The organism is Paenibacillus sp. HJGM_3, from assembly GCF_045062745.1.
Taxonomy (GTDB): Bacteria; Bacillota; Bacilli; order Paenibacillales; family NBRC-103111; genus Paenibacillus_AA.
Genome location: NZ_JBJGED010000020.1, coordinates 1 through 57093 on the forward strand (window position 1 = coordinate 1; position 57093 = coordinate 57093).

General features: G+C 59.2%; 53 protein-coding genes. 42 read left to right on the top strand and 11 right to left on the bottom strand.

Annotated features, from left to right (window positions below):
* Positions 1–425: 425 nt before the first annotated feature.
* Positions 426–3473, bottom strand: coding sequence for a transglycosylase domain-containing protein (locus ACI5FR_RS20755; protein WP_405457829.1), 3048 nt, complete (start codon positions 3471–3473; stop codon positions 426–428).
* A 627-nt stretch (positions 3474–4100) separates the two neighbouring features.
* On the opposite strand from ACI5FR_RS20755, the gene tyrS reads away from it, so the two are divergent.
* Entirely contained in the window at positions 4101–5366 is a 1266-nt protein-coding gene (gene tyrS, locus ACI5FR_RS20760; RefSeq protein ID WP_405457831.1) for a tyrosine--tRNA ligase, read from the top strand.
* A gap of 48 nt (positions 5367–5414) precedes the next feature.
* Here tyrS and rpsD read toward each other — a convergent pair whose 3' ends face one another.
* Positions 5415–6014 (bottom strand): 30S ribosomal protein S4, encoded by a 600-nt coding sequence (gene rpsD / locus ACI5FR_RS20765; RefSeq protein ID WP_405457833.1) that lies wholly within the window; start codon positions 6012–6014, stop codon positions 5415–5417.
* Positions 6015–6404: 390 nt separating this feature from the next.
* Here rpsD and ACI5FR_RS20770 point away from each other — a divergent pair, with 390 nt between their 5' ends.
* The 5 genes from ACI5FR_RS20770 to ACI5FR_RS20790 all read left to right on the top strand — a co-directional run bounded on the left by ACI5FR_RS20770 (position 6405) and on the right by ACI5FR_RS20790 (position 11261).
* The gene (locus ACI5FR_RS20770; protein WP_405457835.1) at positions 6405–8288 is read left to right on the top strand and encodes a sensor domain-containing diguanylate cyclase; all 1884 of its coding nucleotides are present in this window, start codon (positions 6405–6407) and stop codon (positions 8286–8288) included.
* A gap of 83 nt (positions 8289–8371) precedes the next feature.
* Positions 8372–9211: a hypothetical protein gene (locus tag ACI5FR_RS20775; RefSeq protein ID WP_405457838.1), complete on the top strand. Its 840-nt coding sequence runs from the start codon at positions 8372–8374 to the stop codon at positions 9209–9211.
* Positions 9212–9306: 95 nt separating this feature from the next.
* On the top strand, positions 9307–10422 hold the full coding sequence (locus ACI5FR_RS20780; protein WP_405457840.1) for an aminopeptidase: 1116 nt from the start codon (positions 9307–9309) through the stop codon (positions 10420–10422).
* Positions 10423–10526: 104 nt separating this feature from the next.
* Positions 10527–10775 (top strand): HPr family phosphocarrier protein, encoded by a 249-nt coding sequence (locus tag ACI5FR_RS20785; protein ID WP_405457842.1) that lies wholly within the window; start codon positions 10527–10529, stop codon positions 10773–10775.
* Between the two features lie 192 nt (positions 10776–10967).
* The gene (locus ACI5FR_RS20790) at positions 10968–11261 is read left to right on the top strand and encodes an Fpa/YlaN family protein (protein ID WP_405457843.1); all 294 of its coding nucleotides are present in this window, start codon (positions 10968–10970) and stop codon (positions 11259–11261) included.
* A gap of 23 nt (positions 11262–11284) precedes the next feature.
* On the opposite strand, the gene cax is transcribed toward ACI5FR_RS20790, so the two are convergent.
* Entirely contained in the window at positions 11285–12334 is a 1050-nt protein-coding gene (cax, locus tag ACI5FR_RS20795; RefSeq protein ID WP_405457846.1) for a calcium/proton exchanger, read from the bottom strand.
* Positions 12335–12514: 180 nt separating this feature from the next.
* Here cax and ACI5FR_RS20800 point away from each other — a divergent pair, with 180 nt between their 5' ends.
* A complete protein-coding gene (locus ACI5FR_RS20800; protein WP_405457848.1) occupies positions 12515–12895 on the top strand; it encodes an Asp23/Gls24 family envelope stress response protein in 381 nt (126 codons plus the stop codon).
* An 82-nt stretch (positions 12896–12977) separates the two neighbouring features.
* Here the strand turns inward: ACI5FR_RS20800 and ACI5FR_RS20805 are convergent, their stop codons facing one another.
* From ACI5FR_RS20805 to ACI5FR_RS20815, 3 genes are read right to left on the bottom strand one after another with little or no spacing between them, the layout of a single operon-like run.
* Positions 12978–13472: a GNAT family N-acetyltransferase gene (locus tag ACI5FR_RS20805; RefSeq protein ID WP_405457850.1), complete on the bottom strand. Its 495-nt coding sequence runs from the start codon at positions 13470–13472 to the stop codon at positions 12978–12980.
* 14 nt (positions 13473–13486) lie between these two features.
* Positions 13487–14683, bottom strand: a complete 1197-nt coding sequence (ftsW, locus tag ACI5FR_RS20810; protein WP_405457852.1) for a putative lipid II flippase FtsW — start codon at positions 14681–14683, stop codon at positions 13487–13489.
* A gap of 15 nt (positions 14684–14698) precedes the next feature.
* Positions 14699–15040, bottom strand: a complete 342-nt coding sequence (locus tag ACI5FR_RS20815; RefSeq protein WP_405457854.1) for a YugN family protein — start codon at positions 15038–15040, stop codon at positions 14699–14701.
* Positions 15041–15224: 184 nt separating this feature from the next.
* Here ACI5FR_RS20815 and ACI5FR_RS20820 point away from each other — a divergent pair, with 184 nt between their 5' ends.
* The gene (locus ACI5FR_RS20820; RefSeq protein ID WP_405457856.1) at positions 15225–15665 is read left to right on the top strand and encodes a CBS domain-containing protein; all 441 of its coding nucleotides are present in this window, start codon (positions 15225–15227) and stop codon (positions 15663–15665) included.
* Positions 15666–15786: 121 nt separating this feature from the next.
* Entirely contained in the window at positions 15787–16506 is a 720-nt protein-coding gene (locus tag ACI5FR_RS20825; RefSeq protein WP_405457858.1) for an MOSC domain-containing protein, read from the top strand.
* A 17-nt stretch (positions 16507–16523) separates the two neighbouring features.
* On the opposite strand, the gene ACI5FR_RS20830 is transcribed toward ACI5FR_RS20825, so the two are convergent.
* Positions 16524–17261, bottom strand: a complete 738-nt coding sequence (locus ACI5FR_RS20830; protein ID WP_405457859.1) for a thermonuclease family protein — start codon at positions 17259–17261, stop codon at positions 16524–16526.
* Between the two features lie 167 nt (positions 17262–17428).
* Between ACI5FR_RS20830 and ACI5FR_RS20835 the strand changes: the two genes are divergently transcribed.
* The 3 genes from ACI5FR_RS20835 to ACI5FR_RS20845 are packed head-to-tail and all read left to right on the top strand — an operon-like array spanning position 17429 to position 21662.
* A complete protein-coding gene (locus tag ACI5FR_RS20835; RefSeq protein ID WP_405457861.1) occupies positions 17429–19159 on the top strand; it encodes a DNA repair helicase XPB in 1731 nt (576 codons plus the stop codon).
* A complete protein-coding gene (locus ACI5FR_RS20840; RefSeq protein WP_405457863.1) occupies positions 19156–21195 on the top strand; it encodes a helicase-associated domain-containing protein in 2040 nt (679 codons plus the stop codon). The genes ACI5FR_RS20835 and ACI5FR_RS20840 overlap by 4 nt, the downstream gene beginning before the upstream one ends.
* 26 nt (positions 21196–21221) lie before the next feature.
* The gene (locus ACI5FR_RS20845) at positions 21222–21662 is read left to right on the top strand and encodes a YlbF/YmcA family competence regulator (protein WP_405457865.1); all 441 of its coding nucleotides are present in this window, start codon (positions 21222–21224) and stop codon (positions 21660–21662) included.
* A 26-nt stretch (positions 21663–21688) separates the two neighbouring features.
* Here the strand turns inward: ACI5FR_RS20845 and ACI5FR_RS20850 are convergent, their stop codons facing one another.
* Positions 21689–22741: an asparaginase gene (locus ACI5FR_RS20850; RefSeq protein WP_405457867.1), complete on the bottom strand. Its 1053-nt coding sequence runs from the start codon at positions 22739–22741 to the stop codon at positions 21689–21691.
* Between the two features lie 38 nt (positions 22742–22779).
* Between ACI5FR_RS20850 and ACI5FR_RS20855 the strand changes: the two genes are divergently transcribed.
* The 5 genes from ACI5FR_RS20855 (at position 22780) to galU (ending at position 26679) form a co-directional block, all read left to right on the top strand.
* Positions 22780–23040, top strand: a complete 261-nt coding sequence (locus ACI5FR_RS20855) for a YlbG family protein (RefSeq protein ID WP_405457869.1) — start codon at positions 22780–22782, stop codon at positions 23038–23040.
* Between the two features lie 291 nt (positions 23041–23331).
* Positions 23332–23769 (top strand): hypothetical protein, encoded by a 438-nt coding sequence (locus ACI5FR_RS20860; RefSeq protein ID WP_405458124.1) that lies wholly within the window; start codon positions 23332–23334, stop codon positions 23767–23769.
* Between the two features lie 166 nt (positions 23770–23935).
* The gene (locus ACI5FR_RS20865) at positions 23936–24847 is read left to right on the top strand and encodes a selenium metabolism-associated LysR family transcriptional regulator (protein WP_405457871.1); all 912 of its coding nucleotides are present in this window, start codon (positions 23936–23938) and stop codon (positions 24845–24847) included.
* A gap of 37 nt (positions 24848–24884) precedes the next feature.
* Positions 24885–25724, top strand: coding sequence for a PHP domain-containing protein (locus ACI5FR_RS20870; protein WP_405457874.1), 840 nt, complete (start codon positions 24885–24887; stop codon positions 25722–25724).
* 52 nt (positions 25725–25776) lie between these two features.
* Complete coding sequence (galU, locus tag ACI5FR_RS20875) at positions 25777–26679, top strand: UTP--glucose-1-phosphate uridylyltransferase GalU (protein ID WP_405457877.1); 903 nt, start codon at positions 25777–25779, stop codon at positions 26677–26679.
* A gap of 69 nt (positions 26680–26748) precedes the next feature.
* Here the strand turns inward: galU and ACI5FR_RS20880 are convergent, their stop codons facing one another.
* On the bottom strand, positions 26749–28572 hold the full coding sequence (locus tag ACI5FR_RS20880; protein WP_405457880.1) for an Rqc2 family fibronectin-binding protein: 1824 nt from the start codon (positions 28570–28572) through the stop codon (positions 26749–26751).
* Positions 28573–28816: 244 nt separating this feature from the next.
* Here ACI5FR_RS20880 and ACI5FR_RS20885 point away from each other — a divergent pair, with 244 nt between their 5' ends.
* From ACI5FR_RS20885 to spoVM, 19 genes are all read left to right on the top strand, one after another.
* Entirely contained in the window at positions 28817–31594 is a 2778-nt protein-coding gene (locus tag ACI5FR_RS20885) for a calcium-translocating P-type ATPase, SERCA-type (RefSeq protein ID WP_405457883.1), read from the top strand.
* A 137-nt stretch (positions 31595–31731) separates the two neighbouring features.
* Entirely contained in the window at positions 31732–32583 is an 852-nt protein-coding gene (gene dapF, locus ACI5FR_RS20890; protein ID WP_405457885.1) for a diaminopimelate epimerase, read from the top strand.
* A gap of 33 nt (positions 32584–32616) precedes the next feature.
* The gene (locus ACI5FR_RS20895) at positions 32617–34527 is read left to right on the top strand and encodes a bifunctional homocysteine S-methyltransferase/methylenetetrahydrofolate reductase (RefSeq protein ID WP_405457886.1); all 1911 of its coding nucleotides are present in this window, start codon (positions 32617–32619) and stop codon (positions 34525–34527) included.
* A gap of 93 nt (positions 34528–34620) precedes the next feature.
* Positions 34621–35520, top strand: coding sequence for a YicC/YloC family endoribonuclease (locus ACI5FR_RS20900; RefSeq protein ID WP_405457889.1), 900 nt, complete (start codon positions 34621–34623; stop codon positions 35518–35520).
* 211 nt (positions 35521–35731) lie between these two features.
* Positions 35732–35995 carry an extracellular matrix/biofilm regulator RemA gene (gene remA, locus ACI5FR_RS20905; protein ID WP_110840413.1) on the top strand — a complete coding sequence of 88 codons (264 nt, stop codon included), beginning with the start codon at positions 35732–35734 and terminating at the stop codon, positions 35993–35995.
* The gene (gmk, locus tag ACI5FR_RS20910; RefSeq protein ID WP_405457892.1) at positions 35985–36620 is read left to right on the top strand and encodes a guanylate kinase; all 636 of its coding nucleotides are present in this window, start codon (positions 35985–35987) and stop codon (positions 36618–36620) included. The genes remA and gmk overlap by 11 nt, the downstream gene beginning before the upstream one ends.
* A gap of 1 nt (position 36621) precedes the next feature.
* Positions 36622–36831 (top strand): DNA-directed RNA polymerase subunit omega, encoded by a 210-nt coding sequence (gene rpoZ, locus ACI5FR_RS20915; RefSeq protein WP_405457894.1) that lies wholly within the window; start codon positions 36622–36624, stop codon positions 36829–36831.
* A 96-nt stretch (positions 36832–36927) separates the two neighbouring features.
* Positions 36928–38166, top strand: a complete 1239-nt coding sequence (gene coaBC, locus ACI5FR_RS20920) for a bifunctional phosphopantothenoylcysteine decarboxylase/phosphopantothenate--cysteine ligase CoaBC (protein WP_405457896.1) — start codon at positions 36928–36930, stop codon at positions 38164–38166.
* Positions 38166–40712, top strand: a complete 2547-nt coding sequence (priA, locus tag ACI5FR_RS20925; protein WP_405457898.1) for a primosomal protein N' — start codon at positions 38166–38168, stop codon at positions 40710–40712. Before coaBC ends, priA begins: the two co-directional genes overlap by 1 nt.
* Positions 40713–40735: 23 nt before the next feature.
* Positions 40736–41221 carry a peptide deformylase gene (def, locus tag ACI5FR_RS20930; RefSeq protein ID WP_405457900.1) on the top strand — a complete coding sequence of 162 codons (486 nt, stop codon included), beginning with the start codon at positions 40736–40738 and terminating at the stop codon, positions 41219–41221.
* Between the two features lie 4 nt (positions 41222–41225).
* Positions 41226–42230, top strand: coding sequence for a methionyl-tRNA formyltransferase (gene fmt / locus ACI5FR_RS20935; RefSeq protein ID WP_405457902.1), 1005 nt, complete (start codon positions 41226–41228; stop codon positions 42228–42230).
* A complete protein-coding gene (gene rsmB, locus ACI5FR_RS20940) occupies positions 42227–43585 on the top strand; it encodes a 16S rRNA (cytosine(967)-C(5))-methyltransferase RsmB (protein ID WP_405457904.1) in 1359 nt (452 codons plus the stop codon). The genes fmt and rsmB overlap by 4 nt, the downstream gene beginning before the upstream one ends.
* 83 nt (positions 43586–43668) lie before the next feature.
* Entirely contained in the window at positions 43669–44775 is a 1107-nt protein-coding gene (gene rlmN / locus ACI5FR_RS20945) for a dual-specificity RNA methyltransferase RlmN (RefSeq protein WP_405457907.1), read from the top strand.
* A gap of 4 nt (positions 44776–44779) precedes the next feature.
* The gene (locus tag ACI5FR_RS20950; protein ID WP_405457910.1) at positions 44780–45574 is read left to right on the top strand and encodes a Stp1/IreP family PP2C-type Ser/Thr phosphatase; all 795 of its coding nucleotides are present in this window, start codon (positions 44780–44782) and stop codon (positions 45572–45574) included.
* Entirely contained in the window at positions 45571–47634 is a 2064-nt protein-coding gene (gene pknB / locus ACI5FR_RS20955; RefSeq protein WP_405457911.1) for a Stk1 family PASTA domain-containing Ser/Thr kinase, read from the top strand. The genes ACI5FR_RS20950 and pknB overlap by 4 nt, the downstream gene beginning before the upstream one ends.
* The gene (gene rsgA / locus ACI5FR_RS20960; protein WP_405457913.1) at positions 47634–48563 is read left to right on the top strand and encodes a ribosome small subunit-dependent GTPase A; all 930 of its coding nucleotides are present in this window, start codon (positions 47634–47636) and stop codon (positions 48561–48563) included. The genes pknB and rsgA overlap by 1 nt, the downstream gene beginning before the upstream one ends.
* A 3-nt stretch (positions 48564–48566) precedes the next feature.
* Entirely contained in the window at positions 48567–49253 is a 687-nt protein-coding gene (gene rpe, locus ACI5FR_RS20965; protein ID WP_405457915.1) for a ribulose-phosphate 3-epimerase, read from the top strand.
* A complete protein-coding gene (locus ACI5FR_RS20970) occupies positions 49246–49515 on the top strand; it encodes a hypothetical protein (RefSeq protein ID WP_405457917.1) in 270 nt (89 codons plus the stop codon). The genes rpe and ACI5FR_RS20970 overlap by 8 nt, the downstream gene beginning before the upstream one ends.
* 145 nt (positions 49516–49660) lie before the next feature.
* Entirely contained in the window at positions 49661–49741 is an 81-nt protein-coding gene (spoVM, locus tag ACI5FR_RS20975; RefSeq protein WP_127584398.1) for a stage V sporulation protein SpoVM, read from the top strand.
* Between the two features lie 229 nt (positions 49742–49970).
* Here spoVM and rpmB read toward each other — a convergent pair whose 3' ends face one another.
* Complete coding sequence (gene rpmB, locus ACI5FR_RS20980; protein WP_405457918.1) at positions 49971–50159, bottom strand: 50S ribosomal protein L28; 189 nt, start codon at positions 50157–50159, stop codon at positions 49971–49973.
* Positions 50160–50372: 213 nt separating this feature from the next.
* Between rpmB and ACI5FR_RS20985 the strand changes: the two genes are divergently transcribed.
* The 5 genes from ACI5FR_RS20985 to ACI5FR_RS21005 all read left to right on the top strand — a co-directional run bounded on the left by ACI5FR_RS20985 (position 50373) and on the right by ACI5FR_RS21005 (position 55859).
* A complete protein-coding gene (locus ACI5FR_RS20985; RefSeq protein ID WP_405457920.1) occupies positions 50373–50732 on the top strand; it encodes an Asp23/Gls24 family envelope stress response protein in 360 nt (119 codons plus the stop codon).
* Between the two features lie 60 nt (positions 50733–50792).
* The gene (locus tag ACI5FR_RS20990) at positions 50793–52523 is read left to right on the top strand and encodes a DAK2 domain-containing protein (protein WP_405458126.1); all 1731 of its coding nucleotides are present in this window, start codon (positions 50793–50795) and stop codon (positions 52521–52523) included.
* A gap of 29 nt (positions 52524–52552) precedes the next feature.
* Complete coding sequence (locus ACI5FR_RS20995; protein WP_405457921.1) at positions 52553–53407, top strand: DegV family protein; 855 nt, start codon at positions 52553–52555, stop codon at positions 53405–53407.
* Positions 53404–55479, top strand: a complete 2076-nt coding sequence (gene recG, locus ACI5FR_RS21000; RefSeq protein ID WP_405457923.1) for an ATP-dependent DNA helicase RecG — start codon at positions 53404–53406, stop codon at positions 55477–55479. The genes ACI5FR_RS20995 and recG overlap by 4 nt, the downstream gene beginning before the upstream one ends.
* A 92-nt stretch (positions 55480–55571) precedes the next feature.
* The gene (locus tag ACI5FR_RS21005) at positions 55572–55859 is read left to right on the top strand and encodes a stage VI sporulation protein F (protein ID WP_405457926.1); all 288 of its coding nucleotides are present in this window, start codon (positions 55572–55574) and stop codon (positions 55857–55859) included.
* A 63-nt stretch (positions 55860–55922) separates the two neighbouring features.
* Here ACI5FR_RS21005 and ACI5FR_RS21010 read toward each other — a convergent pair whose 3' ends face one another.
* The gene (locus tag ACI5FR_RS21010) at positions 55923–56609 is read right to left on the bottom strand and encodes an SOS response-associated peptidase (RefSeq protein WP_405457928.1); all 687 of its coding nucleotides are present in this window, start codon (positions 56607–56609) and stop codon (positions 55923–55925) included.
* Positions 56610–56786: 177 nt separating this feature from the next.
* Here ACI5FR_RS21010 and ACI5FR_RS21015 point away from each other — a divergent pair, with 177 nt between their 5' ends.
* Complete coding sequence (locus ACI5FR_RS21015) at positions 56787–56993, top strand: hypothetical protein (RefSeq protein WP_405457929.1); 207 nt, start codon at positions 56787–56789, stop codon at positions 56991–56993.
* Positions 56994–57093 lie beyond the last annotated feature (100 nt).

The window sequence follows — 57093 nt, forward strand, 5'->3', positions numbered from 1 at the left end:
GGCTTCTGAGTGAAGGGGATAGTGCTCATAAGGAAATCAGGAAGATCAAACCAACAACCGTGTCCCGCCATTGAACGCGAACAGCCGACCTGAAAGGGTCGGCTGTCGTGCATACTTCGCATGGATGCAGGTGGGCTAACAGGCTTCTGAGTGAAGGGGATAGTGCTCATAAGGAAATCAGGAAGATCAAACCAACAACCGTGTCCCGCCATTGAACGTGAACAGCCGTCCTGGAAGAGGCGGCTGTCGTGAATACTTCGCGCAGATGCAGGCGCTAGCAGGCTTTCTGAGTGAAAGGGATAGTGCTCATAAGGAGTCACAACAATATCGCCCGATGCGGACCTTCAAGGGCGCGGAGTATCGCACCACTCAACAGGAACAGCCGCCCCGAAATGGGGGGCTGTTTGTGTACGCTTGGCGCGGATTTACTTCTTGTACTGCACGGCCTTGGACGGAGCCGATTCGCCGTTGTTGTTCGTCGCGGTGACCCGGTACCAGCCGTCGTAGACGATCGCGTAATAATTGACCTTCGTTGTAGTGGACGACTGCAGCTTCGTGTACTTCCCGTTTTCCTTGTCGCTGTAATAAATGTCGTACCGCTTGACGCCTTCGCTGGCGGCATTCGCCGCCCAGCTGATCTCGAGCCCCGCATTCGTCGGCTTGAGCGCCAGGCTGCGCGGAGCCGACGGGGCGCCCTTGGCCGACTGTCCCGGGGGAGGCGTCGGTGTGCCGCCCGCTCCATTGCCGCCGGAAGCTCCGGAACCGTTCCCGGTCGGGATGCCCATCGAGTCGATCGGCACAATATCGCCGGAGTTGCCGTCCGAATACACGACTCGGCTCGGAGGCGACTCCTTGCCGACCACGTCGACCGCCGTCACGTAGTAGCCCACCAGTCCTTGAGTAGGCGGCTTATCGACGATCCGGGCTTCTTGCCCGATCAAGGCGACTTTGCCATTCAAGCGCTGGAACCCGTTGCTGTCGGATGTGCGATAGAGCCGATACCCAACGAGATCCGGATTCGCAGCCGGACTGAACACGATCTCGAAGCTTCCGTCGCCGAGACGATGGAGCGCTACGCCGCCAGGCGCCGCCGGGCGCTGACCGTCGTCTGTGCGCGGATCGACCACGGAGGCGGAATCGTTCTGGTAATCGAGCGGGTAATAGTGCGAAATATCGGGACGATTCTCCTCCGGCAGTTGCGGCAGGATCCCCTCGATCTCGCTGATGATCGACGAGATCGATTTCTCCCGGCGCACGACGAGCTTCTCCTGTACCATATCGGCCGGCGTTTCGGGCTTCGGCAAGTACACTTTGCCGTCATAAGCGACGAATTTCTGATGCACGAGCACGTTGTCTTCTTCGGTCGGCACCCATTTTTTGTTGAAGATATCGGTGTTCAGCTTGCCGGCCTTCACCGTTTCTTCATTCGGCAGCTTGCCGGAATACCCGGACACCGTCATGTCGACGATGTTGGCCGGCCGCTCGAACTGTTTGGTAACGAACAGTTCAGGCTTGTTCTCTACGGTGGCATTCATCACTTTGGAGAATATTTTCTTCGCCCGCTGCGTGCCGCACCCGAGTTCGGTCGTCGTGTTGCAACCGGTCTTTTTCAGCGTCAGCTTCGGCGTATCGTAACCGGCCCATACCCCGACGGTAATGTCCGGGGTGTACCCGACGAACCAAGCGTCTCCGTCGTTCTGGGTGGAGCCTGTCTTGCCGACGACCGGATTCGTCTTGAAATATTTGTAGTCCTTCATAATGTCCGTCCCGGTCCCGGCCGTAATGACCGTCCGCATCATGTCGGTCATCAAGTAGGCCGTTTCCTCCGAGAAGACGGTGGTTGGCTTTTGCTGATGCTCATATACGACTTTGCCGTCGGCATCGGTAATTTTGCTGATCATAAACGCGTCGTTGAACACGCCTTTGTTCGCCAGCGTCGTATAAGCGTTCGTCATTTCCTCGACGGAGACTCCCTCGGACAAACCGCCGATTACGCCGGTCTGCGCGTTGTAATCTTCCTTCGTGATGGAGTTGATGCCCATTCTCTTGGCATAATCCCAAGCCGTGTCAATGCCCACTTGATTCAAGAACAGTTTGATGGCCGGAATGTTGTAAGACCAGTTCAAGGCGGTCCGCGCCGTTACGAGGCCATGGAAATCGTTGTCCCAGTTTTCCGGCAGGTGCCATTTCTTCACCCAGTCCTTCAGCACGATGGGAACGTCGTCGATGACGGTCGCGGGTTGAATCGCGCCTTTCTCAAGCGCCGGGGCGTAGGCGGCGATCGGCTTCATCGTCGAGCCCGGCTGGCGCTTCATCTGTGTCGCCAGATTCATCTGCTCGATGAAGAAGTTCCGGCCCTCGATCATCCCGAGGATCGCCCCGGTTTTATTGTCGATCATGATGCCGGCGATTTGCTCGACGCCCTTCGTCGGGTCGTCCGGCGTGAAGTTTTTGGGTTCTTCCGAGATGACATGCATCTGGTCATAGATCGTTTTGTCGATCGTCGTATAGATGCGGTACCCGCTCCTGAGCAGCTGTTCCCGGGACTCTTTGGCCGCTTCGTTATATGCGTCCTGCTCGGTCTTCGTGGTGCCTTTCTTCACGTTCGGATTGTTGAGGTTGAGCAATATTTCCGAAGCCTGGCGCTCGGCTTCCAGCATTAAATACGGGTAAGTATCATAGGCTTTCTCTGATGTAGGGGCAAGCGAGGCTTGCACATCGAACTTCAACGCTTCCTCATATTGGCTTTGCGTCAGGTAGCCGGTCTCGAGCATCCGCTTAAGCACGAGCTCCTTGCGTGTGTTCGCCTTATCGAACCCGGTTTTGTCGAATTTGCCCTTGCTCGTAAACGCGGAATAAGTACTCGGTGACTGCGGTAATCCGGCCAAGTATGCCGCTTGCGCGACGTTCAGCTGATTCAGGTCGTCGACGTTGAAAATGCCCTTGGCGGCCGCCTTAATGCCGGACAAGTTCGTACCGTTCGAGCCATTCCCGAACGGAATTTTGTTCAAGTAGGCGAGCAAAATTTGCTCCTTCGACATCAGCCGCTCGAGCCGCAGCGACAAAAATATTTCTTTGGCCTTCCGATTGTCGCTCTTGTCCAGGCTGAGGAATACGCGACGGGCGAGCTGTTGGGTAATTGTGCTGCCCCCGGTCTGTACGTCGGCGTTCGTCAGCTTTTGGGTCACGGCCCGGAACGTCCCTTTGAAGTCGATCCCGGAATGCTCGTAGAACCGGTAGTCCTCGATCGCGATGACCGCGTTACGCACCGTGTCCGGGAGCTCGCCCGTGCCTATTATTCGGCGGTCCTCGTCGGAGCGGAGCTGACCGACCTGCGTCCCGTCGTTGAAGTAGACGAAGCCCGTCAAGTCGTTCTCGTTCACCTTCTCTAGGATGAAGTCCGTGGTTCGCACCGGGTCGTCCTTGACAAGGGAACTGACGTATCCGAAGCCGATTCCGCCTACGAGGAACATGCTGATTATGCCTAAGACGAAAGTCCATTTTACTACGCCGAGAATGAAAAGGATCGTTTTGTAAGTTTTAGGATTTTTTTGAGAAAATGATTGCTTTGGGGATGATGAATCTTCCGGCATGTTGAACCTCCTACTCAAGTCGCGCGCCCCTTACAGCTGGCTGCGGCACACCTATTATACCATAAGCGAACGTACGAGCCTATCCTGACCGCTATTGACGCGCACATCTTATTGTGATATAACTTTACTAATTTTTATAACCGTCAAATGCGGTGAAGGACGACGGAGGCGGGAGACGGCGATCTCATTCCTCCGACAGTAGACAGCGGAACCCGGTTCAGAGAGTCGGCGGGGGTGAGAGCCGATCCGAGGCCGCAGTGTCGAATTACCGTCCGGAGCAGACGAGGGGAAGCGAGCGGCGCTCGCGGCAGCCTCGGTCCGGGATGTTCCCGTTATGAACGCATCAAGTGAAAGCTTGCTCGATTTGCGTGCAGTCCTTGCTACAGCATTCGACTTCCAGGCTTTAATTAGGGTGGTACCGCGGGTGGAATCCTTCTCGTCCCTTATCAGGGGATGGGAAGGTTTTTTTGTGTTTGCAGAATGAGAACGACGGAGAGGGTGGAGAAAATGAAAGCAATCAAGCAAGCGTTAACCGAGGAGCAGCGGCAAGAGGTGAGCAGGCAGTTGGCTGTTATTAAGCAAGGGGTGGCGGAGATGATCCCGGAGGACCGGCTGGGTGAGCTCGTCGAGACGTCGATCGTCGAAGGCCGGCCGCTGCGGATCAAGCTTGGCATGGACCCCAGTGCGCCGGATTTGCATATCGGGCACGCGGTCGTCTTGCGGAAGCTGCGCCAGTTTCAGGAGCTCGGCCATGAGGTGCAGCTCATTATCGGCGACTTCACCGGACGGATCGGCGACCCTTCGGGCAAGTCGGAGACACGGAAGCAGCTTAGCGAGGAAGCGGTCGCCGCCAACGCCAAGACGTATCAGGAGCAGGTGTTTCGGATTCTCGATCCGGCACGGACGACGGTGTACTACAATTCCGATTGGCTGAACCGGCTGACCTTTCCGGAGACGCTTCGGTTGGCGGCCAGTGTCACGGTGGCTCGTATGCTGGAACGGGACGACTTTGCGAAGCGGTATGCCTCCGGATTGCCGATCGGCATTCACGAGTTTTTCTACCCGCTCATGCAAGGCTACGATTCCGTCGCCCTGAAGACCGATATCGAGCTCGGCGGGACGGACCAGACGTTCAATCTGCTCATGGGCCGTACGCTGCAGAAGGAATACGGCGTCTCGACCCAAGCCGCGATTACGATGCCGCTCATGGAAGGATTGGACGGGGTGCACAAAATGAGCAAAAGCCTGGGCAACTACATCGGGATCGCGGAGCCCCCGCATGAGATGTACGGCAAGACGATGTCGATGCCGGATGAGCTGATGGTCAAAACGTTCCGCTTGGTGACCGATCTGGAAGCCCCCGAGCTGCAGGCGCTGGAAGACGGTCTGTCGAGCGGCGCGATCCATCCCCGGGATGCGAAAATGAAGCTCGCCCGCACGTTGGTCCGTCAGTTCCATGGAGAATCGCAGGCGGAGGAGGCGGAGCGCCATTTTGTGGCTGTGTTCCAGCAGAATGCGATTCCCGAAGAGGTCGAGGAGCGGGAGCTGAGCTTAGATGTGCTGGAAGGGGGCGCCACCATGCGGCTCGATCGGCTGCTCGTACACCTCGGACTGCAAGCGTCGAATGCGGAGGCGAAGCGCAGCATCGTGCAGGGCGCCGTGAAGCTGAACGAGGTCAAGCGGACGGAGCCGAACGAGCAAGTTGCGTTGCGCGACGGCGATTTGGTTCAAATCGGGAAGCGCAAGTTCGTTCGCCTCGTCCTCCGGGCTTAAACCACAAAAAACCCTTCCAGAATGAATCTGGAAGGGTTCTGTACGCTCTTATCGGCTGTAGAACTCGACGATTTGCTTCTCATCGATTTCTTGCGGCATTTCGGAACGGTCCGGCAGGCGGATGAACTTGCCTTCTACCGCTGCATCGTTGAACTCGAGGTAAGCCGGCAGGAAGTTGCGGTTCGCGATGGCTTCCTTCACGGAAGAGAGACCGCGGCTTCTCTCGCGGAGGCCGATGACGTCGCCCGTGTTCACGAGGTACGAAGCGATGTCGACTTTCTTGCCGTTCACTGTCACGTGACCGTGGGATACGAGCTGGCGTGCGCCTGCGCGGGAGTTAGCCAAACCGAGGCGGTATACCAGGTTGTCCAGACGGCTCTCGAGAAGCGCCATGAAGTTCTCGCCGGCGATACCTTTCAGTTTGGAGGCTTTATCGAACAAGTTGCGGAATTGCTTCTCGCCCAAGCCGTACATGTGGCGCAGCTTTTGCTTCTCTTGGAGCTGAACGCCGTAGCCGCTCATTTTTTTGCGCTGGCCAGGACCGTGTTGCCCCGGAGGAAATGCGCGTTTCAATTCTTTGCCCGTCCCGCTCAGGGAGATGCCCAGGCGGCGGCTAAGTTTAAATTTAGGACCTGTATAGCGTGCCATGTATTCGTAACTCCTTCATCTGCTAAGTTTTAGTCGGGTGTTGCGGTTGCTGGTGGAGTCGTCATTATTACGGGTGCCTAACTTTGTTTACGAAATCCGATCGCCGGTTCCATCTCCCAGGAAAGTTCAGCCGCTGTCCTGTCAGCAACAAAATTAGTGAGGGTGACACCGATAAATCTGCGTAGATAACTCTGAATCCACTCGACTATTAATTCTATAAGAAACTGGGCGGGTATGTCAAGATGAGACGGCATACTCTTTTGTGCGATTCGTGTAAAAAAGCCGGAGCATGGCGGTTTGTGGAGCTTTTTGACGAAACATTTATGCTGACAACGATCGAACATGTTGTGTACACTTATAGTGTTGAAAGTTCACTAGAAGGAGCTAGTCATGGGAGAAGAACGAATACCGACTCCGGCGGCCTCCGATCTGCTGGCTGCCCCCATCCAACCGGGGTGGACAGCCGATCGCACGCGCGAATCTTTACACAGGAATTCCTATACCGCCCAACTGACCGAATCGTTTCACAGATTCATAGATGAGCTCCTAACGGACCAATTAGATGGAGAATTTGCGATAGCCCTGCTAGGACCGGACGACACGATATGGACGCAAAGATCGCTTGGCGGCGGCTGGGACTTGCTCGGCGCCCACCCCGAAGCCGACGAGGGGAGCCGGAAGACGCTATATACGGAGGCGCTGCGTATGGACTCCTCGGACCATACCCTCACCTTGGCCATTCGGGCACCCGAGCCCTCCGCGGAGCTGCCGATCGTGCTGCGCGCGCTGCGACTCGCGCTGGCCGCACAGCTGCAGGCCGATCGGGTCGAACGCGAGAACGTATGGCTGATCGACACGCTGACCCGCTCGAACCGGGCAACGGAACGCCAGAGCACGCTATTTCATCTGGCCAAACGACTGCACGAACTGAATGATGTCAACGCCATCCTCACGGAATGGATGGCGTGTCTCGATATTTTGTACCCTTGGCTGCCTAAGCAGCTGTATGTCTCGCAGGACCATCTGTGTCCCGACATTCCGGTTAAGCCCTTAGCGCTTCACGGGAGCGAGCATCTCTGTTCGCGCGCCTTCATGGAAGGCTGCGTCGTTCTTTCGGACGAGCCGCCGGAGTCCCTCGGAGACAGCCGTGCCGCTGCCGTCCCGCTCAAGGGCAAGCAGGGCGTCTACGCCGTCCTCTATCTCGAATCGATCTCCCGTGTGCTGGCGGCCGACGATCTGGACTTCATCGGGCTATTGACCGACGCAGCCGGAACCGCGTTCGAGAACGCGCAGCTGTTCGAGCAGACGGTAAGGCTCGTCCACGAGCTGCAGCTCATCAACGAGATTACGCAGCGTCTGAATCAGAGCCTGAGCCTGCAGGACATTTTTCAATACGCGGCCGATGAGCTGACCGCCATCTTCCAGGCCGAGTTCGCCTGCATTGTCGAGCTCGATCGGACGCAGCACGAGCTGGTCGTGCAAGCGAGCCATCCCGAATCGTTCATCCGCGAACGCGTATCGCTGGATTATGGCTTCGCTGGGCTCGTCATGACGAAGAAGGAGCCCGTGATCTTGTCCGACTATCGGTCGGACTGTCCGATCGACTCGGTCTGGATGAACGCGACCGAGGCTCGGTCGCTTCTCGCTTCACCGATTCTCGAGCACGGCGAGGCGATAGGGGCGATCCTCATCGCGCACCGAGCTCCACACTACTTCTCCTACAGCAATTACAAGCTGCTGCAAGTGCTCTCCGGCCATATCGGATTAGCGATCACCAATGCGAGCCTCCATGCCGAGGTGCGCCGCATGGTGGCGACCGACCACCTGACCGGTCTATACGCCCGCCATTATCTCGACGAGCAGATCGCCGCCTTCCAGAAGAAGGACGCATGCGGCTCGCTCGTACTGCTCGACATCGACAATTTCAAAAAAGTAAACGACTCGCACGGCCACCAAATCGGCGATCACGTGCTGATTCAAGTAAGCCGCATCATCAAGTCATGCATCCGGGAAGGCGACATCGCCGCGCGCTGGGGCGGGGAGGAGCTCGCCATCTACTTCCCCAAGGTGAACCGCGATCAGGCGATCCACGTCGCAGAGCGCATCTGCCGCAAAGTGCGCGAAGAGACTACGCCCCTCGTCACCGTCTCGTGCGGCGTGTCGGACTGGTCGTGGAACGATGCCAAGCTTAGCGTGGAGACGCTGTTCTATCGCGCGGATATGGCGCTGTACAAGGCCAAGCGTTCCGGCAAAAACCAGATCAAGTTCGGCTGAAGCCGGCCGGAGCTGTATAAGCGAGCCCCCTTGGGAAACGATAACGCTAGATGAACCAGTAGCAAACTCAGGGGGGTTTTGGCATGCGAAAAATGGCGCGATCGTGCGGCGGTCTGGCTCTGTCGCTCAGTCTGCTCGCCGGATGCGGTCTGCAAGGAACCGATCCGCAAACGGTGCTCGACCACGCGGTGTCCGGGCTGTCCGGCAAAGACAATTTCGCCTTCACAGGCAAGACGCAGCTGTCGATGGGCGGACTTCCGCCCGTGCCGGGCATCTCGTTCAGGGGGATGGTGTCGGGGCACAATCAGCTGCTCATGCAGGTGGTGGCCGGGGAGACGACAGACGGGACCTTATCCCCGAAACAAGTCGAGCTGAGCCGGAGAAGCAAGGGTGCGACGGTACAGCTGAGCCGGAGCAAAGACGAGTGGATCGTGTCGGAGGGTCCGGAAGCGGCCGAGGCCGGACAGTTGGTTCGATGGAACCCGCTGTCGCACCTCGAGAGACTGAACGTCATGCCCAAGCAGGTGAGCCGGGAGAAGGGCGCGTCCGTACCGTCCGGAACCATCGTCCTGAACGTTACTCCCGATGCGGGCGAGGTTGCGGCACGGCTGCGGGCCGACTTGGACGCGGAGCTGCAGACGCTCACCGCGGACCGCAAGCTGCAGGAGCTGCAGCAGCGGCTCCAGCTGTCCGACAAGACGACGGCCGCCATGCGGGGTGAAGTCGAGAAGAGCTTGGCCGACAGCCGCGCGAAGGTGGAAGAGATGAAAAACAGCTTGAAGGCGGAATCCGTCTACCGGATCGGGGTCGACCGGAAATCGAATTTGCCTGTGTCGATGCAGGTAATGACCAAGCTGCACTATAATTCCGGCGGAGCGCCTAAGGATGAAACGACGGAGGTTACATACGCGTTCGGGGAATAACGGGATTTACAATCCGCGCTCGGACGGCTACAATAATTGTTTGTCTACAGAAAGTCTTCAATTGAAACTATGACGATGCAAGGAGTTGGATGGCAATGAGAGATCCCCGATTGCAAACGCTCGCGCGCAATCTCGTGCAATATTCCGTAAACGTGAAGCCGGGCGAGAAAATTTGGATCGACATGATCGGCGGGGAACGCGAGCTGGCCAAATGCCTGGTCGAAGAAGTGCACGCCCGCGGCGGGTATCCGTTCGTGGAGCTGAGCGACAAATCGGTGCTCCGTTCCGTGCTTACTTCGGTTACGGCAGAACAGCTCGAGCTCTGGAAGGAGCTCGACTTGAACCGCATGTCGCAGATGGACGGCTACATCGCCGTACGCTCCGGCGACAATGTCAATGAATTGTCCGACGTGCCCCAAGAGAAGAACGACATGTATCAACGACTCTACTACAAACCGGTGCATCTCGAGCAGCGGGTGAAAAAAACGCGCTGGGTCGTGCTTCGCTACCCGAGCCCATCGATGGCCCAGCTCGCCAGCATGAGTACGGAGGCGTTCGAGAACTTCTACTTCGACGTATGCAATCTCGACTACAGCAAGATGGACGCCGCGATGGATCCGCTCGCCGCGCTGATGGAGCGGACGGACCGAGTTCGCCTCGTCAGCCCCGGCACGGACTTGACGTTCTCCATCAAGGGCTTGCCGGCCCGCAAGTGTTCCGGCCATCGCAACATCCCGGACGGAGAAGTGTTCACCGCGCCTGTCCGCGATTCGGTCAATGGCGTGATCTCCTACAACACGCCTAGCGTATATGCAGGCTTCACATTCGAGAACATAAAGTTCCGGTTCGAAAACGGCAAGATCGTGGAAGCGACCGCCAATGATACCGCGCGATTGAACGCCATCCTCGATGCGGACGAAGGAGCCCGGTATATCGGAGAGTTCAGCCTGGGCTTCAACCCTTATATTTTGCATCCGATGAAGGACACACTGTTCGATGAGAAAATTGCCGGCAGCCTTCATTTCACCCCGGGTCAAGCGTACGAGGATTGCGACAACGGCAACCGCTCGTCGATTCACTGGGATATCGTGCTGATCCAGCGTCCGGAGTTCGGCGGGGGCGAAGTGTATTTCGACGACGTTCTGATCCGCAAGGACGGGCTGTTCGTCGTGCCGGAGCTGCTCGGACTCAACCCCGACCGGTTGAAATAAACTAAATTCTATCGTTGCATGGCACGAGCTTCCAAGTTATCATAGAATGTGAAGTACCATTAATCGAGGGTGGATGCATATCCGCTTCCATGGAGGGATCTGTCATGTCTAGCGCAAGCAACAATGCCATTGTAGAAATTTCCCAAACGGCGAACAAATTCCGTTCTTCCATCGTGCTGCAGCTGCAAAACAAGTTTATCGATGTGAAGAGCATTTTGGGATTGTTCACGACATTGTTGGACACCGGCTCCTATCAGCTCCATGTTCACGGACCGGACGCGGAAGAAGCGACCAAAGCGATGCTCGAAGTGTTCGGCAAGCACAATTTGACTGTTGATGTCGTCACCGAGTAATTTGCAATCAGGCCGATCGCCGTCAGAAGATATTTCCCTTTGCCGGGAAGTATCTTTTTTCGTTTATAGAGGCCAGGTTCGCACGGTTCACTCCCCCACATATTATAGGACCGCTGTTACTTGTGTAATGCTGCAATTTCGTCTATCATATGCATATAAGGACTGGATAAGCTTCGGCAAGGGGGAGATTTGATGTCGGCATCCGAAATTATGTTAAACTTAAACCAAAAAGCACTCAGCCTGCTCCAAGAAGATGCGGATCAAATTGAGAAGCTGATTCAAATTCAGATGGAATCCTTGACGAACCGCAGATGTCCTCTTTACGAAGAGGTGTTGGATACACAGATGTACGGACTTTCCCGCGAGATCGATTTTGCGGTCCGGGCGGGTCTGGTCGTGGAGTCGGCAGGCAAGAGCATCTTGAGCGAGCTCGAGCGGAAGTTGGCTCAGCTGTACGAAGCGCTTGCGTCAACTAGAAAGGAGTAGCCCTTAGGGCTACTCCTTTTTTGCTACACCAAGAAAAACGCGATGCCCAGGATGATATAGACAACGAGCAGCAGGACGCCCTCGTACCAGTTCGTCATGCCGTCCTTTGAGATCGACTTGGCGATAAAAGACGCAATGGCGATTCCCGCGAGCTCGTACGTCGTGAAGACGATGTTCATCGTATTCCCGAAGAAGTAGCTGACGATGACGAGCACCGGCGCGACGAACAGCGCGATCTGCAAGCTGCTGCCGATGGCGATTTCCACCGCGGCGCCGATCTTGTTCCGCATCGCCAGCATGACGGCCGCGCTATGCTCGGCGGCATTGCCGACGATGGCGACGAGGAATGCGCCCACGAACAGCTCGGACAGGCCGAAGCGGTGCGTGAACTCCTCCAGCGTCCCGACGAGCCATTCGCTGATGAAGGCGACCATGACGGTGGCTAATACCAGGTACACAATAGCCTTTCCCTTCGACCAGGCGATGTCGTGCTCGTCCGGCTGCTCCTGCGGGTCGGACAGCACGTCCTTGTGCGTGACCATCGAGAAGATGAGCCAGGTCACGTAGGCGATGATCAGAATGATGGCGACGATGAGACTGAACGCATTCGTTTCCTTCGAGGTCAGGCTGCTGGCGAAGATAGCGGGAACGAATAGCGCGATGACCGCCAGGAGCATGAGGGACGCGTTGCTCCCGGCCATCATGATGTTGAACTTCTGCGTCTTGAACTTCAGCCCCCCGAGAAACACGCTCAGTCCGAGCACGAGCAGCAGGTTGCCCATGATCGAGCCGGTGATGCTCGCTTTGACCATATCGAACAGCCCGTCCCGGACAAGGAAAATCGCAATGATCAGTTCCGCCGCATTCCCGAACGTCGCATTCAGGAAGCCGCCGATTCTCTCGCCGGCATAGTGGGCTACGCTTTCGGTAGCTTTACCGAGAAATCCGGCCGCGAATACAATCGCTACACAGCAGACCGCGAGCTGCAGCATCTTGGACATGCCCGTATAATGTGCGATGCCGCTGAATGCGAAGCTGGCGATGAGGATTGTGAAAAACGCCTTTTGCTTCATGAAGGAACCCTCCTGTTTATGTAAAACATTCCCTGAGTTGAGTCGACCTATTCTACTATACTGGAAATGATTTCACTTGAAAAGCGGAGGATGGGGCAAGCCCGAGGTAAATTCGCACAAGTTGACTTTCCATGTCATGGCATCTTACAATGAAGCTATATTGTGGAAGGAGTGAACAACATGTCCGCTGACACGCAATCCGGTCTCATTCGCATTTCCGATGACGTAGTCGCCACCATTGCCGGACTCGCTGCCCTTGAAACGCCGGGCATAGCCGCCATGTCGGGCGGAATATCCGAAGGACTCGCCAAAAGGCTGAGCGGGAAAAACGTACAAAAGGGCGTCTCTGTGGAAGTCGGACAGTTGGAGGCCGCAATCGATTTGCGGGTTATTCTTCATTATGGCTCCAAAATTCAGGATGTATGCCGCAGCCTGCAGGAGAACGTGAAGGAAGCCGTAGAGAATATGACCGGGCTTCAAGTGGTGGAAGTGAACGTGAAGGTCGAAGGCGTCGCGTTCAGGGAAGACGAGCCGGAAGAAACCGTTTCACGCATTAAGTAACCACATGCGCGCACCAACTCCATAACCCAAAAAACGAAACCTCCAAATTCCACGGCTGTGGTTTTGGAGGTTTTTTGCCAAGCTAAGCGTTAAGCGTCTTCTGATAAAACCAAACGTCCTGCCAAGCACCGAACTTGTAGCCGACTTCCTTAAACGTGCCTACCAGTTCGAAGCCGAATTTATGGTGCAAGCGTACGCTCGTCTCATTGCCGCCGGTAATGGCGGACAAGATGACGTGGAACCCGCGCGCCTCAGCCTCGCGGAGCACCTCGCCCATCAGCCCGGTGCCGATCCCACGGCCGTGGAACCGCTTGTCCAAGTAAATGGACAGCTCCGCGGTACGGGAGTAGGCGGGCTTCACCCGGTACATGGTCAGGCAGGCGTACCCCGCGAATTCCCCGTCCCACTCCGCGGCGAAGATCGGATAGCGTTCGCCGAACTGCTGGAACCAGACTCGACGTTCTTCCAAAGTTTGCGGGGTCAAGTCGAAGGTAGCGGTTAAATTCTCGATAGCGTCGTTATAAATCGCTAAAATGGCAGGCACATCGGATATTGTAGCGGGACGAATGGTGAGCACGGGTTCGACTCCTTCTATGTGCGGGATGCTTGTCTCCGATTGCGTTCCGGCTTGTCCGGCTTGTCGGACTTCTCCTGCTTGTCCGGCTTATTGTACTCCCGCGACAGGCTGAGCAAAATGCCGATGCTGCACATCATGACGAGGAGGGACGAGCCGCCGGAGCTGATGAACGGAAGCGTGACGCCGGTCATCGGGATCGCCCCCGTGACGCCGCCCATGTTGATGAACGCTTGGACGCCGATCAGTCCCACGATGCCGATGCCGACGAGATTCCCGAACGTATCGGTGCTGCGCAAGGCGACGAGCAGCCCGCGCCAGATGAAGGCAAGGTAGAACAGCAGGAACACGACCGTACCGATAAACCCGAGCTCTTCTCCGATAATCGCGAAGATGAAGTCGTTATGTGCTTCCGGCAAATAATGCAGCTTCTGAATGCTCTGGCCGATGCCGGCGCCGGTCAGCTCTCCGTGGCCGAAGGCGTACATAGACTGCACGATCTGATAGCATGAGCCCTGAGAATCCGACCAGGGGTTGATGTAGCAGGAGATCCGGTCCATCCGGTACCCGAGTGTCTCCGAACTGAACACGTATATAAGTGCGCCTATACAGCCTATAACGGCGACGGCTCCCGAAGCCAGCAAAATATGCTTCATATTGGCGCCTCCGACGATGATGACGAGGGAAGCGCACAGGACGAGAATGACCATCGAACCGAAGTCCGGCTGCAGCATAATAAGGAACGCTACGATGCCAACGATAATGACGGAGGGGACGAGGCCCCGGCGGAACTCCTTCACACGGTCGCCCTTCTTGTCGATCAAGCCCGCCAAATACAAGATCACGGCCAGCTTGGCGAACTCCGACGGCTGGATGCTGAAGCCGGCGATTCGGAACCAGCTCCGCGCTCCGTTCACTTCGTATCCTATGAACGGGACGAGCGCAAGAAGGATCAGAATTACGATAAATAACGGCTTAAGCAACAGCCGCAGCTTCGCCATAGGAACATTCATAAGAAAAAACATGCCAATTGTGCCGAGCACGGCAAAAATGGCTTGTTTTTTCACGACATAAAACGCATTGTTTCCATATTCCTTCGAGGTGATCGCGATGGCCGAGCTCGCGCTGAACACCATCACGAGTCCGAAGCCGACTATCAAAAACGTGAGCAGCAGAAGCAGGAAATCCGGCGTTCCTCTGCGCGATGGTTGCATGCGGGATGCCCCTTTTTAGTCCGCCAGTTGTCTGGTCAGGTCATTCAGCTTTTGGGTCGCGATTTTGACCACTTCTTCGGCTACCGGCGAGTCATAGTCCAAACCGTGCGGAAACGTGCCGCGGCCCAAATAGACTTCTTCTACGGCCAGAATGGCATACGGAGATTCCAGCTTGCCCTCAACCGCGCGCGTGTTGATGCGGAGGAAGTAGTCGTCCCCTTTGTATTCGATCTTGTAATCGTATGTAGCGCGATAATATTCCCACTGCCAACGGACGAAGCCGAGCTTCGACGAGACGTCGTCCAAATGTTTCAAATCGCTTTTCACAGCGCGGAGCGCAGCATTTTCAATAATCACGAGTTAACCCTCCTGAGGTTCGTTTGTCTTTATTCATGATAGTATGTTTGCCCAAGTTGTGCAAGTCTAAAGCGGGTCCGCAAGGCTGCCAGTAACTCACAGGAATCGGCGTCGACAGGTGAGGGAAATTTAATGAGGATTTCGTATTCGATCATTACATGTACAAAGGAGGGTACCGTATCCAATGAAACAGATTCGCGATATTATGAGTACCGACTGCGTCACCGTGACGCTGCAGGACAACTTGTATGAAATTGCCGTCAAGATGAAAATGAACGATATCGGCTTCATTCCGGTTGTCGAAGGGGACAAATTGATCGGCGTTGTAACGGACCGGGACCTGGTTATCCGGGGCTATGCGGAGAAGCATTCGGGCTCGACCGCGGTGAAGGAAGTCATGTCGACCGACATCACGACGATCACCCCGGAAACGTCGGTGGACGAGGCCGCCAAGCTGATGGCTCAAAACAAAATTCGCCGGCTGCCCGTCGTCGACAATGGCAAACTGGTTGGAGTCGTGGCGATAGCGGACTTGGCCGTTCGTGAAATTTTCGTGAACGAAGCGGGCATGGCGCTGAGCGATATCTCGGAGAACGTCGACCACATGGCTTCCTCGAATCATTAATAGGACTGGCAAGAACACCCCCGTTCTTCATGGATGGGGGTTTCTTCGCGCTCTAATGCTGCTATACTTGGAGCTTAGAAAGGCTATAAGCTTCAGATGGAGTTTGGGAGGAGCAGGAGTCATGAGAGTCGGAAAGCTGCATCAAATACACCGGTACCCGGTCAAATCATTCGCGGGCGAGCGGCTGAATGAAGTCCAAGTGGAGCCGTACGGTCTGTACGGGGATCGGAGCCACGCGATCGTCGACGGTTCCAAGGAAGGGTGGGACCGGTTCGTCACCGCCCGAGATATCCCGGAAATGCTGCTTTATCGCGCTTCGCTCGAGATGGGGGAGGGCGGGATGGAGTTCCCATCCCTTCACATCACCGCTCCGGACGGAACTCGGCTGTCGTGGAACGAGGAGCTGCTTCACCGCTTTCAAGACCGCTGCAAGCAGCCGTTGTCCCTCGAAACGCATACGCGTGACGAGGCGCAATTGGCGGTCGATTCGGGAAGCGTGCTCCTCGTAACCGATGCATCGATGCGGGAATTGGAGCGCCAGTGGGGGAAGCGGCTCGACGCCGGGCGGTTTCGGCCGAATCTGATCGTCGCGATGGACGAGGACCGACATTTCGCGGAGATGGAGTGGACCGACCGGAAGCTGAGGATCGGTACCGCTGTGTTCCAGGTCGACATCGCTTGCGAACGATGTATGATGGTGACTCTGGACCCCGCTACGACGGAGCGCGACCCCACCTTGCTGAAGCTGCTGCATGCGGAAACGGCGCTCACGTTCGGCATGTATGCCGAAGTTGCGACGCCCGGCATGATCCGTGTCGGAGATGACGTCGAGCTGTTGTAATGCAGGCGTTATGACCGCTAGTCCTTCGACTTGCGGTATCCGGCTGCTTTCGCCTCGTCCTCGGTGCAGAACAGCGCTTCCGGGTTCGTCTGCTCATAGTAGCGGCCGCCGGGGACGTGGTAGATTTTTTCCTTGTCGGCATTAATGTTGCCCTTGATCTTGGGTTGGGCACACCCGGCCGAGGAAGCACCGCCTGGCTTCTCGGAGGAGCCGTTCGTTCCGGATGAGCCTGAAGGTCCCCACAGCCCTTTATTGTTCGCCCTCGCTTGGCGCTCCACTTCGAGAAACCTCTTCTGGAACATCACGTTAGGCGGCACCGTCATCGTATTCGCATAGCCTTCGGCGAGCAGCGTCTCGTTATACATCACTGTCTCCCCCGCGATGAACAAATACCGGAGCAGCCTCCCGTAATTGTCCTTATCCCCGGCGTCTTTGAACAAATAAACCGTTTTGCCCGTGAGCTTGGACTTCGTGAAGTTGCTGGCTTCTTTGCCGTACGCTTCAACCGGACTGTTCGGCTTCACCGTCTCCGGCGTATTGACGCCGATCAGCCGCACCTTGTCGCCCTTCGCGGTCTCGATCGTATCGCCGTCGACGACCCGCTTCACGACCTCTTGGGTCCAGGGCTGACCTGTGAGCTGCGGATACGCTTCGATGATGGAGCTCACATCTTGGTCCGGACTCGCGGCAGTACGAGAGGAACAACCGGCTAGCAGAGCGGTTAGGAGCAGGAGCATTCCTATTCGGCGGAACACGGAAACACCTCATTTATGTAGGAATCGAATCAGAGCTTCTCCATTATACAGGAGAGCCGGCGCCGCTCACAACGAGTGTACCGGAGGGCGGGTTTAAATCCGATCGCATCCTTTCATACTAAGTAGATGAACATTTCACCATGAACCATGAAGGAGGCCGTCTCACCATGAACTACCACCCGGAGCGACCGCTCCTCGTCCAGAGCGATTCTACGGTGCTCCTGGACACGCATCACGCCGAATTCGCGAGCATGAGCGCGGAGCTGAGCAAGTTCGCCGAGCTGGTCAAAGCGCCGGAACATCTCCATACATACCGCCTGACCCCGCTATCGTTGTGGAATGCCGCTTCGGCGGGCATGACCGCGGATCAGATCCTGTATTTCCTGCGGGGCAACAGCAAGTTCGACGTGCCGGGCCAAGCGCAAAACAATGTCCGCCATTATGTGGGCCGATATGGGCTGGTTAAACTGATCGCGGTAGATGGCGGCGGCCTGGTGCTGCAGTCGGACGACCCGGCAGTCATTAGCGAGCTGGCGAACTATCGATCCACGAAAGCGTACTTCTTGGATATGCTCGACGCCAATACGATCGGGATCGTGCCCGCCTACCGCGGCTTTATTAAGCAGGAGCTCATCAAGCTCGGCTATCCGGTAAGCGACATGGCGGGGTATCACCAGGGGGAATCGCTGGGGATCACCTTGCGGGAATCGTTCAAGCCTGACGAGCCGTCCTCGCCGCGCACGTTCCGGATCCGGGACTATCAGCGGAGAGCGGTGGAAGCGTTGTGCGCGGACGGAGACCGCCACGGCGGCAGCGGCGTGGTCGTCCTGCCCTGCGGCGCAGGCAAGACGATCGTCGGGATCGCGGCTATGGCCCGTTTGCAATGCGCGACGCTCATCCTGACGACGAATGTCGCTTCGGTCCGCCAATGGAAACGGGAACTATTGGAGAAAACCGATCTGCCGGAGGAAGCGGTCGGGGAGTATAGCGGCGAGCGGAAGGAAGTGCGGCCCATTACGATCGCCACATATCAAATTTTGACCCATCGCGGCAAAAAAGAGGACCCGTTCTCGCATATGAAGCTGTTCAATGAGCGGGACTGGGGCCTCATCATCTACGATGAGGTGCATTTGCTGCCGGCTCCCGTCTTCCGTGTGACTGCGGATATTCAGGCGACTCGCCGGCTAGGCTTGACGGCTACGCTCGTCCGCGAGGATGGCTGCGAGGAGGATGTGTTCTCGCTCGTCGGTCCGAAGCTGTATGAAGCAGGCTGGAAAGACCTCGAGCAGGAAGGGTGGATCGCCAAGGTGCGATGCACCGAATTGAGAGTCGCCATGCCGACACACGTCCGCGACGCTTACTCGGCCGCGGAGAACCGGATGAAGGCCCGCATCGCCGGGGAGAATCCGAACAAGCTGGACGTCATCCGGTCGATCCTGGAACGGCATGACCGGGAGCCGACGCTCGTTATCGGCCAATACCTGGACCAGCTGAAGGAGATTTCCCTGCAGCTCGAGGCGCCGATGATATCCGGCGAGATGCCGCACGAGGAGCGGGATCGGCTGTATGATCGGTTCAAGCGGGGAGACATCCGTACGCTCGTCGTCTCGAAGGTGGCGAACTTCGCGATCGATCTGCCCGACGCCCGCGTCGCCATCCAAGTATCGGGCAGCTTCGGCTCCCGGCAGGAGGAGGCGCAGCGGCTCGGTCGTCTGCTGCGGCCGAAGGCGGACAACGAAGCGTTCTTCTATACGCTCGTGACGGACGAGTCGAAGGAGCAGGAGTTCTCGCTGCACCGGCAGCTGTTCCTCGTCGAGCAAGGGTACCGTTATGAGATTCGGGAGGCGGACAGCTTGACTCAAGGCGAACGGCACAGAATGGGGGTTCAGACCGAATGAATGTTAACGAATTCGTGTATAAGCTGCCCGAGCCGCTCGCGGAAGAAATCCGCAAGCATCTGACGTCCGCATCGGTACCGGGAGGGGAAGAAGCGCAGCCCGGGCTGGAGGACCTGCTGCGCTCGAAGGACGCGCTGGCGCGCGTAAGAGCGGGGTTGCGCTCCCCGGAGGAAGAGACGCTGCGCATCGTCGTGACGGCATTCGCCGACGAGCCGTTCGAGGAAGCGAACCTCGAGCGGGCGGGCCGCGCCAGGCTGTCCGGCGCCGCCCTCAAGGTCGGGCTGCTGCGGCTGTGCCGCAAAGGCATCGTCTTCGCCCTGCGCAAAGCTTGGGGCGAACCGTTGTATACGCTCCCGTCGGATACGCTCGGGATCTGGCAGGAGCTGTTGTTCCCGCTCCGGGATGGGAAACGGGAACCGCTGGATGATGCGGAACCGGTTACTACCGTGACGCCGGAGCTGGCGGTGCCGGCTCAACGGCTGCTGTCCCTGCTTGCCTATGCGAACCGGGAAGGACTGCCGCTTACGCAGAAGGGGACGCTGGCGAAGCGGCAACTGCTTAAGCTGAACGCCCTGCTGCACATTGACGCGGAGGAAGGCGGGATGCCGGACGTGCGATACGCCGGCGATGGCGCCTACCCGTTCACACTGGCCGCGCTCCTGGATGTAAGCTTGAGGCTCGGGCTGCTGCGCAAAGAGGCGGACCTTTACAGCTTGAACGAGACCGCGCTAGCCGCCTGGCTCGCGCGGCCCGAGGGTCAGCTGAACCAAGAGGCGTATGCGCTGCTGCGGCCGCTGCTCATGCCTCCGGAGCCCGCATTCCGCCATTGGATCGTCCTGTCCGAGGCGCAATCACCCGGGAACTGGTGGCCGATCGATGCGTCGATTGAGGAACTCGAGCGGCGCGGGCTTATCGGCAGCGGCTCCCTGGAGAGCGGAGGGTTGCTTACTGGTTGGCTGAAACCGCTCGCGGCGATCGGGTTTGTGGAGCTGGGCCGAGCCGCGGACGGGAGCTGGCGGGCGAAATGGACGACGCCGGCCGCGCGAACGGAGCCGCACGCGCAGGCGGCATGTCTCGGGAACGTGAATGAATCGATGTTCGTGCAGCCCGATTTCGAAGTGATCGTGCCGCCGGGCGTCCCGTATGCCGCGCGATGGGAGCTCGAGCGATTCGCGGAGCAGGAGCATGCGGGAACGATCGTCCGGTACCGGCTCACGCGGGAACGCGTCGTACAAGCGTTAACCGCCGGGTATACGGGGGAGCGGATCGTCTCGGTGCTCCAGGCCCATGCCAAATACGGGGTGCCCGAGCTCGTCGATTATTCCATCCGCCAGTGGGCCGGACAGTACGGCAAAGTGTCCGTCGAGGATGCGGTGCTGCTCCGCTGCCGCGACGAAGCGGCCGCGAGGGAGCTGGAGGCGAACCGGCAAGTGGAGCCCTACTTGCTGGAGCGGCTCGGGCCGCTCGCCTGGCTGGCCGACGCCCGCCGGGCGGACGAGCTGTTCCGGCAGCTGGAGGCAAGCGGCTACAGCCCGAGCCGGGTGAATCTCGCGCGGGGGGCGGAGACGGAAAAGGCGGAAGATGGTCCGCGGCCAGCCGCTGTTGCCGGCGGTTCGGCCCGGAAGCAAACATTGGCAAACCGCGCGGAAGCGTTGAAAGCTCCGGACGGCGGCGCCGGTGCTCCAGAAGGGCTTATTTACTCCAGGCTGTCCGTGCAGTATTATGATATTGAGCGCACATTCCCGCGCACCGAGGATTTGTACCCCGGCTTGCAGGAAGTGCCGAACATGTGGTTGAAGGAATGTCGCCGGTATCATGCCGCGACTCGAATGGATATGATCCGCAAGGCGCTGCAGTGGAAGGCGTGCCTGCGCCTGCGGCAGCAAGGCGAAGACCGGCTGCTCGTGCCCGAGCGGCTGGAGGGCAATCCGGAGGAATGGCGGGTCGCCGGCTTCCAGTCGAACGGCGAGGTGCGGCTGTCCCCCGAGCAATGGGACGAAATGCAGCTCGTGTTGCCCGGGATTAACGACGAGTAGTCGAAAGAGTAAAGGAGGATGCCTGGATGTTGGCAATCGAGCAGGAAGCACTGGACGTTACGGAGCTATTGTCGCAAGCTTACGAGCTGGGCGATCTGATCAATGGTTCCGCCGAAGTGGCGGATTACGCATATTGGAAACAGCAGCTTGAGGCGGACGCTGTCGCGCAGGCGGCCTTGCGCCGCTTCGGGCAGCTGAAGGAACGCTTCGCGGAGACCGAACGGTTCGGCCATTTCCATCCGAACTACCACGAGGCGATGGACGCGGCGAAAGCCGCCGAGCTGGAGCTGGAGCAGATCGAGTCGATCCGCCGCTTCAAGGAAGCGGAAGCCCGTCTCGACGAGTTGCTCTACACGGTGTCCGAGACGATCGCCTACGCGGTCTCGGACTCGATCAAGGTGCCGAGCAACAACCCGCTGCCGACCAAGGGCGGCTGCGGGTCTGGAGGCAGCTGCAGCTGCGGCTGATGCCGCGTTTGTGAGACCCGGCGCTCTTATACTTCGCGCAGCAGCTCGAACTCCGGCGTGATCGCGCCGACGATGTCGCCGGCCCAGTTGCGCACCGCCGGCTTGTGGAACTCGCGGAGCCGCTCGAGCTCGGCGGCCGTGAGCCAGTCGAGCTGGCGCAGCGCCTCGACGACGGTCGGGTACAGCGCCCGCTGGGCCCCGTCGGCGATCTTGACCGCGAGTGCCACGCCGAGCTCAGGGGCGGTCACGGCGAACACGCCCTCCGCGCCCATCTTGCCGACGAGCCGCCCGCCGGTCGCTTCGACGAGATGCGTGTCGAACCGGCCGGTGCCGGCGAGGTAGAACGGCGCCTGGCGGATCGCCGCCGCGAGCGTCCGGCACGCCTCGGCGCGCGTCTCGGGCACGAGTCCGTCAGGGCGCCCGAACACGGCGAACGCGCGGGCCAGCGAGGCTAGCGGCAGGCCGAACACCGGCACGCCGCAGCCGTCGGTGCCGAGCGCGATCCGGTCGGCCGGCACGCCGCTCAGGGCACTGACCGCATCCAGCATACGCCGCTGCACCGGGTGCTCCGGCGCCATGTAGCCTTGGACCGTCACGCCTAGCCGGAGCGCAAGCGCGAGCATGCCGGAGTGCTTGCCGGAGCAATTGTTATGCACCGTGCGCGGCGCATCGCCGAGACGCTTCATCCGGTCGGCGGCGGGTTCATAGTAGGGGTAGTGAGGCCCGCAATTCAAGTGGGCCTCGCCGAGCCCGAGTTTTTTTAGAAAGCGCTCTATCGCCTCGATATGTGCCGGTTCGCCGTTATGCGACGCGCACATAAGCGCGAGCTCCTCCGGGACAAGCCCGAAGGCTCGGGCGGCCCCGGATTCGACGACCGGGATCGCTTGAAGCGGCTTCGCCGAAGAACGGGCGAACGTCATGAGCTCGGGATTCCCGAGCGCGGCAACCAACCGGCCATGCGTATCGACGACAGCCAGGTGGCCGGCGTGTCGGGACTCGGTAAGGGAACCTCGGGTAACGCGAACGAGGGTGTCCCCATTCAGGGTAGATTTGGACATAGCAGCAACCACTCCTGGCATCGAATGCTCGGTACGGGAGAATGACGAGGAGGAACGACATGTTTCCTGAACGCACCGGCCTAATTGTGTGGGTGAACGATCTGAAATCGAGTAAACACTTGGAGAAATTCGGCTCCATTCATTATATTTCCAAACGGATGCACTACGTCGTTATCTATATGAACGCCGACAAGGCGGAGGAAGCGACCCGGGCTATTCAAAAGTACCCATTTGTAAAAAAAGTCGAACGGTCCATGCGCAGTGAAATTCGGACGGAATATAGTAGTAATGTGCCGGATAAGACGAAACTTTACACCTGAGATCGCAACAGTAAACGATCCGCCGCTTCTCCTCAAAAGTCACTCCGCCATCATATAGCGAAAACGTCCGGGAGTAAAGCGGCAGTCGATCTCAAAGCGAACACCCCGCTCTTTCGCGCCGGGGTGTTTTTTTTCAGGAATACTTCTAAATTTCAGGCAATTCACAATATTATATAGAAGTTGAAAAAATGCTACAATTTTTAATTGGAAAATATTAAAAAATCGAGTAAAATAAATCTAAATTGCTTTACATAGGAGTAGAGACCTAGAACCGCGGGGAGGGAACTGATGATGAAGGACAAAATGATGGATAGGTGGAGTACTTACGAACCATTTTTTGTCGTATTAGGGGATAAAAAAATTGCCGACATCATTATAACGAACCATGCTTGTTCACGCTGGGCGGATCGGGTAGAGTCGGAGAAAACGGGATTCGAGGACATCTGCAAGTTTCTGTGGGACCGCCTGAAGAAAGGCCAAGTGCAGCCGTACTACAAGAACGAGAAGGACGTGTTCGTCATCGAGGACGATCTCGTCATGGTCGCGGAGTTCGCCGTATTGGAGAACGAATTCGACATTGCCGGCAACCCGCTGCACAAGATGATCGTAGTGACGTTCCTCGGCCGCATGTCGGAAGTGATCGAATTGAGGGACCTTAAGTCCTACTACTCTTGGCTGAGGCACTCCCGTCGCATGACGTTGATCAAGAACAGCCGCAAGCGCAAATAATCCCGTCTCCGGGTGAACGGACTCATTCGAAGCATGCAGAACCGCCTGCATGCTTTTTTCATTGCAAACGAAGTTAGGTTAAGATAGATTAAACATAAAGCATTGCGTTCGCCGGAGCTGTAAGCGCGAAATGGGCGCAAGCTAACCAAGCAGGGGGCAAGAGCAAGTGGCGCTGAACTTTCACCAATTGCATATTTTTTACACGGTTGCCGAGAAGGGCAGCTTCTCCATGGCCGCCCAAGCGCTTCATATGACGCAGCCCGCCGTTACGATGCAAGTGCAGGGCTTGGAGGACTACTTCGGGACGAAGCTGTTCCAACGGTCGACCAAAAAAATCGAGATTACCGAGGCGGGCCGTACGCTGCTCCCGTTCGCCAAACGCAGCATCGAGCTGATTAAGGAAACGGACGTGGCGATGTCCAAGTTCACGCATATGGTGGAAGGCCGGCTGCAATTAGGCGCCAGCTTGACGATCGGGGAATACGTGCTCCCGCGGCTCCTGGGTCCGTTCGGCCGGGAATATCCGAACATCTCCGTCAGCATGAAGGTCATGAATACAACGCAAATATTAGACGAAATCTTAAATCATCAGCTGAATTTCGGGTTGGTGGAGGCACCGGTCCATCATGCGGACGTGAAGACGGAAGCGGTGCTGAACGATGAGCTGAAGCTGATCGTGCCGGCCGACCATCCGCTGGCGTCCAAAGACACGATTTACCCGGAAGATCTGAAGCATTATCCGTTCATCCTCCGCGAGCAAGGATCCGGGACGCGCCAGGTGATGGAGCAGGAGCTGCATCGGGTCGGCATCGGGCCGGATCAGCTCAAAATCGTCATGGAGCTCGGCAGCACAGGCGCGATCAAGTCCGCCGTAGAAGCCGGCCTGGGCATTACGGTGCTGTCTCCTTCGTCCGTGAAGCACGAGGTGGCGCTCGGCTTGTTTCAGGTGAAGCACATCGAGGGTGTGACGTTTACCCGCCATTTTTATTCGATTTATTTGCAGGCGACGCTGCTGCCCATCTCGGCGGTGACGTTTTTGACCTTTTTGCGGGAGAAGGATTTGCAGGCTTGGCTTTAAAACCCGATTTTCACGAATCTAATGAGGAGGGCTGTATGTGACTGAAGTAGATTTGCATATGCATACGACCGCATCGGACGGTATGAATCGGCCCTCCGAGAACGTAAGGATGGCCCTCGAGGCTGGGCTGAGCGCCATTGCGATTACCGACCACGATACGGTAGCAGGCTATGTGGAGGCGGCGCAAGCCGGACAGACGCTTGGAATTACTGTTGTACCTGGAGTCGAGATCAGTACGGTGGCCGAAGGGCAAGACATTCACATTCTGGGGTATTATATAGATGTGAACGATGAGCGGCTGCTCGAACGGCTCAGGCAGCTCCGCAGCACCCGGGAGAACCGGAACGCCATGCTGCTGGAGCGTCTCCGCGAGCTGGGCCTCGACATTACGATCGAGGAAGTAATCGAACAGGCCGGCAAGTCCGCGTCCGGCGACGAGACGATCGGACGGCCGCATATTGCGAGCGTGCTGGTGAGCAAAGGGTACGTAGCGAGCGTACACGAAGCGTTCGACCGATACTTGGGCAAGGGCGGGGCGGCCTACGTCAATCCGCCTCGGGTGTCGCCGTTCGAAGCCGTCGATTGGATTCATGAAGCCGGGGGCGCAGCCGTCGTCGCCCATCCCGGCCTTTATCAGGCCGACGAACTGGTGGAACGCATCGTCCGGCACGGGGCGGACGGGATCGAAGCGTTTCACTCGGACCATACTCCGGAGGACGAGTCGCGGTATGCGGAGATGGCCGCCCGCCTGCAAGTGCTCGTCACGGCCGGCTCCGACTTCCATGGAGAACGGAACGGCCATGAGCTGCACGCGCCTATCGGCTCCCGCCGCATTGGGGCGCATGTCCTGGAGCAGCTAAAGGCCAGGGCAAAGTAAGACAACCATACATATACTACTCACAACCAAGAGTGGGGGAGGAGCAACAGAAATGACCAAAATCAAAAAAGCGATTATTCCCGCGGCCGGACTCGGAACCCGGTTCCTGCCCGCTACGAAGGCGCAGCCGAAAGAGATGCTGCCGATCGTGGACAAGCCCGCGATTCAATACATCGTCGAAGAGGCGATCGCCTCCGGCATCGAAGACATCATCATCGTGACCGGACGGAACAAGCGGGCGATCGAAGATCATTTCGACAAGTCCGTCGAATTGGAGACGATTCTGAACGAGAAAGGCAACAACGAGCTGCTGCAGCTCGTCCAAGACATCTCCAACATGGTGGACATCCATTACATCCGGCAAAAGGAGCCGCTTGGGCTTGGGCATGCGGTGCTCGTCGCGCGCAAATTCGTGGGCAACGAGCCGTTCGCGGTACTGCTCGGGGACGACATCATCCATTCGGACCCGCCTTGCCTGAAGCGGATGCTGGATCTGTACGAGGAGCATGGGCGGTCGGTCATCGCAACGATGCAGGTGCCATGGGAGGACGTGCGGAAGTATGGGATCATTTCGCCTGAACCCGGCCACGGGGGCAGCTACTTCTCCTACATCTCCGACTTGATCGAGAAGCCGGATCCGCAGGATGCGCCTTCGAACCAAGCCGTCATCGGCCGCTACGTGCTCGATCCGAGCATCTTCGACATTCTGGAGAAGCTGCCGCCGGGGCGGGGCGGAGAGATTCAACTGACGGACGGCTTGCGCATTCTGAACGAACGGCAGTCGATGATCGCCTATCACCTGCAAGGCAAGCGGTACGACGTCGGCGACAAGTTCGGGTACATCGAAGCGACGATCGAGTTCGCCCTGCAGCGCAGCGATTTGCAGCCGCAGGTTCAACAATATTTGGAAAATCTCGTGCGTTCTTGGGATTCGAGCAAACTTTATTCCAAATAGTTCGGAAACCGAAAAGCCACCCGAGCCTGATGTGAGTCAGGCTTAGGTGGCTTTATTTGCGCGCGAGGGTTAATTTTTTACGTCAACGGGCATTTTTTTGATTTGTTCCTCATCCGGCGTTATAAACAAGGTCTTTTGCTGCTCATAGATGACGAAGCCGGGCTTCGCTCCGTTCGGCTTGCGGACATGGCGGATCAATGTATAATCTACAGGCACTTGACTGGATTCCTTGGCCTGGCTGTAGTACGCCGCCAAGTTCGCCGCTTCTTGAAGCGTCGGATCGCCGAACCCGCTCCCGCGGATGACGACGTGTGAACCGGGAATGTCTTTCGTATGCAGCCACGTGTCGTTCGATTGGGCGAGCCGTTGGGTCAAAAATTCATTCTGGGTGTTGTTCTTCCCTACATAGAGCGGGAATCCTTCGCTTGACGTATAGCAAGTGAGCGGGGGCTTGCCGTTCGGCTTTTTCTTCTTGCCCGTCCGTTTGGATCGGTCGCGCACGTACCCTTGCTGCACCAATTCCTCGCGAATTTCTTCGATGTCGCTTAAGCTTGCGCTGTCCAGCTGTTGAAGCAGCGTATTCAAGTAGCGGATTTCCTCGTGCGTGCTCTCGATTTGCTCCGTCACGACGGTCAGGCTGTTTTTGCTCTTCGAATATTTGCGGAACAGCCGCTGGGCGTTCTCCGACGGGGTGAGCTGCGGGTCCAGCTGGATGCGGATCGGGCGCTGCTCTTCGTCATAGTAGTTTACGACCTCGATTTCGGTCATCCCTTTTTGAAGCAGATGCAGCGAGGACGTCAGCAGCTCGCCCATGATCCGGTATTTGTCGGCATCCTGGGCTTCCGTGATCGTATCCTCAAGCTTCTCGAGCTTCTTCACATTCTTATTCCGTTCATTGAGCAGGAACCGGGTCATGTCGGCCGTGCGCTGCTTGACCGTATCACGTTCGGCCTTGTCGCCGTAGAACGCCTCCAGGCATTCGCTCACGGAGTCGAACGGTTGGACGTGGCCTTGCAGGTGGGTCAGCTGCAAGACCGAGAAGGCCGGCTTGCCGTCTCGAGCATCGGTCACGATGACGGGACTGTAGCGGTGCTCCGCGATCTCGTGCAAGACCGAGTCGAACGAATCCCAGACGCGATCCGGATCGGCCTGTGGCGCGGGCGTCGAAGCGTGGTACCCGCTCCGATACGCGAGTTCTTGGGCGACTAGCGGGCTGATCCCGCTGAAAGCCGCGACGAGCTGCTGCTGAAGCGTGACAGGCTTGGCGGTACGATCGGGTGCGGGCGAGTTCGGCGATCCGGAAGCCTCCTCCGCCGCGAGTGCGGGCACTGGCGGGATCGTCATCGCGCTGCGGAATTGCTCCTCGTTCGTTTCGAGCGGATTGCGCTTGCCTTGCTCCGGAGGCATCACGTAGGCGCTGCCCGGCATGACGATCCGATAGGCGCTGATCGCCGGCGTCACGTGGTGAATCCCGTCCAGAATCGTCCCGGTCGCGGGATCGATGAGGATGATATTACTGTGGCGGCCCATAATTTCGACGATGATTCGCTTCGTGCTGAGATCGCCCACTTCATCCCGCTGCCGCACATCGATTACGAGCATCCGCTCGAGGCCGACTTGCGAGACCGCTTCGACGATCCCTCCTTCGCAATGCTTGCGCATCAACATGCAGAACATCGGCGCCTCCGTCGGGTTGACGAACGACTCTCCCGTCAGATGCACGCGCGGGTATGTCGGATTGGCCGACAGCAGCAGCTTGTACGTGTTGCCTTGCGCACGTATTTGCATGACGATATCGTGCTCGGTCGGTTGGTGTATTTTATGAATCCGGCCTCCTGCAAGGCATTGAAGCTCATGCGAGAGGGCGCGGGTAACGAGTCCGTCCAGTGACATCGGGGACACACTTCCTTCCATTCGTAGAACCAATTTAGCTATAGAAAGTGTAAGGGGTTCGGCGTGAAAAAGCAAAGGAGACTTTAATTACAGTTTGAAACATAAAAAAGCTTCTATATGTATATACCCGATTCATTTCCCGAGCCCAAACCGGACGGGAATAGGAAACGGTCTTCATAAATCCCGGCTTGTCTGAATACATTTAGGGTTGTACAGATTTATTCGTGGAAAAGAGGGAACCGGGATGAGTCAGAGAATCTGGTATCAATTAAATCCGGAGGAAGCAACGGCCGAACACAAGGTTCACCCAGGGAAGGGGCTTACGAACGAAGAAGTTCGCGAGCGCCTCGAGCAGAGCGGCTACAACGAATTGTCGGAAAAGCAGGGCGTTCCGCTCGTTACGTTATTCTTGAACCAGTTCAAGGATTTTATGGTGCTCGTGCTGATGGCGGCTACACTCGTCTCCGGGCTGCTCGGCGAGTACTTGGACGCCATTACGATCGTGGCGATTATCGTCATGAACGGGATTCTGGGCTTTATCCAGGAGTTCCGCGCGGAGCGGTCGCTCAGGGCGCTCAAGGAATTGTCCGCGCCCTATGCGAAGGTGCTGAGGGACGGAGCGATACAGCATCTGCCGGCCCGGCTGCTCGTCCCGGGAGACATCGTCCTGGTGGAGAGCGGTGACCGCATCCCGGCAGACATCCGGTTTCTGGAGACGAACGCCCTGTCGGTCGAGGAATCGGCGCTGACGGGGGAATCGGTTCCGGTGAGCAAGCTGTCGCATGCGCTGTCGGGCGTTGACATTCCGCTAGGGGATCAAAAAAATATCGGCTTCATGGGAACGATGGTTACGCGCGGGACGGCGAAAGGGGTTGTCGTGCGCACAGGCATGGCGACGGAGATGGGGAAGATCGCCGATCTCATCCAGAACACCGAAGCGACGGAGACGCCGCTGCAGCACCGTCTGGAGCAGCTGGGCAAAATCCTCATTCTAGTGGCGCTCGGGCTAACGGTAATGGTCGTCGTCGCCGGTATCATGCATGGGCAGCCGGTATACGGCATGTTCCTCGCCGGAGTCAGCTTGGCCGTCGCCGCGATCCCGGAAGGGCTGCCCGCGATCGTGACGATCGCCCTCGCGCTTGGCGTCCAACGCATGATCCGGCGCAAGGCGATCGTCCGCAAGCTGCCGTCGGTGGAGACGCTCGGCTGCGCATCGGTCATCTGCTCCGACAAGACCGGGACGCTAACGCAAAACAAAATGACCGTCACCCACGTCTGGCTCGGCGGCGACGTCATGGAAGTCACCGGGGCCGGCTATGAGCCCCAGGGAAACATCCTGTCGGCGGGGGCGCCGGTCGACCTGCGCAACAATCCGATGATTCGCCGCCTCCTGCAAATCGGTGTGCTGTGCAACAATGCCGCCTTAATCGAGGAGCGGCCGGAGACGAAGAAAAAGTCGGGAAAAGAGTCGGTCAAGCCGACATGGAGCATTCAGGGCGATCCTACGGACGGCGCGCTTGTCGTGCTGGGGGCTAAAGGCGGCATAACCACAACTTCGATGGAGGGGCTGTATACGCGGACGGCGGAGCTGCCGTTCGATTCGGAACGCAAACGAATGTCCGTGATCGTCCAGCATCAGGGAGGCCGGCTGTTATATACGAAAGGCGCCCCGGATGTCATCCTCGAAAATTGCAGCTACATTCTTTGGGACGGCAAGGTTATTCCGTTCACACCCACCCTCCGGCAAAAGGTGCTGGCCGCGAACGAAGGCATGGCGCGTTCCGCCCTTCGCGTGCTCGGCTTGGCCTACAAGGAGCTGAAGTCCACGGAGCGGGACGAGAGCGGAGAGACGCTCGAGAACGGGCTCATCTTCGTCGGACTGACCGGGATGATCGATCCGCCGCGTCCTGAGGTGCGCGATGCGATCACGACATGCCGCCGTGCGGGCATCAAGACGGTCATGATTACCGGCGACCATCAGGCTACGGCCGAGGCGATCGCCCGCCAGCTCGGCATGCTGCCGTCCGGCGGCCGATGCGTGAACGGGCAGCAGCTGGCGGCGATGAGCGACGAAGAGCTGGAGGCGGCGGTCGACCAGATCTACGTCTACGCCCGGGTCGCGCCCGAGCACAAGCTGCGCATCGTGAAGGCGCTGCAGCGGCAAGGCCACGTCGTGGCCATGACGGGCGACGGCGTGAACGACGCGCCGGCGATCAAAGCGTCCGACATCGGCATCGCGATGGGCATCAGCGGCACCGACGTGTCGAAGGAAGCGTCCGCGCTCGTGCTGAGCGACGACAACTTCGCCACGATCGTCGCAGCGATCGAAGAAGGGCGGGGCATTTACGAGAACATCCGCAAGTTCATCCGGTACTTGCTCGCCTCGAACGTTGGGGAAATATTGACGATGTTCCTGGCGATGATGGCGGGTATGCCTCTTCCGCTCGTGCCGATCCAGATTTTGTGGGTCAACCTGGTCACCGACGGCTTGCCGGCGATGGCGCTTGGCATCGACCAGGCCGAGAAGGACTTGATGCAGCAAAAGCCGCGCGGCTCGAAGGAGAACATCTTCGCCCGGCGCCTCGGCTGGAAGATCATCAGCCGCGGCATCCTGATCGGCGTCTGCACGCTGGCCGCCTTCTGGATCGCGCTCCAGGATGCGTCGGCCGCGAACAAGCTGGTGCATGCCCAGACGGTCGCGTTCGCCACTCTCGTCATGGCGCAGCTTATTCACGTGTTCGACTGCCGCAGCTCCCGGTCGATTTTCCATCGCAATCCGCTGCAGAACAAATATTTGGTGCTCGCCGTTTTGTCCTCGCTCGCGCTCATGCTGGGCGTCGTGTACATCGAGCCGATGCAGCCGATCTTCAAGACGGTGCCGCTCGACCTGCTTGACTGGGTGAGCGTGCTCATTTTCGCCGGGATCCCGACATTCCTCATGGGACTCGGCAGCGTCTTCAGCACGAGCAAGAAGTCGAAGCGCCCGCCTATGAAGTTCAGCTCCAAGCCTGTAACGAGGTAGCCGATTATTGAATTCTGGCCAATGCTGCGGGAGTCGTCAGACTCCGGCGGCATTGGCTTTTTTGCTCTCAAGAAGAATTGCTTCCCTTTGCCGGACGCGTGCACTATAATATAGGCTAATCGAGAGGAGCATTCGCCATGAAGTTTACGAAAATGCATGGATTGGGCAACGATTTCATCGTCATTGCCGGCCTCAAGCGGCTGCCGGAGCAGGCGCCGGCACTCGCTATCGCATGGTGCGACCGCCATTTCGGCATAGGAGCCGACGGGGTCGTCTATATATTGCCGTCCGAGCAGGCGGACTTCCGTATGCGCATCATCAACGCGGACGGCTCGGAGGCGGAGCAGTGCGGCAACGCCATCCGCTGTGTCGCGAGGTACGTCTATGACCGAGGATTGACGAGTAAAGAGGAGCTGACGGTGGAGACGCTGGGCGCCGGTGTGCAATCGGTCAGGCTTACAGTGGCGAACGGCCGAGCCTCTACCGTGACGGTAGATATGGGAGAGCCTGTTCTGCAAGGCCGCGCCATTCCGACGACGCTCGACCTAGACCGCGTTGTAGGCCAGACGCTGCTCGCCCAGGACGGCACACCGTTCCAGTTCACCGCGGTGTCCATGGGGAATCCGCACTGCGTCATCCTGGTCGACGATGCCCCGTCCTTCGATCTGCACCGCTACGGACCACCGCTCGAAGTGCATGAGCTGTTCCCGAATCGGGTGAACGTCGAGTTCGCCACGGTCCGGTCGCGCGACCATGTCGACATGCGCGTCTGGGAGCGCGGATCGGGCCCGACGCTGGCGTGCGGGACCGGGGCTTGCGCCACTGTAGTCGCAACGGCGCTAAACGGCTTGACCGACCGCCAGGCGACCGTGTCGCTCGCCGGCGGCGACCTGCGTATCGACTGGAGCGAGGCGAACAATCGCATCTACATGACCGGCCCGGCCGAAATCGTGTTCGATGGCGAGCTTCCGGGGGTTCATTTGGAATAAGAAACAGCTTTGAATAGAATGGTGGCGTTTGGGATGAGGGAACAATTGAAGAGCGCCTTAGCCCGCCGGGTGTTGACCGGCGACGGGGCGATGGGGACGTACTTGTATCAACTGGGCTTCACAGTAGGGGCATCGTACGAGGAGTTTAACCTGCTGAAGCCGGAAGCGATCGCCGACGTGCATCGCCGGTACTACGATGCGGGCGCGCGCATAATCGAGACGAATACGTTCTCGGCGAACCGCGAGAAGCTGGCCAAGTTCGGGCTCGAGGGCGAAGTCCGGGCGATCAACCGGGCCGGCGCCGCTCTCGCCCGCAGCGCGGTAGGCGACGACGCGTATGTCGTCGGCGCCGTCGGGTCGATTCGCGGGGGCGGCCGGCGCACGATCCCGCTCGCCTCGCTGCAGCAGGACTTCGAGGAGCAGATTTCCGCACTGCTGGAAGAAGGCGTAGACGGCATCCTGCTGGAGACGTTCTACGAGCTCGAGGAGCTGGCGCTCGCGCTCTCGGTGGTGCGGCGCTACGACGCGGCGCTGCCGGTCATTGCCCAATTCGCCGCGGAAGGCAGCGGCGGCTCGCGGGACGGCGTCCCGTATGCGGACGCCTTCGTGAGGCTGCGCGATGCGGGGGCCGACGTAATCGGCTTCAACTGCCACAGCGGGCCGAACGGCATTCTCCGTTCGATCGAGCAGCTGCCGCCGGGGATCGGCCTGCCGATCTCGGCGTTCCCGAATGCCGGCCTGCCGAGCTACGTAGACGGACGGTACGTCTACGGCTCGACGCCGGAATATTTCGCCGAGAACGCGCTGAAATTCGCGGCGCTCGGCGCCCGGATCGTTGGCGGCTGCTGCGGCACGACGCCGGCCCACATTGCCGCGATCGCGGCTGCGCTGCGCGGCTACGACCCGGCCGCCGGCGGAGCCCCGTCGGCGGGAGCGGGTGCCGGCGCGGGCGCTGCGCCGAGCGCGCCGGTTGTGGTGACCGGCGCGGCGGCCGCCGACGTGACGGCTGAGGCGGCGGCTGCGCCGACGCTAGTGGAGCTGGCGCAGCAGCGCCACACCGTCATCGTCGAGTGGGACACGCCGAAGGATCTGGACACCGCGCGCTTCATGGAAGGCGCGAAGGCGCTCGCAGACGCGGGCGTCGACTCGCTCACGATGGCGGACAACGCGCTTGCGGTGACGCGGATGAGCAACATGCCGCTCGGCTTCCTCGTGAAGGAACGGCTCGGCGTTCGTCCGCTCCTGCACATCGCCTGCCGCGACCGCAACTCGATCGGCACGCAATCGCACTTGATGGGGCTCCACGCGATCGACATCGATCACGTGCTCGTCATTACGGGCGATCCGTCCAAGTTCGGCGATCTCCCGGGCGCGAGCTCGGTATACGACATGACCTCGTTCGAGATGATCCGCATGATCAAGCAGCTGAACGAAGGGATGGCGTTCTCCGGGAAGCCGCTCAAGCAGAAGGCCAAGTTCGTTGTCGGCGCCGCGTTCAACCCGAACGTGAAGCATCTGGACAAGGCGGTGGAGCGGCTGGAGAAAAAAATCGCCGCCGGCGCCGACTACATCATGACGCAGCCGGTGTACGACGCGAAACTCGTGGAGCGCATCCATGAATCGACGAAGCATCTGGGGGTGCCGATCTTCCTCGGCTTCATGCCGCTCGTGAGCGGCAACAACGCGGAATTCCTGCACAACGAGGTGCCGGGCATCCTGCTGCCGGACGACGTGCGGGCGCGGATGGCCGGACTGAGCGGCCCGGAAGGGCGCGCGATGGGCGTGTCCATCATGAAGGAGCTGCTCGACGTCGCGCTGCCGCTGTTCCGGGGCATCTACTTGATGACGCCGATGCATTTCTATGGCATGTGCGTGGAATTGACCGAATACGTCTGGGAAAAGACGGGGCAGCGGGAGCGGCTCGCCGGCTCCGTCAAGCGCTGAGCGGACCCGGATGGGACGGCGCCCGACAAGAACAATTCCACTTGTACCCACTTGTAAAATCTATTAAAATAGGGTAAATGGATGTGATCCCCGATGATTCGCAGTATGACGGGCTATGGGGCAGCGGACAGCCGGTACGACGGGTATGCGCTGCATGTGGAGATCCGATCGGTCAATGCCCGCTTCGCGGAGCTGACCGTTCGTTTGCCGCGCGAATGGCTCGCTCTGGAGGAGGGTGTCCGGCGCGCCGTGCAGCCTTATGTGAAGCGGGGACGCGTCGACATCGCCGTCACCGTGGAACGCGAGGCTGCGGCCGGCCGGACGGTGGAGGTCGATTGGGCGCTTGTGGACAGCTACCGGGATGCGGCCGAGCAGATTCGGAGCCGGCTGGGCATGCCGGACAGCGAGAAGCTCTCGCTGTCCGATCTGCTGCAATTGCCCGGGCTCGTCTCGGTGAGCGAGCGCAGGGATTCCGCGCTCGAGAGCGGACTCCAGGAGGCGCTGCTACTGGCGACTCGGGAAGCCGCCGAACGATTCCTGGCTGCGAGAGCGGCGGAAGGCAGCCATCTCCAGCGCGACGTCGAAGAGCGGCTCTCCGCGATCGAACGGATGGAGCGGGACGTGCGGAGCGCCGCGACGTCGGTGGCCGCGGATTACCGGGCGAGGCTGACGCAGAAGCTGGCGGAACTGCTCGGAGAGCGGAGCGGCGGAGTGCCGGATGAGACCCGGCTCACGATGGAGGTCGCGCTGCTCGCGGAGCGGTCCGATATCCAGGAGGAGCTGACGCGGTTAGGCAGCCACCTGGCCCAGTGCCGGCAGCTGCTGCTGACGGACGAGCCTATCGGCCGGAAGCTCGACTTTTTCATCCAGGAGTTGAACAGGGAAGTGAATACGATTGGCTCCAAGGCGAACCGGGTCGATATCGTGGGCCGGGTCGTTGACATGAAGGCGGAGCTCGAGAAGCTGCGCGAGCAGGCGCAGAACATCGAGTAGCTGGGTCAGGAGAGAGCCCGTCGGGGCTAGGCGTGGAACCGCAAGCGGGAAACTTGCTTGCATCAGCAAGCAAGGGTGACTGGAGGCGCCGACAGGAATGGCGGGGCGCGGATAAAAGTATGAGCGGACGCGGAAACGGCAACACTAGTGCGAGACTGCATAAATTTGCCATCGACCGCCACGCAGTTCTTAAATGATCTAGGAGGGCATAATGGCCATTAAATTAATCAATATCGGGTTCGGCAATATCGTCTCGGCGAATCGAATCATCTCGATCGTGAGTCCCGAATCTGCCCCGATCAAACGCATTATCCAGGAAGCGCGCGACCGGCATATGCTGATCGACGCCACCTACGGAAGACGGACGCGGGCCGTCATCATTACGGATAGCGATCATGTGATTTTATCGGCGGTACAACCGGAAACGGTGGCTCATCGACTGACGAACAACAAGGATGACGATCATGACGAATAATGTTCGACCCGGTACGGACAGAGGCCTGCTCATTGTCCTGTCTGGACCTTCCGGCGTTGGCAAAGGCACGGTATGTGCGGCGTTGCGCAAAAAGGCTCCCGAGCTTGTTTATTCCGTCTCCGCTACGACACGGGCGGCTAGAGCCGGGGAAGTGGACGGCGTCAATTACTTTTTCAAGACGAAGGAGCAATTCCGCTCCATGATCGAGCGGGATGAGCTGCTGGAGTGGGCGGAATACGTCGGCAATTATTACGGGACGCCGCGCAGCTTCGTCGAACAGACGCTGAATGAAGGCAAAGACATTATCCTTGAAATAGAAGTGCAAGGCGCGCTGCAGGTGAAGGAGAAGTTCGGGGAAGGCGTATTTATTTTTCTCATGCCGCCGTCCTTGCCGGAACTGCAGAGTCGCATCGTGAATCGCGGGACGGAGACGGAAGATTCGATCCGCAACCGGATGACGGTCGCGCTCGACGAAATCCGCCTATTGGAGCAATACGATTACGCGGTGGTTAACGATCAAGTGGAGCTGGCCTGCCAGCGCATCCAAGCGATCCTCGTCGCGGAGCACTGCAAGCGGGAACGGGTGTTGCCGCAGATTCAAAAATGGATGGAAGAGGTGCACTGACATGTTATACCCCTCGATTGACCTGCTGATTAATAAAGTGGACAGCAAATATTCGCTTGTGGTCGCGGCCTCGAAGCGAGCCCGGATGCTGCGCGACGGTGCCAAATCCGAGCTGCGCGAGCCGAAGGCGAACAAGCAAGTCGGCGTAGCGCTCGAAGAAATATACGGCGGCATGGTGCAAGTGGAATCCGTAGCGAAGGACCTGAAGTAAACGACGAACCGACCGAAAAAAGTGACAACCTCGATGCAGGTTGTTATTTTTTTCTCCAAGCTTGGATCGGCCATCTCACATAAGGGGGACTCTGCGATGTGGAAAGGGAAAACGATCGTACTCGGGGTAACGGGGGGCATCGCCTGCTTCAAGGCGGCCGCACTCTGCAGCAAGCTGGCGCAAACCGGCGCGGAGGTTCGCGTCATCATGACGGAATCGGCGACGAAATTCGTAGCGCCGCTGACGTTCCAGACGTTGTCCCGCCACGACGTCATCGTCGACACGTTCGATGAGAAGGATGCATCCGTCGTGTCGCACATCGATCTAGCCGATCGCGCCGACCTCGTCGTCGTCGCCCCGGCAACGGCGAACATGATCGCCAAGATGGCGCACGGCTTGGCGGACGACATGCTGAGCACGACGCTGCTCGCCACGACCGCGCCGATCCTCGTCGCCCCGGCGATGAACGTACACATGTACGCGCACCCGGCCGTCCAGGCGAACATGCAGACGCTTCGGGAGCGCGGGGTGCAGTTCGTCGAGCCGGGCGAAGGGCAGCTCGCCTGCGGCTATGTGGGCAAGGGGCGGCTCGCCGAGCCGGAGGAGCTTATGGTGGCGATCGGCCGCCAGCTGCAGCCCCGGCCGCAGCCGCTCTCGGGCCGGCATGTACTCGTCACGGCCGGCGGCACGATAGAGCGCATCGACCCGGTCCGCTACATCACGAACGACTCGTCGGGCAAGATGGGCTTCGCGATTGCAGAGGCGGCCCGGGAGATGGGGGCGCGCGTGACGCTCGTCAAAGCGAAGACGACCGCGACGCCGCCCGGTGGAGTGGACATCGTCGAAGTATCGTCGGCCCAGGAGATGCTGGACGCGGTGCAAAGCCGGTTCGCCGATGTCGACGTGGTGATCAAGGCGGCGGCCGTGGCCGACTATCGGCCGGCGGAGATCGCGGACCGGAAAATCAAAAAGAAAGACAACACCTTGACGCTTACCCTCGTTAAAAACCCGGATATCGTGCAGTGGCTGGGCGAGCACAAGAAGCATCAATTCATCGTCCAATTCGCGGCCGAGACGAATGACGCCGAGCAATACGCCTTGGACAAAGTGCGCCGCAAGAAGAGCGACCTGCTAGTATTGAACGACGTGACCGTGCCGGGCGCGGGCTTCGGCACCGATACGAATGTCGTGCGCTTGTACGATGCCGCCGGACTCGTGCGAGAGCTGCCGCTTATGGATAAGCGTGAGGTAGCCCGGGAGCTGCTGGAGCTCGTGGCGGGGCGCATAAACGACCGCAAGCGCGATACCCCCGAGGACTCGGGGAGGGATCGCTGATGTACGCTCAGGTCATCGTCGACGTTCCTGCTAAGCAAACGAATCGCCCGTTCGATTATGCGATTCCGCCTGAGCTCGGCGAGTGGGTGCAGATCGGCAGCCGGGTGGGCGTGCCGTTCGGGCCGCGCACCCTGCAGGGCTTCGTCGTAGGGATGTCCGAACGGACGGATATGGACCCGAACAAGGTGAAGGCGATCCAGGAAGTGATGGACCTCATGCCGCCGCTCACTGCAGAGCTCGTGGAACTGGCGCGGTGGATGAGCCGCGCTTATGTCTGTCATGAGGTCACCGCCCTGCAAGCGATGATACCGGGGGCGCTGAAAGCCAAATACGAGAAAGTCATAACGGTCGGTTCCCGAGAGCTTGTGGCCGCGCAAGGGCGGACACAGGCCGAGGCGGGGGGTTCGCTTCAGCTGAGCTTCGCCGATGCGGCGGAGGAAGAGCTGCTTCGATATGTGCGTACACGGGGGTCTGTGAAGACGTCGACGCTGCTGCACAAATTCCCGGAGCAGGGCAAGCTGCTCAAGCGTTTATTGGAGCAAGGGGTGCTCGCGGAGGAGCAGACCGTCAAAGATCGGGTCGGCTTGAAGACGGCGCTGACCGTCCGTCCGCTGCTGGAGGGAGACGCGATGGAACGGGCGCTCGCGAGCCTGTCCGCCGGGGCGAAGCGGCAACAGGACGTACTGCGGTATTTTAGGTCGCATCCGGAGCCGGTCTTGCTGGCCGATTTGCTCGCCTCTCAAGGAATTAGTGCGGGGACGGTCAAGAGCCTTGCCGACAAAGGCTGGCTGGAGATTACGGATGAGGTAGTGCTCCGCGATCCGTATGCCGGCCGGACGTTCGTGCCGAGCGAGCCGCTGCCGCTGACCTCGACGCAGCGGGAAGTCTTCGCTCCTTTGTCCTCCGCGCTTCGCGACAGGCAGCACAAGGTATTTTTACTACACGGCGTAACGGGCAGCGGCAAAACCGAGGTGTATTTGCAGGCCATTCAGCAATGCCTGGACCAAGGCCGCGAAGCGATCGTGCTCGTGCCGGAGATCTCGCTTACGCCGCAGATGGTGGAACGGTTCAAAAGCCGGTTCGGCGATCTCGTCGCGGTGCTGCACAGCCGGTTGTCCAAGGGAGAGCGCTACGACGAATGGCGCAAAATCGGCATGAAGCAGGTGCGCGTCGCGATCGGGGCCCGCTCGGCCGTATTCGCCCCGTTCACGCGCATCGGCCTCATCATCATCGATGAAGAGCATGAATCGTCCTACAAGCAGGAAGAGAGCCCGAAGTACCACGCCCGGGACGTGGCGATCGCGAGAGCGCAGCGTCACGGAGCGGCCGTCGTGCTCGGCTCGGCCACCCCCTCGCTCGAAAGCTACTATAAAACGATCCATCCCGCCGAGCCGTTCCAAGGCGCTGCGACCGCCGACGGGCCCCCGTACGAGCTGCTGCGCATGGATTCGCGCGTAGAGGGCCGTCCGCTGCCGGACGTCCACGTCGTTGATTTGCGCGAGGAGCTGCGCGGGGGCAACCGGTCCATGTTCAGCCGGGCGCTGTATAAAGCGATCGAAGATCGGTTACACAAGAAACAGCAGATCGTCTTGCTGCTGAACCGCCGGGGCTACTCGACGTTCGTCATGTGCCGTTCTTGCGGATTCGTCGTGCAATGTCCGCATTGCGACATTGCAATGACGTACCACCAAGTGTCGCGCACGATGCGCTGTCACTATTGCGGCCGCAGCGAGCCCGAGCCGCGGGTGTGCCCGAGTTGCGACAGCGAGCATATCCGGTACTTCGGGACCGGCACGCAGAAGGTCGAGGAGGAGCTCGGCAAGCTGTTCCCCGGCATCCGGGTCATCCGGATGGACGTCGACACGACGGCCGAGAAGGGCGCACACGAGAAACTGCTGACCCGGTTCCGCAACCGGCAGGCGGACGTGCTGCTCGGGACTCAGATGGTGGCGAAGGGGCTCGATTTTCCCGACGTGACGCTGGTAGGGGTCATCGCCGCCGATACGGTGCTGAACTTGCCGGACTTCCGGGCGGCGGAGAAGACGTTCCAGCTGCTGACCCAGGTCGCGGGGCGCGCGGGCCGGCACACGTTGCCCGGCGAGGTGTATATTCAGACGTATTCACCCGAGCACTACAGCGTCGAGCATGCTAGCCGCCATGACTACGGCTCCTTCCTGCGGGAGGAAATGCTGACCCGCGAGGAGCGGGGGTATCCGCCTTATAACAGCTTGATCCTCGTCACGTTCACGCATGAACAGGTCCAGGTGCTGGTGAAGGCGGCGGAGACGTTCGCGACCCGGCTCCGGGAGCAGTGGAAGCGAAGCCCCTACGCGGGGAAACCCGGCTATGTCTTCGACCTGCTGGGCCCGATCGCTTCACCAATCCCCCGAATCAAGGATAGATATCGATTTCAATGCATGGTAAAATATCGGGGAGAAATGGACGCCGCCGGCTTGATCGGCGAGACGGCCGATTCTTTCGAGGAGCTCGTGCGCCAGCAGAAGCTGACGATCAGCGTCGATGTGAATCCTCAGGTTCTTATGTAATTCTTCTAAGGAGAGATTGGCTCATGGCTATCCGTATCATTGTGAAAGACCCGGATCCCGTACTGCGCGAAAAGGCGCTTCCGGTTACGAAATTCAATTCCAACCTGCATAAATTGCTTGACGACATGGCCGACACGATGTACGACGCGGAAGGGGTCGGCTTGGCCGCGCCTCAGATCGGCATCTTGAAGCGCGTAATCGTCATCGACGTCGGCGACGACCACGGCCTGATCGAGGTCGTAAATCCCGAGCTGGTCAGCAAGGAAGGGGAGCAGTTCGGACCCGAAGGCTGCCTCAGCATTCCCGGTCTGACCGGCGATGTGAACCGGGCTCTGAAGGTGACGGTGAAGGGGCAGGACCGGAACGGCAACCCGGTCGAATATACCGGCAGCGAGCTGCTCGCGCGAGCGTTCCAGCACGAACTGGATCATCTGAACGGCGTGCTGTTCACCGATCTTGCCCAGAGCGTATATCGCAGCGCGGACCGGCCGGGGAACGACGAGGAGTGAGCGCATGAATGTAGTTTTCATGGGAACGCCGGAATTCGCCGTTCCCTCCTTGCAAACATTGCTGCGGGGCGGCTACAACGTGGTCGGCGTCGTCTCCCAGCCGGATCGGCCGAAGGGGCGCAAGCGGGAGCTCGCCCCGACGCCGGTCAAGGCGGAGGCGCTGCAGCACGGCCTTCCCGTGCTGCAGCCCGCGAAGCTGCGCGATCCGGCGGCGGTGGCGGAGCTCGCCCGTCTGCAGCCGGATCTCATCGTCACAGCCGCTTACGGGCAAATTTTGCCGCAAGCGGTGCTTGACTTGCCGCGCTACGGCTGCATCAACGTGCACGGCTCGCTCCTGCCGAAGTATCGGGGGGGCGCTCCGATCCAGTGGGCGGTCATGAACGGCGAAGCGAAGACCGGCGTAACGATCATGTACATGGCGGCCGGACTCGACACCGGCGATATGATCAGCCGGGTCGAGGTGCCGATCGGCGACGTCGACACCGCCGGGACGCTGTTCGAGAAGCTGAGCCTGGCCGGCGCCGACCTGCTCGAGCGGACGCTGCCCGCGCTGCTGGCCGGGGAGCTGCAGGCGGAGCCGCAGGATCACGAGGAGGCGACGTACGCCCCGAACATCAGCCGCGAGAACGAGCGGATTCGCTGGGACCGCCCGGCGATCGAGCTGTTCAACCAAATTCGCGGACTTAGCCCCGCTCCGGGAGCGTTCACGACGTACAACGGGGACGTGTTCAAGGTGTGGGCAAGCCAGAAGCCTCACAACGGCCCATCGAAAGCGGCGGGGCCGGCTCCCGGTACGGTGCTGCGGATGGACGCGTCAGGCATCGAGGTGCAGACCGGCGCCGGGACGCTTATCCTGACCCGGGTGCAGCCGGCGGGCAAAAAGGCGATGGACGTGGCCGAGCTGGCCCGCGGCATGACGATTCCGAGCGGGACGGTGTTCGGAGCGGAGGATGCCGGCGCGGGTGATCCCGAGACGGCCGGGGATCGCGAAGCGAGGAACGAGCGATGAAGCGTTCCTCTCCGCCCCGTCCCCAGAGCGCCCGTGAGCTGGCGATGGATGTCCTGACCCGCGTCGAGCAGGAGGGGGCTTACAGCAACCTGCTGCTCAATCAATCGCTCCAGAAACATCCGCTCGACCGTCCGGACGCGGCGCTCGCGACCGAGCTCGTGTACGGCACGATCCAGCGTCTCAATACGCTCGACCATTGGCTGAGCCGGTTCGTAGCCAAGGGCGTGAACAGCTTGACGCCTTGGGTTCGCTCTCTGCTGCGGATGAGCTTGTACCAGCTCGTCTACTTGGACCGCATTCCGGAGCACGCCGCGGTGAACGAAGCGGTGAACCTGGCCAAGCGCCGGGGCCATGCCGGCATCAGCGGCATGGTGAACGGCGTGCTGCGCAATGCGATCCGCCAGCGCGGCGCCCTCACGATCCCGGCCGATCTCCCGCCGGCGCAGCGCATCGCGCTCCAGCACTCCCATCCCGTCTGGATGGTCGAGGCGTGGATCGCGCAGTACGGCGAAGCGACGGCCGAGCGCATCTGCGCCGCGAACAATGTCGCGCCCCGCGTCAGCGTGCGCGTCAATACGATGCGCGCGAGCCGCGACCGGCTGCTCGCCGTAATGGCCAACGGCGGAGTAGCGGTCCGGCCGTCCGAGCTGGCCCCGGCGGGCATCCTCGCCGAGAGCGGAGGCAACATGGCCTTCTCGTCGTGGTACCGGGAAGGCCTGCTCTCCGTGCAGGACGAGAGCTCGATGCTCGTCGCCGAGGCGGTGGACCCGCAGTCCGGCATGCGCGTGCTCGACTGCTGTGCCGCTCCTGGCGGCAAGACCGCCCATATGGCCGAGCGCATGGGCGACCGCGGCCATATCCTTGCGTGCGACATGCACGAGCACAAGCGCCTGCTCATCGAGGAGCAGGCGGGCCGGCTCGGGCTGACGTGCATCGAGACGCGCACCGCCGACGCCCGCGACTTGCCGGCGCAGCTCGAGCCGGGCTCGTTCGACCGCGTGCTGCTCGACGCCCCCTGCTCCGGCCTCGGCGTCATCCGCCGGAAGCCGGACCTGAAGTGGGCGAAGCGGCCCGAGGAGGTCGAAGCGATCGCCCGGCTGCAGGCGGAGCTCCTCGCGAGCGCGCAGCAGCTCGTCGCGCCCGGCGGCGTGCTCGTGTACAGCACGTGCACGCTGACGGCCGAAGAGAACGAAACCGCCGTGAGCCGGTTTCTCGCCGAGCATCCGGGCTTTCGCCTGGAGGCGATGCCGGCGGCGCTCGGTCACATCCCGGGCGCGGAGCGGGGCATCGTGTCGATTCTCCCTTGCGACTACGGCTCGGACGGCTTCTTCATCGCCCGGCTGCGCCGCGCTTAGCGAGGAGGCGTAACTTTAGCAAAGCTCGAAACTGTGATACACTAGGTAAAATAGATAGAAATCAACTTACGGGTAGTGATTCGATGAACCATAGTCAACCGCTCAAACCATTAAAACCGCTCGCGCCCCATGTGCCGGAGAAGCCGTTCGTATACGATTACACCTTGGAGGATTGGCAAGCCTGGGTGAAAGAAAACGGCGAACCGGCTTTTCGCGCGGGACAAATTTTCGACTGGTTGTACGTGAAGCGCGTGGATTCGTTCGAGGAAATGACGAATCTGTCCAAGGGGCTGCGCGAGAAGATCCGGGAGCAGTTCGAATTCGTCTCCTTGAAGGAGATCGCGAAACAGGAGTCCAAGGACGGAACCGTCAAGTTCCTGTTCGAGCTGCAGGACAAAAACGCGATCGAGACGGTCGTCATGAAGCATAATTACGGCAATAGCGTATGCGTCACGACGCAGGTCGGCTGCCGCATCGGCTGCACGTTCTGCGCGTCCACCCTCGGGGGGCTCAAGCGGAATTTGTCCGCCGGCGAGATCGTCGCCCAGGTAGTCAAGGCGCAGAAGACGCTGGACGCGAACGGAGAGCGGGTCAGCAGCATTGTGATCATGGGCATCGGAGAGCCCTTTGAGAATTACGAGGCGATGATGAAGTTTCTCGGCATTATGATCCACGAGAAAGGGCTTCATATCGGCGCGCGGCACATCACCGTGTCGACGAGCGGCATCGTGCCTAACATATACCGGTTCGCGGATGCGAACATGCAGATCAATCTCGCCATCTCGATCCACGCGCCGAACGACGAGCTGCGCTCGAAGCTGATGCCGGTTAACCGCCGGTATCCGTTCCAGGACTTGGTCGAGGCGTGCAAGTATTATTTGAAGACGACCGGCCGGCGCATTACGTTCGAGTATGCGCTGATGGGCGGCGTGAACGACAAGGCCGAGCATGCGGAAGAGCTCGCTCAAGTGCTGAAGGACATGCTGCCGCTCTGCCACGTGAACTTGATCCCGGTGAACTTCGTGATGGAGCGGGATTTCAAGCGGACGGAGCGGAACGACATCTTCACGTTCCAGCGCATTCTGGAGCGCCACAACATACCGGCGACAATACGCCGGGAACATGGAAGCGACATAGCGGCCGCCTGCGGCCAGCTGCGCGCGAAGCATTTGGAATCGGGGGTGAAGTGAGGGCATGCTTACGGCCTTTAGAACGGATATTGGGAAGGTCCGTTTGATCAATGAGGATCGGGCGGCCGTTCAGCTCGGCTTGAACGGCTTCACCCTCGCCATTGTGGCCGACGGGATGGGTGGACACCAGGCCGGGGAAGTGGCGAGCAAGATGGCGGTGGAGCTGGTCCAATCGCATCTGCTCGCCGTACATAAAACGTTGACTGAGGAGCAACGGCCGGAGGCGGTGCGCCAGGCGATCGTTCACGCGAACGAGACCGTGTACGAATTCGCTTCGAACCAGAAGCGGTATCACGGCATGGGGACGACCGTCGTCGTGACGCTGGCCTCGGAGAAGCAGCTGACGATTGGCCATATCGGCGACAGCCGCGCTTATTTGTGGCAGGCGCCGGTCAAGGAGAAGGGCAAGGACGCTCAGTTCCGGCAAGTGACCGAGGATCATTCGCTCGTGAACGAGCTGATCCGCTCGGGCCAAATTACACAGGCGGAAGCGAACAACCATCCGCGCCGCAATGTGCTGACCCGGGCGCTCGGCACGGAGCGGCAAGCCGATGTGGACGTGACGCTGCTGAACTGGCACAACGGCGACATCCTGCTCATGTGCAGCGACGGGCTAAGCGGCCTGGTCGAGGACGACATTATGGCGCATGTGCTCGCCGCGGACAAGGATCTGGAGTGGAAGGCCGACGAGCTCGTCCGTCTGGCCCTGGCGGAAGGCGGAGACGACAACATCACGGTTGTGCTGCTGGAGAACCGGAATACGAGAATAATCGAGAAGAATGGGGGGGATGATGAATGATCGGACACGTGTTGGGCGGACGCTATGAGATCATCGATCGGATTGGCGGCGGCGGCATGGCCTTGGTGTATAAAGGGCATGATATTTTACTCAATCGTAAAGTGGCCATCAAGGTGCTGCGCCAGCAATACGTGCATGACGAAGAATTCATCCGCCGGTTTCGCCGGGAAGCCCAGGCGGCCGCCTCCCTGTCGCATCCTAACGTAGTCAGCATTTACGATGTGGGGCAAGAGGAAGACATCCACTACATCGTGATGGAATATATCGAAGGCAAGACGCTCAACGACCTGATCAAGGAACGGGCTCCGCTCCAGGTGGAGGAAGCGATCCGCATTGCGAGCCAGATTTGCGACGCGCTCGATCATGCGCACCACAATCAGATTATTCACCGGGACATTAAGCCTCACAATATATTGATGGGGAAAAACGGCCGGGTGAAGGTGACCGACTTCGGGATCGCCCGCGCGGCGGACTCGTCCCAGATTACCCAGACCGGGTCGGTCGTCGGATCGGTCCATTATTTCTCGCCGGAGCATGCGAAGGGGACGTCGACGGGCGCGAAGTCGGATATTTACTCGCTCGGCATCGTGCTCTACCAGATGCTTACGGCGCGTTTGCCTTTTTCCGGGGAAAGCCCGATCAGCGTAGCGCTGAAGCATCTGCAGGAGGACGTGGAGGAGCCGCGCAAGGTGAACCCGCTCATCCCGCAGAGCGTCGAGAACTTGATTCTGAAGTCGATGCGCAAAAATCAGGACGAGCGCTACCAGTCGGCCAAGGAAATGCTGAAGGACTTGGAGTCCTGCCTGCTGCCGGAGCGCCGCAACGAGCCCAAGATTCAGTTCGCCTCCGACGAGGAGGACGAGGAAAAGACTCGGGTGATTCCTGCGATCAAGGGCGACGCGTATCGTCCGCACGAGCGGATTGCAGAATCCCGGTCGGCTGGGGACGTGGAAGCCCCAAAGCGCAAACGCCGGCCTTGGCTCAAGCCTTCGATTTGGAGCGCGGTGATCATTCTGCTGCTGCTGGGGCTCTGGTACGGGGTTGGAGCGGTAAAAGCTTGGCTGACCGTGCCGGAAGTCGATATCCCGAACGTCGTGAACAAAAACGTGACCGAAGCGCAAAAAATGCTGACCGACCTTCAGCTCAAGTCCAAGGTCATTCAGCAGCCGAACAAGGAGTTCGCGAAGGACATCGTGTTCGCCCAAAATCCGGAGCCTTCGCGGGTAAAGGTTAACTATGAGGTCACCCTCTATGTAAGCCAAGGGACCGAGAAGCTCAAGATGCCGGATTGGACCGGCAAGAAAGTGAGTGACATCAAGAATACGGAAATTGTGAGACTCGGGATCGCCGACTCGCAAGTGTCGAGCGAGGAAGTGTTCGGCACGGAGGAGCCCGGTACGATCATCAAGCAAGTTCCGTCGCCTAACGAGGAGTTCGATCCGAAAACGGTCATGATCAAGTTTACGGTCAGCAAAGGGCGTGAGCAGTTCGAGATGCCGGACTTGTCGGGTCTGACCGAGACGGAGGCGACTTCGAAGGCGACGCTGCTCGGCCTTAACAAGCCTACGGTAGAGAAGGCGGCCACGTACAAGCAGCCGAAGGGCAAAGTGTTCGATCAGTTTCCGTTCAAATACAAAGACCTTGTCTCCAAGGGAGCGGACATTAAAATTTTCGTAAGCACCGGCTACCCGCCGGAGGCGAAGGAAAAGACGATCTCGAAGACAATTTCGCCGGCGGTCAAGGGCAAGGAGAGCACGATCAAAATCATCTATAGCGATGCCCGAGGCGACAATATCGAATGGGGCCAGCGGAAAATTTCAGACGCTCAAACATTTGACGTAGCTCTGGTGCTGTCGCCGGAGAAGGATGGCACGATTCAATATTTCGTGGACGGGGGGCGGGTCGACCTGGTGCCGGTGCCTTACAATGAGAAGCCGACGAACAGCCCGACTCCTGGCACGACGCCGACACCTACGCCGACTGGTTCGGCGAAGCCGGTGAGCGGCACCCCCGTTCCGACGCCGACGCCGACCGGAACGAACAATGGAGGCCGGAACTAATGCCAGCAGGTTGGATCGTGAAGGCATTAAGCGGTTATTATTATGTCCAGCCCGAGGATGCTCTGGATGCACACGATTCGGCAGAAGCGGCGATCCAGTGCAGGGCGCGCGGCATCTTCAAGAAAAAGGGCGTCACTCCGCTTGTAGGGGATCGCGTTCTATACGAGAAGACAGAGAACGGAGAGGGCACGGTGGACGAGATTTTGCCCCGTACCTCGGAGCTGATCCGTCCGCCGGTCGCGAACGTGAATCAGGCGGTGCTCGTCTTCTCCGCCACCGAGCCGGACTTGAACTTGCAGCTGCTAGACAAGTTCCTCGTGCATACGGAGCATGCGGGCCTCGACACGCTGATCGTCCTGACGAAGCTGGATCTCCTCCCGGACGGGGAATCGGCCGTAGTGGTAGACGAGATGGAACTGGACCGCGTCCGGCGGCTCTACGAATCGATCGGCTATCCGGTCATCGTGACGAGCTCCAAGTCAGGCTTTGGGCTGGAGTCGGTACGCGCCGCGCTTAAGGACCGGATCAGCGTCTTCTCCGGCCAATCCGGGGTCGGCAAGTCCTCGCTGCTCAACGCCGTCGTGCCCGGGCTCAGCCTGGAGACGAACGCGATCAGCCAGCGTCTCGGCCGGGGCAAGCATACGACTCGCCACGTCGAGCTGTTCCCGCTGCCAGGAGGCGGCTTCGTCGCCGATACGCCCGGCTTCAGCCAGCTCGACTTCGTGCAGCTCGAGCCGGATGAGCTGTCCGGCTGTTTCGCCGAGATGCGCGGCTACCGCGCGGGCTGCAAGTTCCGCGGCTGCCTGCATCAGCAGGAGCCCGGCTGCCTCGTGCAGGAAGCGGTGGAGCAGGGCCGCATCGCGCCGAGCCGTTACCGGCACTACTTGACCTTTTTGAACGAAATGAAGGAGAGGAAACGGAGGTATTGACCGATGGCAATTTTGGCTCCTTCGATCTTGTCGGCCGATTTCGCCAAGCTGGGCGAAGAGATCCGCGACGTCGAGCGGGGCGGCGCCGACTGGATTCATGTGGACGTCATGGACGGGCATTTCGTCCCGAACATTACGCTGGGGCCTGTCGTAGTCGAGGCGATTCGTCCGCATACGAAGCTGCCGCTGGACGTGCACCTCATGATCTCGAATCCGGATGCGTATATCGAATCGTTCGCCCGGGCGGGCGCCGACCTAATCTCGGTACACGTCGAGACGTGTCCGCATCTGCATCGGACGCTGCAGCATATTAAGGCACAAGGCGTACAGGCCGGCGTCGTGTTGAATCCGGCTACCCCTCTATCGACGCTCGAGCACGTCCTATCCGATGTCGATCTCGTGCTGCTCATGACCGTCAATCCGGGGTTCGGGGGGCAGCAGTTTATTCCGGCGATGCTGGACAAGATCGCCCGGCTGAGCCGGATGCTGGCGGAGCGTGGACGCTCGGACGTGCATCTGGAAGTGGATGGCGGCATCAACGAAGAGACTGCGCCGCTCGTCGTCCAAGCCGGGGCAGGCGTGCTGGTGGCAGGCAATGCCGTATTCGGGATGCCGGACCGCGCCGCCGCGATGGAGCGCATCCGACAGAGCGCGACGGCCGCGCAGAAGGGAGACGGACAGCTTGAATAACTTGAAGCTCATTTTGTTCAGCTTCTTGGCGGGGCATCTGCTGCTCATTTTTTCTTGGAGCGGCACGTCCATTTTCCGTTATATTTATTCGCTCGGCGCGCTGTTTCTGGGCATCTATTTTTTCCGTACTTACGAGTCGAAGTGGAGACGCATCTCCTTCATCCTCGTCGCGTTGTTGTTCTATTTTATCCTCACCGTCGTCTATGTAGTCGTGGGCCGGATTCCGATTCTGAATTTGGAGCCGCCGGGAGCCGCCGTGTAGGCCGTATGTTTCGAGTATGTTTCCCCTCATAGCTGCATATGAATAGCTACAGGAGCCGAAGCCCTGTAGTTTTTTTCTTTATGGTCAGGCACTTTTGCAGAGCTGGAGGAATAAGATTTAGCAAATGGCTTAAGGAGGGGTAGAGGTGAAATTTTATACGATCAAGCTACCGAAGTTTCTGGGCGGATTCGTGAAGGCGATACTGGGTTCTTTCAGCAAAAACTGATTCCACATAGGCAATTCGTGAGTGACAGGGATCCTTACTGTTATACTTATGCATGTCTGGTTGAAGGGGTACGGTCGCCAGAGGCGGCGTATGATGCCGAATCGGGACGCAGGCCCATTAAAGGTTATTCCAAGGCGCAGCCCCTTTGCCGGGGCCCCGAATAAAAAAAGCACCTCCGGCTGAAGGTGCTTTTTGTCTATGCGTGGCCGGCGGAAGCCGTCCGCATCCGTTACACGCGAACGATCTTGCCGGATTTCAGAGCACGAGTGCTCACATACACGCGCTTCGGTTTACCGTCCACCATGATACGAACCTTTTGCACGTTCACACCCCAGGTGCGCTTGGTCCGGTTGTTGGCATGGGATACGTTGTTGCCTTTGTGAGGGCCTTTTCCAGTAATAAAGCATTTGCGGGACATATTAAAACACCTCCTAACCTGACTTCAAGTGCTGCTCATTTATTCCGAAAACATACTTTAATATAATAGCATACCCACTTTCCGGTAGTCAATCACAAGTGTTGGTTCAGTTGCATTTCTTTCTTGGGTCGATTATAGTAAGATGAAAAGACATCTCACAATGGATGTCATGAATGCCAACCTACACAGCGTATTCCGTTGAAAGGATGAAGCATGCCGATGCAAATCAAGGGCGAATTGGGCACGATCTACGTAACGAATGAAGTCATCGCGGTTCTGGCCGGTTCTGCGGCGCTGGATTGCTATGGCCTTGTGGGCATGGCTTCACGCAAACAGCTGAAGGACGGCATCGCCGAGCTGCTCGGGCGGGAGAACTTAAGCCGAGGAGTCGAGGTCCGGGTCGAGCAAGACCAAGTACATATCGATCTCCATATCGTCGTCAGCTATGGTACCAAAATCTCGGAAGTCGCGCATAACGTGCAATCCAAGGTCAAATACATCTTGAATGAAGTAGTCGGACTGAAAGTCGATTTTGTCCATATTATAGTCCAAGGGGTCCGCGTATCGCGATAGGAAGGGGATTTCTTCTTGAGTAAGCGCTTTAATTTCATAAACGGGTCCGATTTCACCCAGATGGTATTGCTGGGCGCGGGGAACTTGCATGCGAATGCGGCGCGGGTCAATGCGCTGAACGTGTTTCCCGTTCCGGACGGCGATACCGGCACTAACATGAACATGACCATGACTTCAGGCGTGGAGGAACTTAAGAAAAAAACGTCTTCGCATCTCGGCAGAAGCGCCGAAGCTCTGTCGAAGGGCCTTCTCATGGGCGCGCGAGGCAATTCGGGCGTCATTCTGTCTCAGCTGTTCCGGGGCTTCGCCAAGTCCGTGCAAGAAGCGGAGAAGATCGGAACCGATCAGTTCGCGGCTGCCCTGCAGAACGGCGTGGACACCTCTTACAAGGCGATCCTGAAGCCGGTCGAAGGCACGATTCTGACCGTTGCCCGCGAAGCGGCCAAGCATGCGACCGCCTATGCACGCCGGACGGACGATGTGCTGGAACTCATGACCGAGGTGCTGAACAAGGCCAAGGAAGCGCTCGCCAAGACCCCGGAGCAGCTCCCGGTGCTGAAGCAGGTCGGCGTAGTCGATGCCGGCGGTCAAGGGCTCGTCTGCATCTACGAGGGCTTCGTCGCCGCTCTTCAGGGTGGAGGAGGAGCCGAGATCCCGGATGCGGAAGTGTTAGCGGACCATGGAGCCGGCGGGAATGGAGCCCAGACGGACGCATTGGAGAAGCTGCGACAAGCAACCCACGAAGCGCACGTTCACAGCGCACAATCGCTCTTGTCCGCCGAGGACATCGAATTCGGCTATTGCACCGAATTCATGGTTCAGCTCGATCCGGCCCGGATGGGCAATCGGACGTTCGATGAGAGAGGTTTCCGTTCCGATCTGGAGAAGCACGGGGACTCTATTCTTGTCGTGTCCGACGACGACCTGGTGAAGGTTCATATCCACGCGGAATATCCGGGCAACGTGCTGACGATGGCGCAAGCCTATGGCAATTTGATCAAAATCAAAATCGATAATATGCGGGAGCAGCATGCCCATATTCTGTCGCATGATTTCGAAGGGGACATGCGCGGAAGCGGGCCGGCCGCCATATCTGACGGCTCGGAGGCCGGCGCCGAAGCTCGTGAAGCCCTGAAGCCGTTCGGATTCGTGGCGGTGTCGATGGGCGGGGGGATCGCGACCATTCTGGAGAGCCTCGGCGCGGATGTCGTTCTCTCCGGCGGACAGACGATGAATCCGAGCACGGAAGATATCGTCAATGCGGTGATGGAAGTGCCGGCATCCACCGTCTTCGTGCTGCCGAACAACTCCAATATCATCATGGCCGCTCAGCAAGCCAAAGAGTTGGTGGACAAGGAACTGATCGTCATCCCGTCCAAGACGATCCCGCAAGGGATGTCGGCGCTGCTCGCATTCCAGGAGAAGGCGAATGCGGTCCAGAATACGGAGGCGATGAACCGGGCGATCGCCGGCGTACAATCCGGGCAAGTGACGTATGCGGTACGCGATACCCAGATCGACGGTTTGGACATCAAAGAAGGGGATTATCTGGGCCTGCACAATAATCGGATCGTCGCCTCGAACCCGGATTTGCTTCAAACCTGCCGGTCGCTTCTCAGTTCTATGGCAGCTGAGGGCGGAGAGATCATAACGATCTTATCGGGAGAAGATGCCCCGGGTGCCACGACCGCCGAGCTGGTCGACTGGCTGGGTACGGAATATCCGGATGTCGAAGTGGAAGTGCATCAGGGCGGACAGCCTCTGTACTACTATATATTCGCGGTAGAGTGACTTTGAATTCGAATGGAGGAAATAGGGGGATGGCTAACATTCGGATCTTGACCGACAGCACGTCCGATATTCCGGAGCCGATTCGCCGGGAATACGGGATCGAGATGGTCCCGCTCAAGGTTCATTTCGACACGGAGACGTATTATGACGCCGTGACGATTCAGCCCGAGCAGTTTTACGAGAAGCTGAAAACTTCTTCGTCGCTACCTACGACGTCGCAGCCCTCGCCTGTGGATTTCGTGGAAGCGTACAAGCAGGCCGGCAGCGGACCGGACAGCCAGGTGATCGCGTTCACGCTGTCTTCGGCGCTGAGCGGAACGTACCAGACCGCGGTACTCGCCCAGTCCATGCTGGACGAGCAGGTCGATGTGACGGTGATCGATTCCAAATCCGCTTCCTACGGGTTCGGCATGCTGGTCGTTGAAGCGGCCAAGGCGGCGCGGGACGGGAAGAGCAAGGAAGAGATCGTGGAGCTGGTGCACCAAATTCGGAAGGAGACCCGCATCTACTTCCTCGTGGATACGCTCGAATATTTGCAAAAAGGGGGTCGGATCGGCAAGGCGTCCGCCTTGTTCGGCGCGCTGCTCAACATTAAGCCGATTCTGACGATCGATACGGATGGCCAGGTCGCTCCAGTGGACAAAGTGCGCGGCCAGAAAAAAGCGATCGCCCGTATCCTGGAGCTGCTGAAGGATGAGTTCGGGGATCGCGAGCTGCTCGCTACGGTAGCCCATGCAAATGCGCCCGAGGCGGCCAAGGAATTCGCCGCGACTCTGCAGGAACAATTTCAAATTCGCACCATGTCCTACACTACGGTCGGACCTGTTATCGGCACTCATGCGGGTCCCGGGACGCTGGCCGTCTTCATGGTTCCCGCTCGATGAACGGTCTCGGAGCCTCCGCGCATCCGGATCTGTTCGCCATGCCGCTCACGTTGGTGCGAGGCGTCGGGCAGCAGAAGGTGCAGGATTTGGAAGCGCTAGGCATTTACTCGATCGGGCAGCTGATCGAGTATTTTCCTTTTCGATATGAAGATTACCGGATTCGCGAGCTCGCTGAAGTGAAGGACGGGGAGAAGGTGACGGTGGAAGGCACCGTTTACAGCGAGGCGGTGCTGCAGCGCTACGGCAAGAACAAGTCCCGGCTGTCGGTCCGCGTCCTGTGCGGTTCGATCATCCTGACGGCGGTCTGGTTCAACCGGCCGTTCTTGAAGGATCGACTGGCCGCGGGACAGGCCATCATCCTGACCGGCAAGTGGGATCTTCGCCGGAAGCAGATGACCGTCACCGAGTCGGAGTTTCCGGGCGCCGCCAGCGCCCGGTCGGGGACGCTGCAGCCCGTCTATTCCGTAGGCGGGCCGGTCACCCAGGCGTGGATGCGCAAGGCGATCAGCCAGGCGCTCGCTCAATTCGGCACGCTGATCCCCGAGGTGCTTCCGAAGGAGCTGATGGACCGGTACGGGTTCCTGCCGCGACGGCAGGCGATCCACGCGCTGCATCATCCGGAAGAGGTGGAGTCCGGCCGGGAGGCACGCCGCCGGATGGTGTACGAGGAGCTGTTCTTCTTCCAGCTGAAGCTGCATGCGTTCCGGGCATTGCAGCGCAAGCGTTCGGACGGGGTGGCTCACGAGTTCGACGCGGAGGCGGTGCGGCAGTTCGTGCGCGCGCTTCCGTTCGCGCTCACCGACTCGCAGAAGAAAGTGATCGCGGAGATTCTGCACGACTTGAAGCAGCCCTTCGCAATGAACCGGCTGCTGCAGGGCGATGTGGGCGCCGGCAAGACGGTTGTCGCCGCCGTCGCGCTGTATGCCTGTGTGCGGGCGGGGGCGCAAGGGGCGCTGATGGTGCCGACGGAAATTCTCGCCGAGCAGCACAAACGCTCGCTCGAACGGCTGTTCGAGCCGTTCGGGGTCGCGGTCGGGCTGCTCACCGGGAGCCTGACCGACCGTCAGCGCCGCGACACGATCGCTTCGCTCCATATGGGCTTGATCGATATCGTCGTCGGCACTCACGCCCTCATCCAGGATGATGTGCTGTTCCGCAAGCTGGGGCTTGTCGTGACCGACGAGCAGCATCGCTTCGGAGTCAATCAGCGCAGTGTTCTGCGGAGGAAGGGGCTGAATCCCGACGTCCTGACGATGACGGCTACGCCGATCCCGCGTACGCTCGCGATCACCGCGTTCGGCGACTTGGACGTGTCTACGCTGCGCGAGCTGCCAAAGGGGCGCAAGCCGATCCAGACGTATGCCGTAGGGCTCGACAAGCTGGAGCGCGTGCTGGGTTTTATTCGCCGCGAAGTGCTGCAAGGGCGGCAGGCATACGTGATCTGTCCGCTCATCGAAGAGTCGGACAAGCTGGATGTGCAAAACGCGATCGACGTCCACACCCAGATGAGCCACGCGTTCCCCGAGTTCCACGTGGGGCTGCTGCACGGACGGCTCACGACGGCCGAGAAGGACGACGTCATGCGCGAGTTCAGCGAGAATCGGGTCCAGGTGCTCGTCGCGACTACGGTCATCGAGGTCGGGGTCGACGTGCCGAATGCGACGCTGATGGTCATCTACGACGCCGTCCGGTTCGGCTTGTCGCAGCTGCATCAGCTGCGCGGACGGGTCGGGCGGGGGGAGCATCAGTCTTACTGCGTGCTGATCGCCGATCCGAAGAACGAGACCGCGAAGGAGCGGATGCGTGTTATGACGGAGACGAACGACGGGTTCGAGATCGCCCGGCGGGATCTGGAGCTGCGGGGCCCCGGCGACTTCTTCGGCACGAAGCAGAGCGGGATGCCGGAATTCAAGGTCGCGGATATGATGAGCGACTTCGAGACGATGGAGACGGCGCGTGACGACGCCGCCGAGCTCACGGCCCGCCCGGACTTCTGGACAGGGGCGGCGTACTTGACGCTGCGGGAATTCCTGCAACGGGAGCAAATATTGGACGGAGAATCGCTAGACTAAGGTCGGGTTCTCCCGCGTTGCCGCTACATGAATGTCACGGGACGGGCTTATGCCGCATACAATGGAGAATGACGTTCTTCGGAGGTGTCGGCGTGAGTTATACGAGTTACGGGATCGAACGCGAGTTGGTGGAGCGCGTCAAGCAGAAGATGAAGCACCCGCAAGTGAAAGAACGGGTCAAGATGACGCTGGAAGGCATAACGAAGTATGATTTGCAGGATAAGACGAAAATCCGGCTCTTGGTCGGACAATTGTCGAAAGTGTTGAACGAACCGCTCACGGCGAAGCAAGCCGAGAATATCGTGCAGTTTGTGTACGATATGAAGATCGACCCGAACAACACGTTCCATTTGATCAAGCTCTGGGGTATGTTTCGATGAAACCGAATAAGCCGGCTCTCTCGAGGAAGAGGGAGCCGGCTTATTTGATATGTTGCGTATTTTTCAGAAGAGCATCGGGATTTCTTCGATGCATTCCGGCGTGTCGTTCTTGACGTTGCCAACCTTGGCGTTAACCGGATAGGCGCGCATTTGCTCGGCCGGATACGGCTTCAGCAGCTGGAGCAAACCGTTCGTATCCCGATTGCTCCGATCGAGCCAGGCCGCCTCGTCTTCGGGACGGACGATCACCGGCATTCGGGGATGGATCCCTCCCACCAGCTCGTTCGCATCTGTCGTGATGATCGTGCACGTGCTCAGCTTCGACCCTTCCGGTGTGACCCATGTGTCGTACAATCCGGCCATGGCGAACAGGGCGCCGTTTTTCAGCATTACGCGCATGGGCTGTTTCGCGGAGCCGCCCTCAGCCGCTTTCCATTCGTAGAAGCTGTCCGCCGGGATGAGGCACCTTTTGCGTTCCAGTGGGGTTCGGAATGCCGGCTTCTGTGCCAATGACTCCGACCGGGCATTGATCATCGTGAATCCGATCTTGCTGTCATTCGCCCACGCAGGCACGAGCCCCCACTTGAGCTCCCCCGCCCGGTTCCGCTCTCCGTCATGGATAATGGCCGTGATCAGCTGTCCCGGCGCGACGTTATACTTGGGGCGGTAATAAGGGAACGAGCTGCGGTCCATGGCGAACCGCACGACCAGCTCCTCCAGCGAGACCGTTATCGTATATCTGCCGCACATGCATCCATTCCTCCTGCCCGTTGTCCGATGAGGTTCAATAATAACTCTAGACTCGTTTCGTGAAAAAAGTCAACTATTCCAGCATTCGCCTATTGAAACCGGAATATATGTTCGGTATTCTGGATATAGTAATTACGGGAACGGATGTTCTTATACCCGAGAGGCGGAGGGGTTGGCATGCTGAGCTTCGATCGATATATTGGCTATACTGTCGAGTTGATCTATATGGACGGGTTGGAGCGGATTACACAACGGATGGTAGTCGTGCAAAAAGTGCGGGGGGATGTCTTGGATGTCTATTGCCTGCAGCGTCGCCAGCCGCGCCGGCTGCGCCTGGATCGGATCTTATCGGTAAGAAAGGTAGGCGACCGGCGGATCAGTTAGCAAGAAAAAATAGGGGAACAGGCGTTCTTTTATTATTGACGCAAACGTTTGTTCGTGTTATGATAAACACATCAGATCAGAACAAATGTTTGGGAGTGAT

Bases quoted from the DNA above. Each gene is read 5' to 3' on its own strand.
- ACI5FR_RS20800 (WP_405457848.1), top strand. From the start codon at position 12,515: ATGTCCGCTGACACGCAATCCGGTCTCATTCGCATTTCCGATGACGTA.
- ACI5FR_RS20775 (WP_405457838.1), top strand. From the start codon at position 8,372: ATGCGAAAAATGGCGCGATCGTGCGGCGGTCTGGCTCTGTCGCTCAGT.
- ACI5FR_RS20880 (WP_405457880.1), bottom strand. From the start codon at position 28,572: ATGTCACTGGACGGACTCGTTACCCGCGCCCTCTCGCATGAGCTTCAA.
- rsmB (WP_405457904.1), top strand. From the start codon at position 42,227: ATGAAGCGTTCCTCTCCGCCCCGTCCCCAGAGCGCCCGTGAGCTGGCG.
- rpsD (WP_405457833.1), bottom strand. From the start codon at position 6,014: ATGGCACGCTATACAGGTCCTAAATTTAAACTTAGCCGCCGCCTGGGC.
- ACI5FR_RS20755 (WP_405457829.1), bottom strand. From the start codon at position 3,473: ATGTTCCTCGTAGGCGGAATCGGCTTCGGATACGTCAGTTCCCTTGTC.
- ACI5FR_RS20770 (WP_405457835.1), top strand. From the start codon at position 6,405: ATGGGAGAAGAACGAATACCGACTCCGGCGGCCTCCGATCTGCTGGCT.
- ACI5FR_RS21010 (WP_405457928.1), bottom strand. From the start codon at position 56,609: ATGTGCGGCAGATATACGATAACGGTCTCGCTGGAGGAGCTGGTCGTG.
- rsgA (WP_405457913.1), top strand. From the start codon at position 47,634: ATGCCAGCAGGTTGGATCGTGAAGGCATTAAGCGGTTATTATTATGTC.
- ACI5FR_RS20950 (WP_405457910.1), top strand. From the start codon at position 44,780: ATGCTTACGGCCTTTAGAACGGATATTGGGAAGGTCCGTTTGATCAAT.
- priA (WP_405457898.1), top strand. From the start codon at position 38,166: ATGTACGCTCAGGTCATCGTCGACGTTCCTGCTAAGCAAACGAATCGC.
- dapF (WP_405457885.1), top strand. From the start codon at position 31,732: ATGAAGTTTACGAAAATGCATGGATTGGGCAACGATTTCATCGTCATT.
- rlmN (WP_405457907.1), top strand. From the start codon at position 43,669: ATGAACCATAGTCAACCGCTCAAACCATTAAAACCGCTCGCGCCCCAT.
- tyrS (WP_405457831.1), top strand. From the start codon at position 4,101: ATGAAAGCAATCAAGCAAGCGTTAACCGAGGAGCAGCGGCAAGAGGTG.
- recG (WP_405457923.1), top strand. From the start codon at position 53,404: ATGAACGGTCTCGGAGCCTCCGCGCATCCGGATCTGTTCGCCATGCCG.
- fmt (WP_405457902.1), top strand. From the start codon at position 41,226: ATGAATGTAGTTTTCATGGGAACGCCGGAATTCGCCGTTCCCTCCTTG.
- ACI5FR_RS20900 (WP_405457889.1), top strand. From the start codon at position 34,621: ATGATTCGCAGTATGACGGGCTATGGGGCAGCGGACAGCCGGTACGAC.
- coaBC (WP_405457896.1), top strand. From the start codon at position 36,928: ATGTGGAAAGGGAAAACGATCGTACTCGGGGTAACGGGGGGCATCGCC.
- ACI5FR_RS20785 (WP_405457842.1), top strand. From the start codon at position 10,527: ATGTCTAGCGCAAGCAACAATGCCATTGTAGAAATTTCCCAAACGGCG.
- ACI5FR_RS20885 (WP_405457883.1), top strand. From the start codon at position 28,817: ATGAGTCAGAGAATCTGGTATCAATTAAATCCGGAGGAAGCAACGGCC.
- ACI5FR_RS20860 (WP_405458124.1), top strand. From the start codon at position 23,332: ATGAAGGACAAAATGATGGATAGGTGGAGTACTTACGAACCATTTTTT.
- ACI5FR_RS20825 (WP_405457858.1), top strand. From the start codon at position 15,787: ATGAGAGTCGGAAAGCTGCATCAAATACACCGGTACCCGGTCAAATCA.
- galU (WP_405457877.1), top strand. From the start codon at position 25,777: ATGACCAAAATCAAAAAAGCGATTATTCCCGCGGCCGGACTCGGAACC.
- ACI5FR_RS20895 (WP_405457886.1), top strand. From the start codon at position 32,617: ATGAGGGAACAATTGAAGAGCGCCTTAGCCCGCCGGGTGTTGACCGGC.
- remA (WP_110840413.1), top strand. From the start codon at position 35,732: ATGGCCATTAAATTAATCAATATCGGGTTCGGCAATATCGTCTCGGCG.
- ACI5FR_RS20790 (WP_405457843.1), top strand. From the start codon at position 10,968: ATGTCGGCATCCGAAATTATGTTAAACTTAAACCAAAAAGCACTCAGC.
- ACI5FR_RS20820 (WP_405457856.1), top strand. From the start codon at position 15,225: ATGAAACAGATTCGCGATATTATGAGTACCGACTGCGTCACCGTGACG.
- rpoZ (WP_405457894.1), top strand. From the start codon at position 36,622: ATGTTATACCCCTCGATTGACCTGCTGATTAATAAAGTGGACAGCAAA.
- rpe (WP_405457915.1), top strand. From the start codon at position 48,567: ATGGCAATTTTGGCTCCTTCGATCTTGTCGGCCGATTTCGCCAAGCTG.
- ACI5FR_RS20855 (WP_405457869.1), top strand. From the start codon at position 22,780: ATGTTTCCTGAACGCACCGGCCTAATTGTGTGGGTGAACGATCTGAAA.
- ACI5FR_RS20845 (WP_405457865.1), top strand. From the start codon at position 21,222: ATGTTGGCAATCGAGCAGGAAGCACTGGACGTTACGGAGCTATTGTCG.
- ACI5FR_RS20995 (WP_405457921.1), top strand. From the start codon at position 52,553: ATGGCTAACATTCGGATCTTGACCGACAGCACGTCCGATATTCCGGAG.
- ACI5FR_RS20985 (WP_405457920.1), top strand. From the start codon at position 50,373: ATGCCGATGCAAATCAAGGGCGAATTGGGCACGATCTACGTAACGAAT.
- ACI5FR_RS20990 (WP_405458126.1), top strand. From the start codon at position 50,793: ATGGTATTGCTGGGCGCGGGGAACTTGCATGCGAATGCGGCGCGGGTC.
- gmk (WP_405457892.1), top strand. From the start codon at position 35,985: ATGACGAATAATGTTCGACCCGGTACGGACAGAGGCCTGCTCATTGTC.
- ACI5FR_RS20840 (WP_405457863.1), top strand. From the start codon at position 19,156: ATGAATGTTAACGAATTCGTGTATAAGCTGCCCGAGCCGCTCGCGGAA.
- ACI5FR_RS20850 (WP_405457867.1), bottom strand. From the start codon at position 22,741: ATGCCAGGAGTGGTTGCTGCTATGTCCAAATCTACCCTGAATGGGGAC.
- def (WP_405457900.1), top strand. From the start codon at position 40,736: ATGGCTATCCGTATCATTGTGAAAGACCCGGATCCCGTACTGCGCGAA.
- ACI5FR_RS21015 (WP_405457929.1), top strand. From the start codon at position 56,787: ATGCTGAGCTTCGATCGATATATTGGCTATACTGTCGAGTTGATCTAT.
- pknB (WP_405457911.1), top strand. From the start codon at position 45,571: ATGATCGGACACGTGTTGGGCGGACGCTATGAGATCATCGATCGGATT.
- ACI5FR_RS20780 (WP_405457840.1), top strand. From the start codon at position 9,307: ATGAGAGATCCCCGATTGCAAACGCTCGCGCGCAATCTCGTGCAATAT.
- rpmB (WP_405457918.1), bottom strand. From the start codon at position 50,159: ATGTCCCGCAAATGCTTTATTACTGGAAAAGGCCCTCACAAAGGCAAC.
- cax (WP_405457846.1), bottom strand. From the start codon at position 12,334: ATGAAGCAAAAGGCGTTTTTCACAATCCTCATCGCCAGCTTCGCATTC.
- ftsW (WP_405457852.1), bottom strand. From the start codon at position 14,683: ATGCAACCATCGCGCAGAGGAACGCCGGATTTCCTGCTTCTGCTGCTC.
- ACI5FR_RS20835 (WP_405457861.1), top strand. From the start codon at position 17,429: ATGAACTACCACCCGGAGCGACCGCTCCTCGTCCAGAGCGATTCTACG.